This window comes from Streptomyces sp. NPDC001902 (genome assembly GCF_042891295.1).
Taxonomy (GTDB): domain Bacteria; phylum Actinomycetota; class Actinomycetes; order Streptomycetales; family Streptomycetaceae; genus Actinacidiphila.
The window spans coordinates 529,611-571,331 of sequence record NZ_JBIATA010000001.1; the positions used below are offsets into that span (position 1 = coordinate 529,611).

Below are 41,721 nucleotides of genomic sequence, written 5' to 3' on the forward strand. Positions count from 1 at the left end.
GACGCCCGAGGCGCGGGCGATCGGCCCGCTCACCCCGTACGCGTGCACGTCCCGCGCGGCGAGGACGCCGACGCCGCGGGTGCGGCCGCGGAAGATCTCGTTGCCGAGGACCAGGTCGTCGAAGGTCCCCATGCGCGAGCGCACGGCGGCGACGGCGGCCCGGACCCGGCCGTGCCAGCCGCTCGGGAGGTCCTCCTTGAGGCCGCCGACGCGGTTGAACATGTAGTGCATGCGGCCGCCGGAGACCTCCTCCATGACCGCCTGCAGGTCCTCGCGCTCGCGGAACGCGTGGAAGATCGGGGTGATCCCGCCCAGTTCGAGGGGGTAGGAGCCGAGGAACATCAGGTGGTTGAGCACCCGGTTCAGCTCGGCGAGCAGGGTGCGGGTCCACACGGCACGCTCGGGCACCTCCATGCCGAGCATGCGCTCCACGGCGAGCACGACACCGAGTTCGTTGGAGAAGGCGGAGAGCCAGTCGTGCCGGTTGGCCAGCATGATGATCTGGCGGTAGTCCCGGGCCTCGAAGAGCTTCTCGGCGCCCCGGTGCATGTACCCGATGACCGGCTCGGCCGAGCCGATCCGCTCGCCGTCCAGGCTCAGGCGCAGGCGCAGCACCCCGTGCGTCGAGGGGTGCTGCGGGCCGATGTTCAGCACCATGTCGGTGCCTTCGGCCGCGCCGCCGATGCCGATCGTGGTCTCCGTCATGGGCCCAGTTTCCCATCCCTTTACGCGTCCCGGGGCGTGCCCCCCGCAGCTTCCGCGGCGGCCGGCACGGGCTGCTCCAGCCAGAGGAAGCCGCCGAGACCGGACGGCTCGGTGAGCTCGGCCGCCTGACCCGCGCGGGCCAGGGCACGCACGTAGCCGGCGGGGTCGGAGGAGGCCAGGGACAGTGGCGGGCGGGCCCCGGTGACCCCCAGGGCACCCAGGGCCTCGCGCTGGGTGTGCAGGACCGCCCCGGGGCCCGCGCAGGCGTCCATCGCCACGTGCGCCGTGATGTCGCAGGAGCCGTCGGGCACGGGCGGTGAGACCTCGCGGCCCGCCCGGAACGCGGTGAGCGTCCCGTACGGCGGGCGGGCCCCGGCCACGTGGCCGTAGTCGACCGCGACGGCGAGCCCGGTCTCCAGACAGTCCACCGCGGCCGCCCAGGCGGAATCCCGCCAGCGGCCGATCTCCGCCCGGGTCCCGGCCTCCGCGCCCTCGACCGGCCACCAGCGGCGCAGCCAGGCGGCGTCCTCCCCGGACACGGCGTCGCCGAGGCGCTCGGCGCCGTTCGAGGCGCGGACGAGGACGTGGCGGGGCACACCGTGCGCGTCGGTCTCCGCCACCGCGACCGGCACGTTGTCCAGCCACTCGTTGGCGAAGAGCAGGCCCCGCAGGCCCCGCGGGAGCTCGTCGGACCAGGTCACCCGGGCGTCCAGGCCGTCCGGTCGGGGGGCCTTCTCCACCGCGTGGGGCCGCAGGCGGGCGCGCAACGTGGCGGGAACCACATCGAGCACCCCCGTGAGCAGTTCCCCGGCGCCCGCGCCGACGTCCACCAGGGCCAGCTCGCCGGGGTGCCCGAGGTCCGCGTCGACGCGCTCCAGGAGCCGGGCGACGGCGCCCGCGAACAGCGGCGAGGCATGCACCGAGGTGCGGAAATGGGCGGCCGGGCGCTCCCGGCGGAAGAAGCCTCCCGGGCCGTACAGGGCCCGCTCCGTGGCCTCCCGCCACCCCGTCCACGCGGCTGTGCTGTCGATCACGTCTCCACCGTATGTGCACAACCCGGGGCTTCGGACGGTTGAGCGGTCCATCACCGGTTCCAGGTAGGGTGCCGTGGTCAGAGGTGTGTCCGCCCGTGACGGCCGCGGATGAATCGATCATGAACATTCGGCCACCGCGTGAGCGTACGCCTATTGCCGGATGGCCCGGTACTGACAGGTGCTGTGCAAGTGACAGGCAGTGGAAGGTGAAGAGCGGATGACGGCCGGCAACAACGGTGCCCCCGAGCCCGGGAGTGACGACCCCTTCGCGTACCTGTACCGCCAGGACGGCGAGGAGCCGGGTCAGGCGGCTGCTGCCCAGCCCGGTGTGCCCCGCACCTCGTACAACCAGGTGCAGCGGGTCGGTGAGCGGCGCCAGCAGCAGCCGCAGCAGGGCGGCTACGGCTACCCGCAGCAGCAGCCCGCGTACGGCCAGCAGGCGCCCTCCTATGGTCAGCCGCAGCCCCAGCAGGCACAGGCGACCCAGCAGTTCCCCCAGGGCCCCGCAGGCCCGTCGGGACCGGCCGGCGGCGGCAGCCGGCGCGCCGCGTCCCCGCGTGCCGGCGGCCCCAACAGCAAGGGCCTGCTGATCGGCGCCGTCGCCGTGGTCGCCGCCGTCGCGATCGGCATCGGCGTCGCCATGGCGGGCGGTGACGACAAGACCCCGCAGGCGGGCGGCGGCTCCACGCCGACCGCGAGCAGCGACGGCGGCAAGGACGACAGCTCCGGCGAGCCCTCGGCCTCGGCGAGCGCGACCGTTCCGGGAGTCGTGGACGCGGCCACCCTGAAGCTGGCCGGCGGTGCCACGATCGCCACCGGCGTCTCCGGCGGCAAGGGTGCCGACGGCAAGTACGTCGCCGGGATGGAGTCCGTGGGTGCCTCCGCCACGTGGAACTTCTCCGTTCCCGAGGACGGCGCGTACACGCTGTTCGTGGAATACACCGTGCCGGGCGCCGACGGGAACGCCACGATCACCGTCAACGGCGAGAAGCAGCAGCGGCCCATGAGCCTGCGGAACTTCGCGCACGCCAAGCCTGGTGACTACGAGGGCGGCTGGACCAAGTCCTACAGCTACATCCGGCTGAAGCAGGGCGAGAACACGGTGGCCCTGTCCTGCGAGGCGGGCAACCAGTGCAACTACTACCTCGACCAGGTCTCGGTCGAGCAGGGCGAGCACAAGGGCTAACGCCCCGTCTCCTCCGAGCACAGCACCTCGACCCGCCCCAGCAGGTCCTCGTACACCCCGCGGTCGAACTCGCCCGCCACCGGTGCCGCCACGGTGGCCGCCGAGAGGGCGACGGCGCGGGCCAGGCGCCGCGGCCAGTCGAGGCCCTCGACGAGCCCGGAGAGCAGGGCGGCGACGGCGGAGTCGCCGGCGCCGGCGGGATTGCCCGGGAGGGGCGCCGGCGGCCGGGCGGTCCACACGGTGCCGTCCTCGGCGAGGGCGAGCATGCCGTCGGGGCCGAGCGAGGCGGCGACGGCGCGGGCGCCGCGGCGGCGGGCGTCACGGGCGGCGCGCATGGGCTCCGTCGCGCCGGTGAGCCCGGTCAGTTCGGCGGCGTTGGGCTTGACCAGATCGGGCCGGGCGGCCAGGCCGCGCCGCAGCGGCTCACCGCTGGTGTCCAGCAGCACCGGGACGCCAGCGGCGCGGGCGTCCCGCACGAGTTCGGCGTAGCAGCCGACCGGCAGTCCCGGCGGGAGGCTGCCGCACAGCGCCACGGCGCGCGCCGCGCCGCCGTCCAGGAACTTGCGGTACGTACCGAGGAAGGCCGCCCACTCCTGCGAGGTGATCGTCGGGCCGGGCTCGTTGAACATCGTGGTGTCGCCGCCCGACTCGTCCACGACGCCCACCGTCCGCCGGGTGCTGCCGGAAGTGGGCACGAGGGCGTCCGTGACGCCGTCGATCCCCGTCAGGTAGGCCCGCAGCCGGTCACCGGACGCGCCGCCCGCGAAGCCGGTCGCGACGGCCTCGTGGCCGAGCGCGGCGAGGACGCGGGCGACGTTCAGCCCCTTGCCGCCGGGACGTTCCGCGGCCTCCGACACCCGGTGGGTGGTGTGCGGCCGCAGCCGGGGGACGCGGTAGGTCACGTCGATGGCGGCGTTCAGCGTGACGGTGACGATCACCGCATGATCCCTTCGAACAGCGTGTGCGATGGGAAGGGATCATGCCAAAGGAACGCCCGGAGGCACAGACCCCGCCGCCTGGGGGTCCGTCAGGGCTCGACGACCCAGCTGCCCTTCCGCATCACGCCCACGAGGTCGAACGACGCGTCCAGGACCACCAGGTCGGCGTCCTTGCCCGGCTCCAGGGAGCCGATCCGGTCGTAGGCGCCCAGCAGTCGCGCCGGGTTGGCGCTCAGCGCGCGCACGGCGTCGCCGACGGGCAGCCCGTCCACGGTCACCGCCCGCTTGAACGCGGTGTCCAGGGTCAGCGTGGAACCTGCGATGGAGCCGCCCTCGACGAGCCGGGCTACGCCGTCGACGACGTCGACCTCCATCGGGCCCAGCAGGTAGCGGCCGTCGCCGAAGCCGGCCGCGTCCATGGCGTCGGTGATGAAGGCGACCCGGTCGGCCCCGGCGCTGCGGAACGCCATCTCCAGGACGGCCGGGTGCAGGTGGACGCCGTCGTTGATGAGCTCGACGGTGACCCGCTCGTCCTCCAGCAGCGCGGCGATCGGGCCGGGTGCGCGGTGCAGCAGCGCGGGCATGGCGTTGAACAGGTGCGTCGCCACGGTCGCGCCCGCCTCGACGGCCTGCAGGGTGGCCTCGTACGCGGCGTCGGTGTGGCCGACGGCGGCGATGACGCCGTGCTCGGCCAGCAGCCGCACCGAGTCGAGCCCGCCGGGCAGTTCGGGGGCGAGGGTCACCATGCGCGCGGTGCCGCGGGCGGCGTCGAGCAGCTTGCGGACGTCCGAGGGGTGCGGGTCGCGCAGCAGCGAGGGCTTGTGCGCGCCGCGCCGGTGCGGGGAGATGAACGGCCCCTCGAAGTGGATGCCGGCCAGGTCGCCCTGCTCGACCAGTTCGGACAGCAGCGCGGCCTGCCGGGACAGGTCGTCCAGGTCCCCGGTGACCGTCGAGGCGAGCAGGGTGGTGGTGCCGTGCCGCCGGTGGGTGGCGACGCCGGTGAGGACGGCCTCGGCGTCACCGGAGGAGAAGGACGCGCCGCCGCCGCCGTGCACGTGGATGTCGACGAAGCCGGGGACGATCCAGTGTCCGGCCAGGTCGCGGGTGGACGCCTGGAGCGGGTCGTTCGCGACGATCGAGCGGCCCTCGACGGTCAGCCGGCCGTCCTCGACCACGCCGTCCGGCAGCACCACACGGGCACCGGTCAGCACGCTAGTTGCCGCAGTCAAGCGGTCACCTCCACGGAGAGAAGATCCCAGGCGAGCAGCCCTGCGCCCAGGCATCCGGCGGTGTCCCCGAGGGCCGCCGGCACGATGAGGGGGAGTTGCTGGAAGGTCAGCCGCCGCTCGACGGCGGCCCGCAGCGGTGCGAAGAGGGTGTCGCCGGCCTCGGCGAGCCCGCCGCCGACGATCAGTGTTCCCGGGGTCATCAGGGTGATCCCGGTGACCAGGCCGTCGGCGAGGGCGGCGACGACCTCGTCCCACACGGCCGCCGCGCGGGGGTCGCCCGCCTCGACGGCGGCGGCGCAGCCGGCGGCCCCGGCGTCCGGGCTCCCGCCCGCGGCCTCCCAGGCGCGGGCCACGGCGGCGGCGGAGGCAGCCGTCTCCAGGCAGCCCCGCTGGCCGCAGCCGCAGACCGGGCCGCCAGGGCGGACGACGACGTGCCCGAGCTCGGTGGCCTCGACACGGCCCTCGATGCCGATCGCCCCGGCGATGCCGGTGCCCAGCGCCACGAACAGGAAGCGCTCGGCGCCCCGCCCGGCGCCCAGCCGGCCCTCGGCGAGGCCGCCGGCGCGCACGTCGTGGCCGAGGGCGACGGGGGTGCCGTCGAGGCGGCGGGTGAGCAGGTCGCGCAGGGGCGCGTCGCGCCAGCCGAGGTTCGCGGAGTAGACCGCGATGCCGGCCCGCTCGTCGACCAGCCCGGGCACGGCGACGCCGGCCGCGGCGGCGGGCTCGCCGTAAGCGCTTTCGCCGTAGGTACGAAGGTCCGCGGCGAAGTCGAGCACGGAGTCGACCACGGCACCCGGGCCGCGCTCCCGGCCGGTCGGGCGGCGTGCCTCGTGCAGCAGCGTGCCGTCCGCCGCGACCAGGGCGGCCTTCATGCCGGTGCCGCCCACATCGAGGGCGATGACGTGTCTCACGGGGGACAGTGTCGCGCGGGACCCCGCAAAAGGTCTAGTCCACTCGTCGAAAGAGATCGCGTGCCGCGTGCGAACGGGCGCCGGGCGGGGTCGCGGGCGCGAACCCCGAGTGGTGTAGACCTCATAAGGGAGGTCGGGTCGGGACTCCGTGTGACCGGAGGGACACCCGGCGCATCCGCCGGGCGGGGCGCGGATATGGTGGTCGGATGGAACGGGACGAGACCGGGGCGGACGCCCCCGCGGACGGGCTGACGGAGCAGGACCGCGCCGTCCTCGACATCGCCCGCCGCACGTGGGCCGGACCCGGCGCGAAGGAACGCGCCGTCCGCGAACGCCTCGGCATCTCCCCCACGCGCTACTACCAGCTCCTCAACGCCCTCCTCGACGACCCCCGCGCCCTCGCGCACGACCCCGTCACGGTCAACCGCCTCCGCCGCACCCGCGACACCCACCGCACCACCCGCTGACGCCCCCGCCCCGCGCGGCGGTGCGATGGCTGCCCCCGCCGGTGACCGGTTGTCCGGGGTTCGGGCGGCGGGGTGGGAGAGCCGCGCAGGAGCGGTGGATCCGCGGCGGACACCACCAGTCCGCGCCCATCCTTCCGGCACTGCGATGGCTGCCCCCGCCGGTGACAGTTGCCGGGGTCCGGGCGAGTGGGTGGGTGGGAGACCGCCCGCCGCCGGCGCGGCGATGGGGTGGGAGACCCGCGCAGGCGCGGTGGATCCGCGGCGGACACCACGGGTCCGCGCCGATCCTCGCGGCGGTGCGATGTCCGGGGTTCGGATGGGTGGGTGGGAGACAGCCCGCCGCAGGCGCGGCGGACCCGCGGGCGCGACGGCGGGGTGGGAGAGCCGCGCAGGCGCGGTGGATCCGCGGCGGACACCACCAGTCCGCGCCCATCCTTCCGGCAGTGAGATGGGCGTCCCTGCCGGTGACCGGTGGTCCGGGGTTCGGGTGGGTGGGTGGGAGACCGCCCGCCGCAGGCGCGGCGGAGCCGCGGGCGGCGACGGCGGGTTGCCGTGCGGTGGGCGCCGCCGGTCCGCGCGGTGCGAGGTCCCCTCCTTGCGGCGGTGCGATGGGCGTCCCTGTCGGTGACCGGTGGTCCGGGGTTCGGGTGGGTGGGAGACCGCCCGCCGCAGGCGCGGCGGACCCGCGGGCGGCGACGGAGAACACTGCCGGAAGCGGGATGCTTCCGTACGCCGGGCATGCCCCCCGCAGGGGTCGGTATGGTCGGGGGCATGAGCCGCAGCCGCAGGGACGAACTGCCGGTACCCACGACGCCCGAGGGCAAGGACGGCCTGGCCGCACTGCTCGCGGAGCCCCGCAGGGCCGTGCTGGCCCTGGACTTCGACGGGACGCTGGCGCCGATCGTGCCGGATCCGGACGCCGCGCGGGCGCATCCCCGCGCGGCCGCCGCACTGGCCCGGCTGGCGCCGCGGATCGGGTCCGTCGTGGTCGTGACGGGCCGTCCCGCGGGCGTGGCCGTGCGGTACGGGGGCTTCGCCGGCGTGCCGGCCCTGGAGCACATGGTCGTGCTGGGCCACTACGGCGCCGAGCGCTGGGACGCCCGTTCCGGCGAGGTCAAGGCGCCCGGCGCGCACCCCGGGGTCAACGCGGTGCGCGCGGAACTGCCGGGCGTGCTGGACGCGATCGGGGCGTGGCACGGCACGTGGGTGGAGGACAAGGGCCGCGCCGTGGCCGTCCACACGCGCCGCACGGAGGATCCGCAGGCCGCGTTCGAGGCGCTGAGCGGACCGCTGCGCGATCTGGCCGACCGGCACGGGCTGATCGTGGAGCCGGGCCGGATGGTGCTGGAACTGCGGCCGCCCGGCATGGACAAGGGCGTGGCCCTCAACGACTACCTGCGGGAGGTCGGCGCCGGTCCCGTGCTGTACGCCGGTGACGACCTGGGCGACCTGGCCGCCTTCGGGGCCGTGGAGAAGCGGCGCGCCGACGGCCTGCCCGGTGTGCTGGTGTGCAGCGGCAGCGCGGAGGTGGCCGAACTGGCCGCCCGGGCCGACCTCGTCGTGGACGGCCCGGAGGGCGTCGTGGCGCTCGTCGACGCCCTCGCGGACGCCCTGGAGGAGCGGGACGGTCAGGACGGGTCCGAGAGCCAGCCGCCGGTCAGCGACTGAACCGCGGACCCGTCGAGGTCCGCGAGCTTCACGCCCGTGAACTCCCGGGCCCGCGGGGAGGTCTGGACGCGGAAGGGCGGCCGCTCGGCGCCGAGCACCTCGACGATGGGCGCCGCGGCCTCGTCGATGGTCTGGGCGGCCGTGAACGCCTGCGTGGTCCGGTCGAGGTAGTGGGTGAACGCGGGCCGGTAGGGGCCCGCGGCCGCCGCGTACGCGGGGATGTCGATGCCGAGGTTGGCGACGAACTCGCTGCCGACCGCGCCCGGTTCGACGACGCTCACGGTGACCCCGACCGCGGCCGCCACGGGCGCGAGCGCCTCCATGTAGCCCTCGACCGCGAACTTCGCGGCGCAGTAGGCCTCGTTGAAGGGCTGCCCCACGACGCCGCCCACGCTGGTGACGGTGACCAGCCGCCCGGCGGAGGCGCGCAGGTGGGGCATCGCGGCCTTGGTGACCTCGACGACGCCGAAGAAGTTGACCTCCATCGTCGCGCGGACGTCCGCGACCGTCTCCAACTCGATCGTGCCGACGTGCCCGGCGCCGGCGTTGTTGACCACCGCGTCCAGGCTGCCGAACTCCACGACGACGTCCTCCACCACCGCGGCGACCAGCCGGGCGTCGGTCACGTCCAGCCGCTTCACGTGGACGTGTTCGGCGACCCCCGCCCCGGCCGCGGCCTTGCGGAGGGCGTCCGCCTTCCCGGGGTCGCGCATGGTCGCGACGACGTTCCAGCCGGCGCGGGCGGCGGCCACGGCGGTGGCCAGGCCGATGCCTGAGGAGGTGCCGGTGATCAGGACGGTCCTGGGGGTGCCGGTGGTCATGGGGTGGCTCTCGCTCTCTGCCGGGCCGTGCGGGTGCGCAGGTGCGCGGGTGCGCGGGTACTGATGACGGCACCCTAGACAGCCCGGGGGCCTCCGCCCGGTCAGCCCCGGCCCGCGGCGTCCGCGTCGTGGACGAGGAGGGCGATCTGGACCCGGTTGTTCAGGCCGAGCTTGCCGAGGATGCGGGAGACGTGGGTCTTCACCGTCGGCACGCTCATGTGGAGCCCGGCCGCGATGTCCGCGTTGGACCGGCCCTCCCCGATGGCGAGGGCCACCTCGTGCTCCCGCTCGCCCAGCGACGCGAGCCTGCGCCGTGCGGTGGCCCGCGCGCCCCTTCCTCCAGCGCCGGAGTCGGCGACCTGGGCGATCAACTGCCGTGTCACCGCCGGGGACAGCACCGGTTCGCCGGCCGCCACCTTCCGTACCGCCTCGACGATCTCGCGCGGCGCGGTGTCCTTCAGGACGAAGCCCGCCGCGCCCGCGCGCAGCGCCCGCAGTACGTGCTCGTCGGTGTTGAAGGTGGTCAGCACGATCACCTCGGGCGCGCCCGGCCGCGCCCGCAGCGCCTCGGTGGCCGCGAGGCCGTCCACGACGGGCATGCGGATGTCCATCAGCACCACGTCGGGGGAGTGCTCCTGGACCAGTGCCGCCACCTCGCCGCCGTCGGCCGCCTCGGCGACGACCTCGACGTCCGGCGCCCCGCCCAGCATCATCCGCAGCCCGGCCCGCACCAGCGGGTCGTCGTCCACCAGCAGCAGCCGCACCATCGTCACGCCGCCCACGGTAGCCAGGCGCGCAGCCGGAAGTCCCCGCCGGCCCGGCCGTGCTCCAGGTCGCCCCCGGCGAGCGAGGCCCGCTCCGTCAGCCCGATCAGCCCCTGCCCGGCGCCGGGGATGGCCGGCACCACGGCCGCCGCGGCCGGCACCGGGTTGCTGACCTCGACGGTCAGCCCCCGCACGGGACCGCCGGCGAGCCGCACGGTCACCTCCGTGCCGGGGGCGTGCTTGCGTGCGTTGGTCAGCCCCTCCTGCACGATCCGGTACGCCGTGCGCCCCGAGGCGGCGGGCGCCGCCGCCACGGCGTAGTCGTCCGCCTCCAGCACGATCCGCATCCCGGCGTCCCGGGACTCCTCGACCAGTCGCGGCAGGTCGGCCAGCGTCGGCTGCGGCCGTCCGCCCGCGCCGTCCGCCGCACCGGAACCGTCCGGCTCGCGCAGGACGCCGATGATGCCGCGCAGGTCGTCCAGCGCCTGGTGCGCGCTCTCCCGGATCACCCCGGCGGCCCGCTCGATCTCCGCGGGGGACGCCCCCGGGTGGAACTCCAGCGCTCCCGCGTGGACGCTCAGCAGCGACAGCCGGTGCGCCAGCACGTCATGCATCTCCCGGGCGATCTCCTCGCGCGCCTGCCGCCGTCCGCGCTCGGCGTACGAGGCCAGCAACTGGCGCCGGGAGCGTACGTAGAGCCCCCAGCCGATCGAGCCCGCCATGATCACGAAGAAGGTCGTCGCCGAGCCGGTCTCCGGCAGGTCCGGGTCGGGCCCCCGCGCCATGAACAGCGGCAGCGGAGCGAACGCCAGGGCCGCCACCCAGGCCGTCGTGCGCAGCGGCCGGTGCGCCGCCACGGTGAAGACCGCCACCGCGGTCGGGCCGCCGACCAGGTGCGCGAACCACCCGGTCACCAGCAGCACCACCGCCAGCTGCACCGGCCACCGCCGCCGCAGGAACAGCGCCGCGCACGCGGCCGCGCTGACCGCCTGCTCGACGGGCCCGACCTGGGCACCCACCCCGTCCACGGACAGCACGGAGAAGGCCGCCGCACCGAGGAAGACCGCGATGTCGGCGACGATGTCCTTCCGTACGCGTCGCATTCCCCGAATGTACGGTCCCGAGGCGCCGGCACCACCCCCGCGCCCCAGGTCGAGACTTTCGGACGACAGCCCGCGCGCGATCGGCGACTTTCGCCGACAGCCCGCGCGGGCACGTGCTCCCTAGCCTCGTGGCATGAAGGGTTTCCTCGGTTTCCTCAGCTTCGTGCTGCTCTCCCAGGGCATCGGAGGCATCGCCTACGAGCTCACCGGCGGCTGGTTCCGTCTGTGGGCACTGACCCACCGGATCGGCTTCCTGGACGGTTACGAGATCTACGTGTGCGTCCTCCTGCTCGTCCTCGGCGTCGCGGTCCTCTCCGTGGCGGAGTCGGTGGGCAAGCGCTCCTGACGCCCGGTCGCGCCCGGTCGCGCACGGCCCGCCCCGGTCCCCCGTTCCTGTGCGACGGGGGCCGGGGCGGTGGCACATGTAGGGGGTCGGGTCACCAGTTGTTGTTGTCGCGGACGATCGCGGCGCACTCCACGACGGCGCGGGCGGTGGGGATGGGGGTGGTCATGCCGTTCCTGTTCCGGACGGTCACCGTCCACCCGTTGCCGGACCGCTGGCTCGTCAGCACGCTCAGGTCGCTGTTGCTGAGGACGAAGCCGCCGCCGGTGACCTCGGTGCGCGAGGGGCAGCGCGCCGAGACGGTCTGCGTGGCGCCCGAGGGCACGGTGGAGAGGACACCCAGGAACTCGGCGGTCCTCAGCCGCCCGAAGTTGTCACGGTTGCCGCCGCCCTGGACGGGGTTCGAGGCGGCGTCGTCGGCGACCGCGGCGGTGCGCGCGGTGGCGGAGGCGTGGGTGGGACCGGCGAATGCGGTGGTCGTGACGACCGCTGCGGCGACCGTCATGGCTCCGGCGACACCCCAAAGCACCTTACGACGGGGTCGACCGGACATGGTCTTCTTCGCTCGTATGTTCATCTCTCTGCCTTCGAAGATGACGGAAGGAGCTCGCTCCGGGTCGAAGCGATTGCGCTCATCGTCACCTTGTGCGAGGTGTTCCGCACTTTGGGTGACCAAAGAGGATGAACGGCGCCCGGTCGACGATCTGACGGAGCGGCGGTGCGACGCTCGGTCAGCATGCAGGAACGGGCCTCAGATGACGCCGGTGACCGCCCGGGGCTTCACGTGTGGCCGCTGCCGCACGATGCCCGCGCGGACCAGCGAGGCGCCGCGCGGAGCACCCGACGGGGCGTCGGATGCGGGGGCGGCGGTGGAGCAGGGCGGGCAGGGGCCGGTACGGCCGGGGGGCAGCGGGTCGCCGCAGCCGGGGCATTCGGGGAGCGGGGCCGCAGGGGCGGCGGGGTCGCGGGCGGGGCGCGGTGCGGGGAGCTTGTCGCGCAGGCGCCGGGCGATGAAGCCGGCGGGGGAGTGCACGGCGGGCGGCAGCCCGGAGGACAGGGCGGTGCCCAGCTCCAGCTCGCTCGCGCCGTGTGCCAGCCAGCGGGCGGCGAGCGGGGCCAGCCGGGCCGCCTCGGCGACGCCCAGGGCGAGCCTGGCCTCCCGCCGCCCGAGGCGGTGTAGCGCGGCCGCCGCGCGGGCGACCAGCGGCTCGTCGGCGGGGGGTCCGGGGTGGGAGGTGTTCTCCTCCTCCCTGTTCTCCCCCTTGGGGGATGCGCCGACGGCCCGTACGGACGGCGCACCGGCGGTCGGGAGGCTGCCGCTCGGTGCCGCGAAGGCCGCCTCGATCTCCGCGGGGTCGCGCAGCGGCACGTTGGAGACGAGCACCTGGGTGGTCCAGCGGCCGGTCTCGCGGCTCTGCGTGCGGCGGGTGTGCACATAGCCCTCCGCCTCCAGCTGCTGCCGGGCCCGGCGCAGGGCGATGCGTCCCTCGGGCATCTTCTCGCCGATGGACTGCAGGGTCTCCCGGGACCCCTCCGGCAGGGAGAGCGCCCACTGCAACAGCCGTACGGCGGTGCCGTTCAGGCGCGGATGGCGGATGAGGTCGTTCGGCGTCTGGGAGAAGAAACGGGTCGGCGGGATAGCATGGCGGATCATTTGCGGGCTCCTGTGTAAGCCTCGTAGGTGTAGGCCCCCGGCCGGTGTTGGCGCACCACTGGGGGCCGCTTCATGCGCTGGGCACGAAGGGTGATCGGCCGATTACTCTACCGGTGTCCCGGTGTTGTCGGCGACGAAGGAGACGAACGCCGTCCACGCCTCGCCGGTGAAGGCGAGCGCGGGCCCGGCGGGGTCCTTGGAGTCCCGTACGTGCACGGCGCCCGGGGCGTGGGCCACCTCGACGCAGGCACCGCCCTCGCTGCCGCTGTAACTGCTCGTGAACCAGGCGAGTTGGGACGTCATAGCTCCCCCGCAATCTGCTCGATCACTCTGGCGGAGTCCCCCACGCTGAGGGCCTGTGAGCGGATCATCGCATAGCGCTGGTGGAGTTTGCTGACCTCGTCCCGGCCGTGCGCCAGCACGCTGCGGCCCTGGACTTCGAGATAGGCGAGCAGCCGCAGATCGTGGGTCTCCAGCAGGTGCATCGGTCCGTCGAAGCCCGCGTGGGCCTCATGGGAGAGCGGCATCACCTGGACCGTGACGTGGCGCAGCGCCGCGGCCTCCACCAGCCGTTCCAACTGGCGCCGGTGCACCGCCCGTCCGCCGACCGGACGCCGCAGCACCCACTCCTCGATGACGAAGGCGAGCTGCGGCGCCGGGGCGCGGGTCAGCAGTGCCTGCCGGGCCAGCCGGGCCCGCACCCGGCGCTCGACCTCCTCCGTCTCCAGGGTCGGGCAGTAGGCGCCGAGCACCACGCGGGCGTACTCCTCGGTCTGCAGCAGGCCGTTGATGACCTGCGTGTCGTAGGTGTAGAGGCTCACCACCGCGCGCTCCAGCTCCGCGTACTCCTCGAACCAGGAGGGGAACTCCGCCCGTTCGAGATGACGCGCCGCGGACCGCAGCACCCCGCCGCCGTCGTCCAGCAGGGTTCCCGCCCGCTCCACGAACGCCGGCGGCGGCATCCGCTCGCCGCGCTCGATCTTGACCACCAGCGACTTCGAATAGCCGACGTGCGCGGCCAGTTCGTCGGTCGACACCCCACGGGCCTCCCGCAGGGACCGTGCCACGGAACCGAACATCCGCATGCTGGCCGAGCCCTCGCCCTTCGCGGACACGGCACCACCTCCCCGGTACACACGCCGTACACAGCCGCGGACCGGTCCCGACACAACTGATCCGGGGTCAGGTCCGCCCTGGTCAGGCTAGCCACGGCACGGAACCGTTGGACCCATGACGCAGGAATCCCCACCCGCGGCGGCGATGCGCGTCGTCGCCGAGCCCGCCCGCATCGCCGAGGTCCGCCGGGCCGTACGCGAACAGCTCCGCGCCTGGGGGCGCGAGGACCTGGCGTCCGCCGCCGCGCTGTGCGTCACGGAGATACTCGCCAACGTGCACCGGCACGCGGGATCCCCCGAGTGCGAGCTGACCCTGGACGACCTGGCCGCGGAGGGCGTGCGGGCCACGGTCAGCGACCGCTCCCCCGTCCTGCCGGTCCCGGCCCCCGGGCTGCCGGACTGGGCGGCCGAACGCGGGCGCGGCCTGCACCTGATCGCGGCGGCGGCGCACCGGTGGGGCGTGCGGCCGACCCCCGACGGCAAGCAGGTGTGGGTGGTGCTGCGGTGAGGCCCGGCTCGTGGACCTGGCTGGACGACACGGCGTTCGGGCCGGTGGCGTTCCTGCTGCTGGCCCATCCGCACGGGAGCGGGACGGAGGAACTTGCCGCGCTCCTCGGGCTCGCCGAGCCCGGGCGGCGGCTGCCGGAGCTCGGCGAGCGGATCGCCGTCCCGCGTCCCGGGCGGGCCACGGTGCGCGGCCCGGACGGCGGCCCGCTGCTGGAGGTCGCGGCCGGGGACCGGTGGTCCGCCTTCGTCTCGGGCGGCGGACCGGTCGCGCTCGTCGTGGGGCTGGACCCGCTCGCCCGCCGCGCGCCGCTGCCGGAGGTGGAGACCTACCTCGCCCTGGGCACGACCGCCGGACGCATCCGGCTGGGGATCAGCCGGCGGGCGCGCTCACGTTCCTAGCCCAGCGCCCGCAGCTGGTCCAGGAACCACTGTTGCGGGGGGAGCGCCGTCGAGGCCGCCGCGAGTCGCTTGGTGGCCTCGGCCCGCTCGCCGTGCGAGACGGACAGCGCCTGGTGGAGGGCGTTGGCCGTGGCCCGGATGTCGTACGGGTTGACCACGAACGCGTCGTCGGCCAGCTCCTCGTACGCCCCCGCCTCGCGGGAGAGCACCAGCGCCACGCCGTCGTCCGAGACGACCGGGATCTCCTTGGCCACCAGGTTCATGCCGTCGCGGATCGGGTTGACCAGCGCGACGTCCGCCAGGCGGTAGGCGGCCAGGGAGCGCGCGAAGTCGTCCTTGACGTGCAGGACCACCGGCTGCCAGCCCGGCGTGGCGAACTCCTCGTTGATCTCCTCGGCCAGGTCGGAGACCTCGTCCGTGTACTCCCGGTATACGGCCAGGTCGTGACGGGAGGGGTAGGCGAAGGCGATGTGCACCACGCGCCCCTGCCATTCGGGGTGGTCGCGCAGCAGCTGCGCGTACGCGAGCAGGCCGCGGATGATGTTCTTCGACAGCTCGGTGCGGTCCACGCGCACGATGACCTTGCGGTCCGGACCGCCCACGGCCTCCTGCAGCGACGCCAGGCGCTCGTCCACGTCCGGCTGGTGCGCCCGCTCCCGCAGGAAGTCGGCGTCCGCGCCGAGGCCGTGCACCCCGATCCGCGTGGTGCGGCCCTTGTAGGTGATCGTGAGGCTGCCCTCGTCACGGATGACGGAGGCGCCCAGGACGTCGGCGCAGCACGCGGCGAAGGCGTCCGCCCAGCGCCGGGTCAGGAAGCCGGCCCGGTCGGCGCCGAGGATGCCGCTCAGCACCTCCGCGGCGACGTCGTCGGGCAGCAGGCGGAAGTAGTCCGGCGGGGCCCACGGGGTGTGCGAGAAGTGGCCGATGCGCAGGTCGGGGCGGCGCGAGCGGAGCAGCTGCGGCACCAGCGCCAGGTGGTAGTCCTGCACCAGGACGGCCGCGCCCTGGCCCGCCTCGTCGGCCAGCGCGTCGGCGAAGGCGGCGTTGTACGCCACGTACGCCGCCCACTGCTCGCGGAAGTCCTCGTCGAAGACGGGTTCCAGCGGGGTCTGGAACAGCATGTGGTGGATGAACCACAGCACCGAGTTGGCGATGCCGTTGTAGGCCGACGCGAAGGTGTCCGCCGGGATGTCCAGCATCCGTACGTGCTGGCCGCCGGTGTCGGCGGTGGGCAGCCGGCCCGTGCCCCCGGAACTGCGCAGGACGGCGGCCCGGTCCCCCTCGCCGAGCGCCGCGCAGACCCAGACGGCGTCCGCGTCCGGCCCGATCGCGCTCAGGCCCGACACGAGTCCGCCGCCGCCGCGGCGGGCGGTGAGCGTGCCGTCCTCGCGGAGGCTGTACGACACGGGGCCGCGGTTGGACGCGACCAGTACGCGCGCGGCATGCGATGCGACCATGCGGCCAGCCTAGCCACGCATCCCCGGCCGCAAACGTACGAGCTAGCCCAGCCGGGGGTTTCCGGCCGTGACCTGTTGCGGGTCGCCGCGGGTTCGGCCTGGGGGGTTGCGGGCAGTCGTCCCGCTGGGCGGGACGGGTGGGCGCACCCCACCCACCGGCGTGCACACGCCGACGACACCCGCGGTACCGCACAGGCGCGGCGCCGTCGGGGGTTTGTGCCTACCCGTTCCGCCTGGCGGCGGACCGCCTGCCCACAAACCCCGGGTCAGGCGTCACGCCACCGCGCGGTGGGCGTATTCGGGGACCGTCCGCATCGGGGGGCGCTCATCCGTCGCGACCTCGTGGACGCGGGGCTCGAAACCGCCGTCCGGGGAGCGGTCGAACTGCGTGAGGACGGGCCGCACGAGATGGCCCCTGGCCAAGCGGATCTGCGCCGTCCGGTAGATCGCCGCGGCCATGCGGCCCAGTGCCTGGCCGTCCTGGTGCCGGTGGTGCCGGACCCCCACGTCGACCTGGGCCAGCGCGTCGAGCCCGACCGTGTTGAGCGCGTCCACCAGCAGCCCGAGCTCGACCCCGTACCCGACGGGGAACGGCAGCCGCTCCAGCAGCGAGCGGCGCGCCGCGTACTCGCCGCCCAGCGGCTGGACGAAACCCGCCAGCTGCGGCCAGTGCAGGTTGAGCAGCGGCCGCGCCACCAGCTCCGTCACCCGGCCCCCGCCGGCCGGGACCACCGTGCCGCCGGTCTCCAGGGGCCGGTCGTACATCGCCTTGACCAGCTGCACGTCCGGGTCCGTGAGCAGCGGCCCGACGATCCCCGACACGAACCGCGCGTCGAACTCGCGCAGGTCGGAGTCGACGAAGCAGACGATCTCCCCGCGCGTCACGAGCAGCGAGCGCCACAGGACCTCGCCCTTGCCGGGCAGCGCGGGCAGCCGCGGGAGCACCTCGTCCCGGTGGACGACGACCGCGCCCGCGGCCGCGGCGACCTCGGCCGTGCGGTCGGTCGACCCGGAGTCCAGCACGACGAGTTCGTCGACCAGCGGCACCGCCTCGCTCATCAGCTCGCGGCGGATCGTCCCGACGATCGCCCCGACCGTGGCCTCCTCGTCGAGGGCGGGCAGCACGACGCTGACCGTGCCGCGCGCGCCCGCGGCGCGCTTGGCGGCGAGCAGTTGCGGCAGGGGCCTGTGGTCGGCGGTCCAGGACCGCCGCTGCAGCCAGCCGGCCACCTCGTCGAGCACCGGGTTGCTCCGTTTCTGCCCGTCTCGCAGGACGGACGGCCCATGACCAGGTTCGAGGTCGTCGGTTACAGTCTTGAACACGAGGCATGACCATCGTATGTCCGCGGTGATCGCGCCCCGTCCGACAAATGCCCGGGCCCTGCGCCCGGTGCCATACCGCTCATCCAGAGGGGCAGAGGGAACGGCCCGTTGAAGCCCCGGCAACCCTCCCGCCGACCGCGAGGTCCAGGTGGGGAAGGTGCCAATTCCGTCTCGCGGCGAAATGCGCCGTGAGGAAGATGAGGAGAAAGGGCCTCGCCTGACATGGCTGCGCAGACCGTTGCACCCGCGTCCACCGATTCCGCCTTCGGCCCCGCGTCCGCGCTCTCCTGCCGCGAGTGCGGTGAGCGTTTCCCGCTGGAACCCATCTTCGCCTGCGAGGTCTGTTTCGGGCCGCTCGAAGTGGCGTACGACCTCCCGGGCGGCGACCCCGAGACCCTCCGCAAGCGGATCGAGTCCGGGCCGGACAACATCTGGCGCTACGCGCCGCTGCTGCCCGTCCCCGCGGACGTGGCCTCCAAGCCCAACCTCAACCCGGGCTTCACCAAGCTGGTCAAGGCGGACAACCTCGCCCGCGAACTGGGCGTCACCGGCGGCCTGCACGTCAAGGACGACTCCGGCAACCCGACCCACTCCTTCAAGGACCGGGTCGTCGCCATCGCCCTGGAGGCCGCCCGCACCTTCGGCCTCACCACCCTGTCCTGCTCCTCCACCGGCAACCTGGCCGGCGCCGTGGGCGCCGCGGCCGCCCGGGCCGGCTTCCACTCGTGCGTGTTCATCCCGCACGACCTGGAGGAGGGCAAGGTCGTCATGGCCGCGGTCTACGGCGGCGAGCTGGTCGGCATCGAGGGCACCTACGACGACGTCAACCGCTTCTGCAGCGAGCTGATCGGCGACCCGATCGGCGAGGGCTGGGGCTTCGTCAACGTCAACCTGCGCCCCTACTACGGCGAGGGCTCCAAGACGCTCGCGTACGAGATCTGCGAGCAGCTGGGCTGGCGCCTGCCGGACAACATCGTCATCCCGATCGCCTCGGGCTCGCAGCTGACGAAGATCGACAAGGGGCTGCGGGAGCTGATCAAGCTCGGCCTGGTGGAGGAGAAGCCCTACCGCATCTACGGGGCGCAGGCCGAGGGCTGCTCCCCGGTCTCGACCGCCTTCAAGGCCGGCCACGACGTGGTGCGCCCGCAGAAGCCGAACACGATCGCCAAGTCGCTGGCCATCGGCAACCCGGCCGACGGCCCGTACGTGCTGGACATCGCCCGCCGCACGGGCGGCGCCGTCGAGGACGTCACCGACGAGCAGGTGGTGGACGCCATCCAGCTGCTCGCCCGGACCGAGGGGATCTTCGCCGAGACGGCCGGCGGCGTGACGGTCGGCGTGCTGCGCAAGCTCATCGAGAACGGGCAGCTCGACCCGGCCGGTGAGACCGTCGTCCTCAACACCGGCGACGGCCTCAAGACGCTGGACGCCGTCGCACCGACCTCCCGCCCCACGGCCACCATCCGCCCGAGCCTCGACGCGTTCCGCGCCGCAGGCCTGGCGGGCTGACCCCGACCGCACCGGCCGACCCAGACTGAAGGTGAACCCAGCATCATGAGCGCTACCGTCCGCATCCCGACCATCCTCCGCACCTACACCGGCGGCCGTGCCGAGGTCCCCGCCGAGGGCGGCACCCTGGCCGAGGTCATCGACTCGCTGGAGCAGAGCCACCCCGGCATCTCCGCGCGGGTCCTGGACGACACGGGCAAGCTGCGCCGTTTCGTGAACGTCTACGTCAACGACGACGACGTCCGCTTCTCCGAGGGTCTGCAGACCACGGTGGGCGAGGGCGCGTCCGTCTCGATCATCCCGGCGGTCGCCGGAGGCTGCTGAGCCGCACGGCCCGCGGGCGACAGGGGGTGCCGGGGACCACCCGCACCCCCTGTGTGCGGAGCGGTAGTTGAAGGCCTGTACAGTTGCCCTCGACGGCTCGCAACTCCCTGCAACGCTCTGCGCAACCCCTCTTCCCCGGGGTGGCCTTGTCGACGATTTATCGCCAAATTCACGTCGCGTTTGTCGCGTTGGCCGCTTATGTCCGGTCCGAGTTGCCCCGGATTATTCGCCGATCAGGCTCTTCTTCCGATTCTCCGTGCCCGGAATTCTCGTCCGATTGACCTGTTGCAGACAGCGTCCGGGCAGATACATTCAGCCGCGGTCGACGCGTTCCGGCGCACGCCCCCTTGGCTGTAGGGGGTGAGGTCTGACCCGGGTCCGCGAGGTGCGGGTCTGCGAAGGGCCAGCAATAGGGGAGTTAGGAATGGCTCAGGGCACCGTCAAGTGGTTCAACGCGGAGAAGGGCTACGGCTTCATCGCGGTCGACGGTGGTGCGGACGTCTTCGTGCACTACAGCGCGATCCAGATGGACGGCTACCGCACCCTCGAGGAAGGTCAGCGGGTCGAGTTCGAGATCTCGCAGGGCCAGAAGGGGCCGCAGGCGGACATGGTCCGTCTCGCAGCCGGCTGACGCGCCGCGCATCGGCCACGGAGCACTTTCGCGTACGGCCGCTCAAACGTACGCGTCGAGGCCCGCCCCCGCACGGGGGCGGGCCTTCGTGCTGTCCGGGGCGGCCGCGGACCCGACCTGCGGGTTGTCCACGACCCCGGCCAAGCGGCTTGCACTCTCCTGGGGCGAGTGCTAATCATTGGCGTTAGCACTCTGACGTTGAGAGTGACAAAGGACCGAGTGGGTGAGGCCCGCTCGACCGTCGTAAAGGAACCGGCGGGAGGGCAGGCCGTCCGTCGCGGGCGCCGGCACGGTCCTGGAGTAATCCTTCCCCGCAGCCCTGTGCCGCGGGGGGACCCCAAGTCCGGGAGGACCACTTCACATGGCCAAGATCATCGCGTTCGACGAGGAGGCACGGCGCGGTCTCGAGCGCGGGATGAACCAGCTCGCCGACGCCGTCAAGGTCACCCTTGGCCCCAAGGGCCGCAACGTCGTCCTCGAGAAGAAGTGGGGCGCCCCCACGATCACCAACGATGGTGTGTCCATCGCCAAGGAGATCGAGCTCGAGGACCCGTACGAGAAGATCGGCGCCGAGCTGGTCAAGGAGGTCGCGAAGAAGACGGACGACGTCGCCGGTGACGGCACGACGACCGCGACCGTCCTCGCCCAGGCGCTGGTCCGCGAGGGCCTGCGCAACGTCGCCGCCGGCGCCAACCCGATGGCGCTCAAGCGCGGCATCGAGAAGGCCGTCGAGGCCGTCTCCGCCGCCCTGCTGGAGCAGGCGAAGGACGTGGAGACCAAGGAGCAGATCGCCTCCACCGCCTCCATCTCCGCCGCCGACCCGCAGATCGGCGAGCTCATCGCCGAGGCGATGGACAAGGTCGGCAAGGAAGGCGTCATCACCGTCGAGGAGTCCCAGACCTTCGGTCTGGAGCTGGAGCTCACCGAGGGCATGCGCTTCGACAAGGGCTACATCTCGGCGTACTTCGCCACCGACCTGGAGCGTATGGAGACGTCCTTCGACGACCCGTACATCCTGATCGTCAACTCCAAGATCTCCTCGGTCAAGGACCTGCTCCCGCTGCTGGAGAAGGTCATGCAGTCCGGCAAGCCGCTGCTGATCATCGCCGAGGACGTCGACGGCGAGGCGCTGTCGACCCTGGTCGTCAACAAGATCCGCGGCACCTTCAAGTCCGTCGCGGTCAAGGCCCCGGGCTTCGGCGACCGCCGCAAGGCCATGCTCGGTGACATCGCCATCCTCACCGGTGGCACCGTCATCTCCGAGGAGGTCGGCCTCAAGCTGGAGAACGCCGGTCTCGACCTGCTCGGCCGCGCCCGCAAGGTCGTCGTCACCAAGGACGAGACCACGATCGTGGACGGCGCCGGCGACCAGGACCAGATCCAGGGCCGCGTCAACCAGATCCGTGCCGAGATCGAGAACAGCGACTCGGACTACGACCGCGAGAAGCTCCAGGAGCGTCTGGCGAAGCTGGCCGGCGGCGTGGCCGTCATCAAGGCCGGTGCCGCCACCGAGGTCGAGCTCAAGGAGCGCAAGCACCGCATCGAGGACGCGGTGCGCAACGCCAAGGCCGCCGTCGAGGAGGGCATCGTCGCCGGTGGTGGCGTGGCCCTGCTCCAGGCGTCCAACGTCTTCGAGAAGCTCGAGCTCGACGGCGACGAGGCCACCGGTGCCGCGATCGTGAAGCTGGCCCTGGAGGCCCCGCTGAAGCAGATCGCCGTCAACGCCGGCCTCGAGGGTGGCGTCGTGGTGGAGAAGGTGCGCAACCTGACCCCGGGCCACGGCCTCAACGCCGCCACGGGCGAGTACGTCGACCTGATCGGCGAGGGCATCATCGACCCCGCCAAGGTCACGCGCTCCGCGCTGCAGAACGCGGCCTCCATCGCCGCGCTCTTCCTCACCACCGAGGCCGTCATCGCCGACAAGCCGGAGAAGGCCGCTGCGCCGGCCGGCGGCGGCATGCCCGGCGGTGACATGGACTTCTGATCCTCCGGGATCAGGACTCCGCACCACGGCAGAAGACCGAGGGCGGTACCCCACGCGGGGTACCGCCCTCGGGCGTTTCCGGCTGCCGCCCGGTCACGGGACGGCGACCGGTGCGTCGAGCAGATCGCGCCAGGTGCGCACCGCCTCGGCGTCGACCGGCCCGGCCCAGCCGCCGGGGCGGACCGCGCCCCCGACGTGGAAGGCGTCGATGCCGCCCGCGAGCAGCCGCGGCAGGTGCTCCGCGCGGAGCCCGCCGCCCACCATGAGCTGGGGCTCGCCGGGACGGCCCGCCTCCGCCAGCAGATGGCCGAGCCCGGCGTCCACCCCGCGCGCGGAGCCCGCCGTGAGGAAGGTGTCCAGCCCGGGCAGCCCGCGCACCGCCGAGCGCACGCCCTCCCGGTCGGCGGAGTGGTCGATGGCACGGTGGAAGGTCCAGCGGGCACCGGAACCGATCGCGTCGACCAGCAGGCGCACGGCGGCCAGGTCCGGCGCGCCCGACGCGTCGAGGAACCCGAGCACGAACTCGTCGGCGCCCTCGCCGCGCAGCGCCGCGGCGGCGGCGCAGAGCGCGTCCGTCTCGCGGGTGCCCCCCACGGCGAAGTCGGCGCGGGCCCGCAGCATCACCCGGACCGGGATGTCCACCGCGGCCCGGACGGCGGCGAAGGTCTCCAGGGACGGCGTCAGGCCGTCCGCGGCCATGTCCGTGACCAGTTCGAGGCGGTCCGCGCCGCCCGTCCGGGCCGCGAGGGCGTCGTCGGCGTCGAGCGCGATCACTTCGAAAATTGGTCTAGACATATCTCTAGGGTGTCACATGCCCGCAGGTGCCCGCGACCCCCCGTACCGCACAATGACCTTCATGGCTGACACCGCACCCGAAACCGGCTCCGCCCTCCTCGCCCGCTGGTGCGACCTGCTGCGCCGCTGCCAGACGGAGTCCGTCGACCCGGTGCCGTACGGCAAGGACCTGATCGCCCGCTGGGCCGAGCCGCACCGCCGCTACCACACCACCACCCACCTCACCGCCGTCCTCGACCACGTCGAGGCCCTCGCCGGGCACGCCGAGGACCCGGACGCCGTGCTGCTCGCCGCCTGGTTCCACGACGCCGTCTACCGGCCCGACCGCTCGGAGAACGAGGAGCGCAGTGCCCGGCTCGCCGAACGCGCGCTCCCCGAGGCCGGGGTCCCGGACGCGATCACCGCCGAGGTCGCCCGCCTGGTCCGGCTCACCGTCACCCACCATCCCGCCGAGGGCGACCGGGACGGCGAGGTCCTCAGCGACGCCGACCTGGCCGTCCTCGCCGGCGACCCCACCGCCTACGCCGAGTACGCGGCCGCCGTCCGCGAGGAGTACGGCTTCGTCCCCGACGACGCCTTCCGCGCCGGCCGCGCCGACGTCCTGCGCCAGCTCCTGCGGCTGCCCCGGCTGTTCCGCACGCCGGAGGCGTACGGGCGCTGGGAGGCCACCGCCCGGCGCAACCTCACCACCGAGCTGGAACTGCTCGCCCCCGGCGACGTGGACGACGCCCGTCGATGACTGCGGCGCGAACCGATGACTCCGGTGCGCGCGGGCGGTCTTGTCCGTGCGGGGAGCCGCCCGCGGCACGCGACGAAGGGGTACGACAGCGATGACCGACGACACGCAGGTGCAGGCCGCCGTCGCGGCCGAGTTCAGGGACCTGGCCGACCTGCTCGACGGGGCCCCCGCCGCGTGGTGGGACACCCCCTCGCTCTGCGAGGGCTGGCGGGTGCGCGAGGTCGTGGCGCACATGACGATGGCGGCGCGCTACTCGCAGGAGGCGTTCATGGCGCTCCTCGCCGAGCACGGCTTCGACTTCACCCGGCTGTCCGACGCCGTCGCCGAGCGGGACGGCGCACTGCCCACCGGGGAACTGGTCGGCTGTCTGCGCTCCGAGGTGATGGGGCGGTGGCAGCCACCGGGCGGCGGTGCCCACGGCGCGCTCAACCACGTGGTGATCCACGGGCTGGACATCACCGTGCCGCTCGGCACGGGGCGCCGCGTCCCGGGGGAGACCCTCGGCATCCTCCTCGACGACCTCACCGCGGGCGGTGGGCACGCGCACTTCGGCGTCGCCGTCGAGGGCCGGCTGCTGCGGGCCACCGACCAGGACTGGTCTTACGGTTCCGGCCCGGAACTGCGGGGCACCGGCGAGGACCTGGCCCTGGCGATGTGCGGGCGCCGGCTCCCCGCCGGCCGGCTGGAGGGCGAGCCGCTGTGAGCGGGGCCGGGTCGATGCACCTAGGCCGTGTCGTCACATGAACTCCCCCAGCTCCGTTGGGGGTGCCCCCACCGCCCGAAGGGCGGGCCCAGCGGCTCCCCCAGCTCCGCTGGGGCCCCCAGGTGCGGTGCATCGCAAGGCGGAGAGCCGTCCTCGTGGTGGGCTACTCGGACGATGCGACGACTCCCCCGGGCCGGAGGCTGGGGGAGTGCCGTGCCTGGGGGCACCTCCCAGCGCCAGCGGGGGGAGCGGCGCGGGGTGGGGGCACCCCCGGCCGAAGGTTGGGGGAGGGCATGTGACGACACCGCCTAGGTCCTGCCGGCCTCACCCTGGGGGGACCTGCGCTTGGGGCGGCGCAGGCCGGCCTCGGTGAGGTGGCGCAGCAGTTCCTTGCTGCCGACCTCGACGGCGCCCGCGGCGACGGCCGAGGCGTAGCGCTCGCTGGGGACGTCGTAGTGGTCGGCGTCGAAGGCGCGGCGGGGGGCGCCGATGGCGGCGGCGAAGGCGTGGAGCTCCTCGTACGAGGTGTCGCTCACCATGTGGGACCACATGCGGCCGTGGCCCGGCCAGGTCGGCGGGTCGATGTAGACGGTCACGTCAGCGGGGCCCGCCGAGGGTCGCGGACAGGCCGCCCACGGGGGCGACGGCCTCGCCGAGCGACTCGCACACCCAGTGCGGGTCGGGGCCGAGTTCGGGCTCCACGTCGAGGGCGTGCGGGTCGGCGCAGCGAGGGCAGAGCGGCCAGCGGCCCATGCGTTCGAGCAGGGCGTCCTTGACGTCCTGGGCGACCAGCCCCGCGACGAACGCGGCGCCGTCGGGCCACTGCTCCACCCACCAGCGGCGCTGGGAGACGGCGTCCTCGACGAGCGAGACGATGTGTGCGTCGGCGACGCCGGTCGCGGTCAGGTCGGCGAGGACGAGCGCGCGGGCGCTGTGCAGGGCCGCCTCCAGGCCGGCGGAGGAACCGGGTGCGTCAGGATCCATGGCCCCCATTGTGGACCAACCGCCGCGCAGGCGTCCTTGACGCCGTCAGGAGGTGAAAATAGCTTTCGTCCGTGGCCGAGAAGATGAAGGAAACCTTCAACACGGGTGGGCTGGCCGCCAAGGTCAGGACCATGGCCCCGTCCATGACCCGGTCGATGCAGCGGGTCGCGGAGGCCGTGGCCGCGGACCCGGCGGGCTGCTCCCGGCTCACCGTGACGGCGCTCGCGGCCCGTACGGGGACGAGCGAGGCCACCGTGGTGCGCACCGCGCGCGTGCTGGGCTACCCCGGCTACCGGGACCTGCGGCTCGCGCTGGCCGCGCTGGCCGCCCGCGTGGAGGCGGGGGCACCGCCCGCCGTCACCCCGGACATCGCGGTGGACGACCCGCTGGCCGACGTGGTCGCCAAACTCGCGCTGGACGAGCAGCGGTGCCTGGCCGACACCGCCGCCCAGCTGGACGTGACCCAGCTGGAGGCGGCCGTGGCCGCGCTGGCCGCCGCCCGCCGCATCGACGTCTACGGGATCGGGGCGTCCAGCCTGGTCGCCCAGGACCTGGTGCAGAAGCTGCTGCGGATAGGCCTGGTGGCGCACGCCCTGGGGGACCCGCACCTCACCCTCACCAACGCGGTCCAGCTGCGCCAGGGCGACGTCGCCGTGGCCATCACGCACTCCGGCCACACCCACGACGTGGTCGAGCCGCTGCGCGCCGCCTTCGACCGGGGCGCTACCACCATCGCCGTGACCGGCCGGGTGGACGGCACCGTCACCCAGTACGCCGACCACGTGCTGCTCACCTCCAGCGGCCGGGAGAGCGAACTGCGCCCGGCCGCCATGGCCAGCCGCACCAGCCAGCTGCTGGTGGTGGACTGCCTGTTCGTCGGGGTCGCCCAGCGCACGTACGACACCGCGGCCCCGGCCCTGTCCGCCTCGTACGAAGCCCTCGCCCACCGCCACAGCCCGCGAAGGAATCACCCGCAATGACGCACGCCGAGCTCCGTCGCGAGCTGGACCACCTCGGAACCGAGGCCTTCCGTGCCGAGCTCGCCGAGGTCGACCGGCTCGCGACGCTCGACATCGCCCGGCTGATGAACGCCGAGGACGGCACCGTGGCGGCCGCCGTCGCCGAGCAACTGCCCGTCATCGCCGCCGCCGTCGACGGCATCGCCGCGCGCATGGCCCGCGGCGGCCGCCTGGTCTACGCGGGCGCGGGCACCGCGGGACGGCTCGGCGTGCTCGACGCCAGCGAGTGCCCGCCGACCTTCAACACCGCGCCGGGCCAGGTCAGCGGCCTCATCGCGGGCGGGCCCACGGCGATCGTGGACGCGGTCGAGGGCGCCGAGGACAGCGGGGAACTGGCCGCCGCCGACCTGGACGCCCTCGGGATCGGCCCGGACGACACCGTGGTCGGGGTCTCCGCCTCCGGCCGCACCCCGTACGCCGTCGGCGCCGTGGAGCACGCCCGCGCGCTGGGCGCGCTGACCGTCGGACTGTCCTGCAACCCGGGCTCCGCGCTGGCCGCCGCGGCCGACCACGGCATCGAGGTCCTCACCGGCCCGGAGTTCCTCACCGGCTCCACCCGGCTGAAGGCGGGCACGGCGCAGAAACTCGTCCTCAACATGCTGTCGACGATCACGATGATCAGGCTGGGCAAGACGTACGGGAACCTGATGGTCGACGTGCGCGCCTCCAACGACAAGCTGCGCGCCCGGTCCCGGCGGATCGTGGCCCTGGCCACCGGCGCGCCCGACGACGAGATCGAGGCCGCCCTCACCGCCGCCGGCGGCGAGGTCAAGAACGCCGTCCTCGTCGTCCTCGGCGGCGTGGACGCCCCGACGGCCGCCCGGCTCCTGGCGGAGGCGGACGGCCATCTGCGCGCGGCACTGCTCGCGGCCGTCGCCGACGACCGCGGGTGAGCCTGCGCGCGCGGGCGTGGGGTCACGCCGCGCGGAGCGCCTGCGGGAGGGGCGCCGCGTGGAGGACCGCCAGGCCCGAGACGGCGCGGGTCAGCGAGACGTACAGGCGGCGCAGGCCGGTGCGCTCGTCGGGCTCGCCGTCGACCACCGCGGCGGGCTCGTCCAGTACGACGTAGTCGTACTCCAGGCCCTTGGCCAGGGAGGCCGGGACGAGCGTGAGGCGGACCTCGGGTGTGGTCTCCTCACCGGGTGACAGGTACGGCAGGCCGGCCGCCGCCAAGGCCTCGGCCAGTGCGGGCACGCGCGCGTCGGCGGCGATCAGGCCGATGGACCCCTCGCGGTCCAGGGCCTGCCGGCAGGCGTCGAGCACGGCCGGGGTCAGGCCGCCCGCCGGGACCTCGGTCACCGAGAAGGCGCCCGGGTTCTCCCGGACGGAGGTCGCCTCCTTCAGGCCGGGTGCGATCTCGGGCAGCAGCCGGGAAGCGTAGGCGATGACCTCCAGCGGGACGCGGAAGCCCTGGGTCAGTTCCTCGACCCGCGAACCCGGCTTGCCGAGGTGCTCCAGCGCCTCCTCCCAGGTCCCCGTCGCCCACGGGGTGGTGCCCTGGGCGAGGTCGCCCAGCACGGTCGCGGAGCCGGTGGAGCAGCGGCGGCCCACCGCCCGGTACTGCATGGGGGAGAGGTCCTGGGCCTCGTCCAGCACGACGTGGCCGAGCGAGGCCGTGCGGTGCACCAGGTCGTGGGCCTCGTCGACCAGCACGGCGTCGGCGGCCGACCACGTGGCGGAGGCGGCCGAGCGGGCGGGCTTCTCCCAGAGGATCTCCTTCTGCTCCTCCTCGGTCAGCACGCCTTCCGCGCACACGGCCAGGAACTGCGGATCGGACAGCAGCCGCAGCACCGTCTTCGCCGGGTCCACCGGCGGCCACGCCTCCTTCACGGCCGCCTTGACCGCCGCGTTGCGCGCGACCGCGTCCTGCACCCGGTCGTCGGGGGCCTCCCCGGCCGCCTCCATCCGGACCAGCACGGCGTGCGCGATCCGCTGCGGCAGCGCCTCGCGGGCGGCGCCGTAGCGGATGTCACGCTCCATCAGCTCGCGGACCAGCTCCTCCAGTTCGTACGCCGGGACGCGCCAGCGGCGCGAGCCGCGCACCACGACCACCGGCTCGGTGGGCATCCGGATGCCGGAGCGGACCGCGCGCCGCAGCACCTCGGCCATGCGCGCGTCGCCCTTGACGCCGGCGGCGGCCGCCGAGTCGGTGCCCTTGACCGGGACGTGGGCGACCAGGTCGTCGACGGTGGCCTGCTTGACGCTCAGCTCGCCCAGGGCGGGCAGCACCTGCTCGATGTAGTGCAGGAAGGACGCGTTGGGGCCGATGACGAGGGTGCCGGTGCGGGCCAGCCGTTCGCGGTGCGCGTAGAGCAGGTACGCCACCCGGTGCAGGCCGACGGCGGTCTTCCCGGTGCCGGGCGCCCCCTGCACGCAGACCGTGCCGCCGACCCCGGCGCGGACGATCTCGTCCTGCTCGGGCTGGATGGTGGCGACGATGTCGCGCATCGGGCCGACGCGCGGCCGCTCGATCTCCTGCTGGAGCAGCTTGCTGGAGGTCTGCGCCTCGTCCGGGTCGGTGAGGTGCTCGTCCTCGTACGCGGTCAGCTCCCCGCCGGTGTAGCCGAAGCGGCGACGCAGCGCGACGTCCTGCGGGTCGGTGCGGGAGGCCCGGTAGAAGGGCTGGGAGACCGGCGCGCGCCAGTCGACGACCATGGGGTCGCCGTCCGCGTCGTGCACGTGGCGCCGGCCGATGTAGAAGCGGTGACCGGCTTCGGCGCCGTCCGCGTAGTCGAGACGGCCGAAGAACAGCGGGGTGTGGGCGAGGTCCGCGAGCGCCTTGATGCGGGCGGTGATCTCCGACTGCAGCACTTCCGCGTTCACCCAGTTGGCGGTGACGTCCCGGATGTCGAGGGCCTCGACGTCGGCGCGCATCGCGCGCAGGGCGGAACGGGACGAGGCGAGGTGGGAGCGTTCGCGGTCGAGCGGATTGTCGGTGGTGAGGGACTGTTCCCCTGGCACGGGTTGCCTCCGGCGGCACGTAGGGCATGGCTCAGCCGGCCCCTGACCTGCGCGCACGGGGGCGCGGGGCGGGGCGCTGTCCTGATACGGATCACGACTCGGGCCGACCGGTTTCCGTCCGGCCGGTGGCGCCGTCCCTCAAGGGGGCGGGCGGCAAGACGCAGGATCTTACGCCTCGGCGACGGCAGGTGCTAACTGGTTTTCCCCCGCCCGTAGCCGGAACCTCTGCCCAAAGGGTCACGTATGCGTACATTGGGGGCATGGCACGACCAGTGGTCTCCCGCGTCCACGGCAGCACCGCTATCGCCGAGGACCCCGGGCACCGGCATCCGGTCCACCCCGTCGGGGACGCCCTGCGCGCGGTCCGGGTCTACGTCGCCACGGCCGTCCGCGTCGTGGTGCTGGGCCAGGACGGCTCCGCCGCGCGCGACTGACGCGGCGGGCCTCCCGGCGCGGTCCCGCGGACGGGTCAGAGCAGCTCGTCCGCGTCGACGATGCGGTACGCGTACCCCTGCTCGGCCAGGAACCGCTGGCGGTGCGCGGCGAAGTCCTGGTCGATGGTGTCGCGGGCGACCACGGAGTAGAAGCGGGCCTCGTGACCGTCCGCCTTCGGCCGCAGCACCCGGCCGAGGCGCTGCGCCTCCTCCTGACGGGAACCGAAGGTGCCCGAGACCTGGATGGCGACCGTCGCCTCCGGCAGGTCGATCGAGAAGTTGGCCACCTTGGAGACCACGAGCACCGAGATCTCGCCCTGCCGGAAGGCGTCGAAGAGCTTCTCGCGCTGGGCGTTGGTCGTCTCGCCCTTGATCACCGGCGCCCCGAGGTGCTCGCCCAGCTCGTCGAGCTGGTCGATGTACTGGCCGATCACCAGCGTCTGCTGCCCGCGGTGCTTGGCGACCAGCGCCTCGGCGACCTTGCGCTTGGTCGCGGTCGTCGCGCAGTAGCGGTACTTCTCCTCCGGCTCGGCGGTCGCGTACGCCAGCCGCTCGGAGTCGGTCAGGTTGACCCGCACCTCCACGCAGTCGGCGGGCGCGATGTAGCCCTGCGCCTCGATCTCCTTCCACGGCGCGTCGAAGCGCTTGGGACCGATCAGCGAGAAGACGTCCGACTCACGGCCGTCCTCGCGCACCAGCGTCGCCGTCAGGCCGAGCCGGCGGCGGGCCTGGAGGTCCGCGGTGAACTTGAAGACCGGCGCCGGGAGCAGGTGCACCTCGTCGTAGACGATCAGGCCCCAGTCACGGGAGTCGAAGAGCTCCAGGTGCGCGTAGACGCCCTTCCGCTTGGTCGTCAGCACCTGGTACGTGGCGATGGTGACCGGACGGATCTCCTTGCGGGTGCCGCTGTACTCGCCGATCTCGTCCTCGGTCAGCGAGGTCCGCTTCACCAGCTCGTGCTTCCACTGCCGGGCCGAGACCGTGTTCGTCACCAGGATCAGCGTCGTCGCCTTCGCCTGCGCCATCGCGCCCGCGCCCACCAGCGTCTTGCCGGCGCCGCAGGGCAGCACGACCACGCCCGAGCCGCCGTGCCAGAAGCCCTCCACCGCCTGCTCCTGGTAGGGGCGGAGCTTCCAGCCGTCCTGGTCCAGCTCGATCGGGTGCGCCTCGCCGTCCACGTAACCGGCGAGGTCCTCCGCCGGCCAGCCCAGCTTGAGCAGCACCTGCTTGATCTGGCCGCGCTCGGAGGGGTGGACGACCACCGTGTCGGGGTCGAGCCGGGCGCCCACCAGCGGCGTGATCTTCTTCGAGCGGAGGATCTCCTCCAGCACCGGACGGTCCGTGGAGGTCAGCACCAGGCCGTGCGCCGGGTGCTTGCTCAGCGTCAGCCGGCCGTAGCGGGCCATCGTCTCGGCGACGTCCACCAGCAGTGCGTGCGGCACCGGGTAGCGGGAGTACTGCACGAGCGCGTCCACGACCTGCTCGGCGTCGTGCCCGGCGGCGCGGGCGTTCCACAGCCCCAGCGGGGTGATCCGGTAGGTGTGGATGTGCTCGGGCGCCCGTTCCAGTTCGGCGAAGGGGGCGATGGCACGCCGGCACTCGTCGGCGAGCTCGTGGTCGACCTCCAGCAGCAGGGTCTTGTCGCTCTGGACGATCAGGCAGGACACGCAAACCTCCGCGAATGGGCGGGCCGGGACCGGGAAGGGGGCCGGGCTGAACTATCCATGGTCCCCCATCCCCGAGGGGAAACGTCCCGGTCCTCCGGATCGATACCGCGCCCCGCCCCCGGGCGGCGCCCCGTCCCCGCCCCGCGGCAGGGTCACGCCAGGTCGTCGGCGAGCTCGGCGACACCCGTTATCCGGTGCAGCGCGAAGGTGCGGACCTCGTCGGCGGTGTGGTCGTACGCGGTGACGAACCCGCCCTCCACCCGGATCGGGCCGATCACGCGCTGGCTCGCCGCGCCCTCCGCGTTGACGTAGCCGATCCACACCGACTCGCCGGTCAGCACCGCCGCCTGCATCGTCGCCAGCGTCTCGGCCGCCGCCGTGCGCGGCAGCCGGCCGTCGCCCTGGCCGCCCGGGCGCTCCGCGGACTCCCTGCGGACCGCGGTCGAGGCCCGGTCACCGGCCCGGATCGCCTTGACGGCCGCCCCGAGGAGTGTCCCGTCCGGGGTCGGCGGCCCGTCCACCACGGGTACCGGCGCGCTGCGCGGCGGGGTGCGCCGGGCGTCCGCGCGGGTGATCAGCACATCGCCCTCGGCGGACTCGGCCGCCGGCGCGTGGCCCAGCGCGCGCAGCCGCTCCAGCAGCGTCGCCGGATCGCTCTGCGCCGCCAGCACCGTCGGCGCGAGGCGGCGCAGCCCGAGGCCGGCCGCCCGGCGGTCGGCCAGCAGCTCGCTGAGCAGCGCGTCGTCGTCGCAGCGCACGTACGCCGAAGCCGCGCCCACGCGCAGGCGTCCGTGCCGGCGGGCGACGTCGTCCACGAGGTAGCTCAGCGGCTGCGGCACGGGCGTGCGCGAGTGAGCGGAGAGGAAGGCGTGCAGGTCGGCGGCGGTGCGGCCGGCGTCCAGCGCCCGGCGCACCGGCTCCTGGGTGAAGCGGAAGACGGTTGCGCCGCCCTTGGACTCCACGTCCGCCAGGACGTGCAGGGTCTCGGCGAGGTGCGGCTGCAGAGGGCCCGGCGCGACCGCCGTCAGATCGGCCTGGAGCAGCACGTGGTCCAGCGGTTCCGGCAGCAGCGGCCCGAGCAGCACGGCCGCCGCGTCCCCGGAGCGCCGCAGCAGCGCGCGGCCGTGCGCCGCCAGCGCGCCACGGCCGGTGACCCCCAGCATCTCCGCCTCCGTCACCGTCCAGCGCACCAGGTCGGCGCGGAGCGGGTCCATCGAGGCGCCGCCCCGCAGCGGGCGCTCCCAGCGCAGCCGGGCCAACAGCGCGTCCTGGTCCGCCGAGGCGCCCTCGGGGAGCGCGGCCAGCAGCTCCAGCGTCCGGCGGCGCACCTCCGGGGCGAGCGAACGGTCCAGGTCGGGGCCGAGCGCCGCCAGCGCGCGGCCCTTCACGTCCCGCGTGCCGACGACACCCGGTACGCGGGTGGCGGCCAGCCACGCCGTGACCAGGGCCGCCCAGCGGTCCTCGGCGGGCAGCGCCAGCCACCCGTCGGTCGCTGGGGTCGGCGCGTACGCCTCGTCCAGCTCCCCGTCCGCGGCGACCAGGCCCGCGGCGTACGCCACCTCCACCCAGAACGCGGCCAGCGGATCCGGCACGTCCAGTGCCGTGGCCACCCGCTTCAGGTCCCGCACGCTCAGCCCGCCCGCACGCAGCACCGGCGGACCGCCGGTCTCCCACTGCTTCAGCAGCTCCTCGACCGTACGGACCGCTGTGAAGGCCTGACCCGCGGCGGTCCTGTCCACAGCCTGTGGATCGTGCTGCTTCGGCTCCACGGCCGGCGCGACCGGCTCCGGGGCGCGGTGCGCCCTGCCGTCGCGCAGATGCAGGGCCACCTCGCGGGGGAGCACGACGTTGCGCGCCCCGGCCGGCAGCAGCAGCCCGCGCTCCAGCAGCCAGGCCACCGGGGGCGGCGGCACCGACACGTCCGCCACCTCCCCGTACGGCGGGCCCCACGCCAGCCTGCGCAGCACCGCCACGGCCTCCGGGGGCGCGCCGTCGAGCAGTGCCGCCATCCGCGCGCGGTCGGCGAACAGCGAGGTCAACGACCCCACCGCGCTCACCGGGTCGTGCGTGGGCGGCAGCCCGGCCACCGTGAGGATCTGCTGCAACCGCGTCGGCGACATGCCGGAGGTCGCCTCGGCCACGGTCGGCCCGAGGCCGGTCGGGGACGGGGTCCCCGCGGCCGGGGCCAGGATGTCGCGCGCGGTGCGCACCAGGCGCAGCCGGTCGTCCCCGCCCCACAGCAGTGCCTGCGCCCGCAGCGTCGCCACCGCGCCGGGCAGCGCCTCCGCCGACTCCGGGCCCATCAGCGCGGCGAGCGCGTCGTGTCCGGCGCCGTCCGGCGCGACGGCCAGGGCCTCGGCGGTCTGCAGCGTGAACCGGTCCAGGCGTTCGAGGGCGCGGACGACGGAGGCGCGGGTGCCGGCGCGGGTCGCCAGCTGCGAGAGGTCGTTAGGGACCGGGTTCAGCAGGTCCGGGCGCGCCCGGAGCAGTGCGGACAGCGCGTCGTCGCCGCGGGCGCGCAGATCCTCCGCGAGCGTGCGCGGCGCCGCCGCGGGGCCGTCAGTGCTCATCTCCCCCACATTAGCCCTGCCCGTCCCCAACCCATGGTGGGCGTCGCCCCCGCTTTTCCCCAAGCGTGCCCGGTGCGGGTGTGTGGGGTTGCGGGCAGTCGTCCCTGGGCATGGGGGTCCCCCCGGCCGAAGGCTGGGGGAGGGTGGGCGCACCCCACCCACCGGGGTGCGGACGCCGGAGCAACCCGCGGTACCGCACAGGCGCGGCGCCGTCGTGGGGTTGCGCCAGCCCGCTTCGCCTCCGGCGAGCGGCCGACCCGCAACCATGCCCGGGCGCGGCCCGGGGCGGTAGCGTCGGGGCATGGGTGCGGAGGAGAGCGACCGGCTGGTACTGGACTACCTCAGCAAGGTGGGGGACCTGGCACAGACCGCCCTCCCGGCGGACCGGCGGCGGGACCTGGTGGCACGCCTGCGCAAGGACATCGACCGGGAGCGGCACGGCAGCGACAACCCCGCCGTGGTGCGGCGGATCCTGGGCCGGCTGGGCGCCCCGGACGCCGTGGTGCAGGGGGAGGCCGCCGCCGCGGTGCCCGCGCCCCGCACCCCGGCGGAGCCCGCACCGGCGGAGCCGCAGTGGTGGCGGCTGCCCGACCAGCGCACCCAGTCGCGTTCGCCTTCGCCGTCCGCGTCGCGGACGTTCCTGCCCGGTGACGAACTCGCCGGGCTGCCCGGCATGACCGGTGGCCTGATCATCCCGCTGACCCCGGAGGAGGAGCCGGAGGCCGCCCCGGCCGCCAAGGCCGAGGCCGAGCCCGAGGCCGAGCCGGACGCGGCGCCGGCCACGCGTCGCGGGCCGTGGCGGTGGCGGGCCGGTCTCCTGGAGTCCGTCGCCGCGCTCCTGCTGCTGACCGGTGCCGTCCTCGGCTCCTGGATCGCCCTCCTCGCCGGGTGGGCCGTGGCGTACGGCTCACGCCGCCTGTCCCGCCGCGCGTCCCGGTTCGCGGCGCTGGGCCTGCCAGGGCTGACCGCCGCGGCCGCGCTGATCTGGATCTGGGGCCGCTTCGCCGGACGGTGGGGCGAGCCGATCCCCGAGGGCGGCCTGGACGCCGCGATCGCCGACGCGCTGCCCACGGTCGTGCGGATCGCGGCCGTCGCCTCCGCCGCCTTCCTGCTCTGGCGGGGGAGCAGGGCCGGCCGGCGGCCTCGTTAGAGTGGCTGCCATGCCCGCTTCCCAGCCGACGTCCCCGATAACGGTCGGGTTCGACCTCGACATGACCCTGATCGACTCACGGCCCGGCATCAAGGCCACGTACGAGCGCCTCGCCGAGGAGACCGGTGTCTTCGTCGACGCCGCGCTTGCCGTCACCCGCCTCGGGCCGCCGCTCGACTGGGAGCTGGCGCACTGGTTCCCCGCGGAGGACGTCCCCGCGGTCGCGGACCGCTACCGGGCGCTGTACCCCGAGTTCGCCATCGCCCCGACCCCGGCCATGCCCGGGGCGCGCGAGGCCGTCGCCGCCGTGCACGCGGCGGGCGGGCGGGCCGTCGTGGTCACCGCGAAGCACGAGCCGAACGCCAAGCTGCACCTCACGCACCTGGGCCTGGAGGTCGACGAGGTGCGCGGCTGGCTGTGGGCCGAGGCGAAGGCCGAGGCGCTGACCGAGTACGGGGCGGCGGTCTACGTCGGGGACCACGTGGGGGACGTCGTCGGGGCCCGTACGGCCGGCGCGCTGTCCGTGGCGGTGGCGACGGGCCCGGTCACGGCGGACGAACTGCGCACCGCGGGGGCGGACGTCGTGCTGGCCGACCTGACGGAGTTCCCCGCCTGGTTCGCCTCCTACGCCCCGGACCCCGGCGCCGTCGCCTGACGGCTCTGCGCCCGCGCGGAGCGCAGCAGCCCGGCCAGGGCCAGCGCGAAGCCGACGCCCATGAGCATCGACACCAGGTAGGCGGCGGTCGGCAGAGGGTCGGATCCCAGGAAGAGCGGGGCCACGGTGGCCAGAGTGCCGAGCGCGCCGACGACGAAGACGGCGGCGCCGGCGCGCACGAGGAGATCGCCGGGTTTCCGGGTTTCGGTGGTCACCGGACCAGGGTAGATCGCCCGGGGAAGTCGCAGCGCACCGGCCGGACGGTGGCCGGGGCAGGAAGACCACGGAGTCTTGTCACACGCCCCTGGGCCATTAGCCTTATGGGCAGCGGGTCTGCCAAGAGGCCCGCTGTCTTGCTATCCAAGAGCTTTTTTCTGTCTACAGCGAGGACGAGGTCGGACGTGCCTACCGGCAAGGTCAAGTGGTTCAACAGCGAGAAGGGCTTCGGCTTCCTCTCCCGCGACGACGGCGGCGACGTCTTCGTGCACTCCTCCGTCCTGCCGGACGGCGTGGCCACGCTGAAGCCGGGGCAACGAGTCGAGTTCGGCGTCGTCGCCGGACAGCGCGGTGACCAGGCGCTGTCGGTGACCCTGTTGGAGCCGGCGCCGTCCGTGGCGGCCGCGCAGCGGCGCAAGCCCGACGAACTGCTGCCCATCGTCCAGGACCTCACCACGCTGCTGGAGGACGTCGCCCGCTCGCTGCAGCGCGGCCGTTACCCGGACAAGGCCCACGGCCACAAGATCGCGTCCGTCCTGCGCGTCGTCGCCGACCAGTTGGACGTCTGACCCCCCGCCCGGGTGCGGGCTCACGACTCGAGCGCGTGCGGACCGAGGGGCGGCACCAGTCCCTCGGCCGCGGCCCGGGTGAGCAGCCCGCGGACCGCCGCGTAGCCCTCCTCGCCGAGCGCCGAGGTGAACTCGTTCACGTACAGCCCGATGTGCTGGTCCGCCACCTTCGGGTCCATCTCCTGCGCGTGCTCCATGACGTAGCCGCGTGAGGCCTCGGGCTCGTCCCAGGCCATGTGCACGGAGGAACGGGCCGCGGCCGCCAGTTCGCGCAGACGCTCCTCGCCCAGGGAGCGCTTGGCGATGATCGCGCCGAGCGGGATGGGCAGCGTGGTGGTCTGCTCCCAGTGCTCGCCCATGTCCGCGAGTTTGTGCAGCCCGTAGTCCTGGTAGGTGAAGCGCGCCTCGTGGATCACGAGCCCCGCGTCCACCCGGCCGTCCCGTACCGCCGGCATGATCTCGTGGAACGGCAGGACGACGATCTCCCCGACGCCGCCCGGCACTTCGGCGGCCGCCCACAGCCGGAAGAGCAGGTACGCCGTCGAGCGCTCGCTCGGCACCGCCACCGTGCGCCCGCTCAGGTCGGCGCCCTTGCCGGTGCCCTCGTCCCTGGTCAGGACGAGCGGGCCGCAGCCGCGGCCCAGCGCGCCGCCGCAGGGCAGCAGCGCGTACTCGTCGAGCACGTAGGGGAGCACCGCGTACGAGACCTTCAGGACGTCGAACTCGCCGCGCTCGGCCATCCCGTTGGTGACGTCGATGTCCGCGAAGGTCACGTCGATCGCAGGCGCGCCCGGGACCAGGCCGTGCGCCCAGGCGTGGAAGACGAAGGTGTCGTTGGGGCACGGGGAGTAGGCGATCCGCAGTGCGCGCTCTTGGCTCATGTCCGGTCTCCAACGTCGAGTACGGCGGGTTGCTTCCCGAGCCGGGCGAAGGCGTCGGCGAGCGCGTCGAGCGCCTCCCCGATCCGCCAGGCCGCGCGGTCGCGCGGGCCCACCGGATTGGACACCGTACGGATCTCCAGGACGGGCAGCCCGTGCGCCGCGGCCGCCTCCGCGACGCCGAAGCCCTCCATGGCCTCGGCCGGCGCGCCGGGGTGACGGCGCGTCAGCTCCGCGGCCCGCCCGGCCGTCCCGGTCACCGTCGACACCGTCAGGACCGGCCCGTACGCCGCGCCGAGCACGTCGGCGACCCGGCGGGACAGCGGTCCCGGCGGCCGGTGCTCGGAGGTGCCGAAGCCCAGCTCGGCGACCGGGAGGAAGCCCTCCGGGCCCTCCGCGCCCAGGTCGGCGGCGACGATCGCGTTCGCGACGACCACCGAGCCGACCGGTGCGTGGGGCTGGAAGCCGCCGGCGATCCCGGCCGAGACGACGAGCCCGTACCGCGCCGCGGTGAGCGCCGCCGCCGTGCCCGCCGCCGCGGCGGCGGGGCCGACGCCCGCGGCCAGCACGTCCGCGAGGGCGGTGCGCAGCAGCACGCGGCCACCCGGTACGGGCTGCTCGGCGGGCGTGCCGCCGAGCCCGCGGACGACCGCGTCGCGTTCCGCCGGGACGGCGGTGACGACGAGGAGGCGGGGCATCATGACCTCGGCGCAGTCAGCGGACGGTTTCAGCCCGCCGACTTCAGCTTGAACTGCCAGACCCCGAGGTAGTCCTGGGCGCCGGCGGTCTCGATGATGTTGAGGGTCACCTCGCTGGCCGCGGCACCGGTCTGCGCGTCGGAGAGCAGGGTCTCGGCGTCGAAGGAGCGGTAGGTGGTGTCCTTCAGCAGCCCCGACTTGCCGGAGGTGCCGGCGGCCACGACCCAGCCCTTCTCGGCGATCGCGGGGTCGACGCCGATCCGCACCTTGTCACCGGGCCGGACCGTGATGGTCTTCTCGGGCTTGCCCTGCAGGCAGGCCAGGAAGACCTGCTCCGAAAGCTTCTTCCCGTCGAGGTAGCACTTGCTGGTGGCCTCGGTGGTCACGGTCCTGTCGCCGACGGTGACGGTCGCCAGGGGGGTCGGCTTCTCGCAGGCGGAGAGGGCGATCAGCCCGAGGGACACGGCACCGAGGGCGGCGGCACGGCGGCGATTGCTCATGAAGGTGAGGCTACCGGGCGGTCGCGCTCCCGCTACGCGGGGGGCCCGCTCGTGTCCCCTGGCCACCCCCGCTCAGACGGTGCGCGGACGTGTCGCCCGTCCCCGGGCACCCGTCATCAGGCCGCGGACCGAGAAGGTGACGCCGAGCGCCACCAGGGCCGCCCCCACCGCCATCCCCAGCGTGCCGTTGAGCGGCAGGACGATGCCGATGGCGCCGCCGATCACCCACGCCAGCTGGAGGGCGGTCTCCGAGCGGGCGAACGCCGAGGTGCGCACCTCCTCGGGCACGTCCCGCTGGATCAGGGCGTCCAGCGAGAGCTTGCCCAGCGCCTGCGCGATGCCCGCCGCGGCCGCGACGACGGCGATGGTCAGCACGCCGTACCAGGCCGCCGCCACGCACGTCGCCGCCAGGGCGGCGGCCAGCGCGCTGATGATGATCCGCTCCGGTCCGCGGTCGCGCAGCCAGGAGCCCAGCGCGGTGCCGAAGGCGTTGCCGGTGCCCGCCGCCACGGCGACCAGGCCCAGCGACACCGGCCCCGACAGGCCGCCCAGCGGATGCTCGCGCAGCAGGAACGCCAGGAAGAGGGTCAGGAACCCCGACAGCGCCCGCAGCGCGGCGTTGGCCTGCAGGGCGTGCAGCACCGGGCCGCCGACGCTCCGCAGCCCCGGCCGCTTCTCCCGCCACTGCCGGCCCAGGCGGTGGTGCTCGACCTCCTCACCCGAGGTCAGTTCGGCGCGCGCCTCGCCCTTGGCGGAGTCCACCTTGTGCGGGAGGGAGAAGGAGAGCAGCGTCCCGACGACGAAGACGACGAACGCCCCGTACAGCGGCACGCCCGGCCCGATCAGGTGGAGCAGCCCGCCGATCGGCGCCGCCACGGCGGTGGCCAGCAGGCCCGTCAGGCTCACCCGGGAGTTCGCCTTCACCAGCGTCGTACGGGCCGGCAGCAGCCGTGGCATCACCGCGCTGCGCACCACGCCGTACGCCTTCGACGCCACGAGCACGCCCAAGGCGGCCGGGTACAGCTCCAGTCCGGCGGTCGCCACCACCCCGGCCATCGTCCAGGCCAGGATCGCCCGGGCCAGCATCGACATCGCCATCGCGGCGCGCCGGCCGTGCGGGATGCGGTCCAGCAGCGGCCCGATCACCGGGGCCAGCAGCGCGAACGGGGCCATCGTGACCAGCAGGTAGAGCGCCACGCGGCCGCGCGCCTCACCGGTCGGCACGGAGAAGAAGATCGTGCTGGCGAGCGCGACGGTGATCAGCATGTCGCCGGCCGAGTTCACCGCGTGCAGCTCGATCAGCTTCGCCAGGCCCGACTCGCCCGCCCCGCCCGAGTGCGTGTGACGCCGGACGCGCCGCACCACGGCGGACGACGTACGCTGCGTGGCGCGCGCGACGGCGTTCCCCGCCCTGCGAACCGGTCCCGGGCCGGACGTCACTGTGCGTGCCACGCTCGCCAGTCTGCCCTACCGGGCGGCTTTCCGAACGGGGCGCGCACCGATAGCGTGCGATCGCGCAGAATGGAGTCATCAGGTGCGCCCGTGGACGTACGGGCAGGCAGCGTTTGAAGCGGTCCTCCGGTCCGCTCCGCCACCGCCCCGCCCGACCCTCGGCGGCGCACGCGTAAGACGGCGTAGGAGAGAATCGATTCTTGTGAGTGCTGCGATGCGAAGCCGTACCCCTGACCGCCTGTGCGCCGAGGCGGTCGACCTCGCCCTCGAAGCCGCCGTCGAGGCCTTCGGCGAGAAAGCGGTCGGCGAGCACCTCGGGGCGGTCGCCGAGGGCGACCGCGTCGTTACGCACCTGTTCGACTGCCGTGAGGCCTCCTACCGCGGCTGGCGCTGGGCGGTCACGCTCACCCGCGCCTCCCGCGCCAAGGCCATCACCTTGGACGAGACGGTCCTCGTGCCCGGGCCCGAGGCCGTCCTCGCGCCCGAATGGGTGCCGTGGAGCGAGCGCCTGCGCCCCGGCGACCTCGGCCCCGGCGACCTGCTGCCCACCGAGGCGGAGGACCTGCGCCTGGAGACCGGCTTCTCCGGGGAGGACGCCCCGCCGCCGAACTCGCCGGTCTCCGAGGAGATGGCCGAGCTCGTCGAGGCCGAGGACGCGGACGTCTCCGGCGGCCCCCCGGCGACCCTGCCGATGGCGCCCACGGTCGGCACGATCGCCGCGGTCGCGGAGGAGATCGGCATGGCCCGGCCGCGCGTGCTGTCCCGGTACGGGCTGCACGTCGCCGCGGACCGCTGGGAGGACGAGTACGGCCCCAAGGCCCCGATGGCCCAGGCCGCCCCCGCCCAGTGCGTCTCCTGCGGCTTCCTCGTCCCGATCGCGGGCTCCCTGCGGCAGGCCTTCGGCGTCTGCGCGAACGAGTTCTCCCCGGCCGACGGACGCGTCGTCTCGCTCGCCTACGGGTGCGGCGCGCACTCCGAGGCCGCGGTCATGCCGAAGACGCCCCGGCCCGCGCCGCCCGTCCTCGACGAGACCGCGATCGAGCCGCTCCCCCTCCACCCCGACCGCCAGGGCTCCGTCGAGGACACCACCCCGGCCGAGGAACTCGGCCACAGCTGACGGCTCCGCCGCGGCCCGGGGCGGCGCGTCGGTGCCCCCCGCTCCGCCGCCCGACCGCCCGCGCCGCGGACGGCGCGCCTCGGCGGCCGTGTGGCCTCCGCCACCCGCCCCGCCTGGTCCGGGTCGGGGCTGGGGCTGCTGCGCGCCGGTGAGGGTGCGATTCCGGCCGGGGAACTCGGCCCATGGTCGCTGGATCCGTCGGCGGCCGACGCCTGGGAGCAGGTGGCGCTGGGCGTTCCTTGGGGGCCGTGTGGGCTCCGTCCGCGTCGGGCCTGGTCCGGGGCCCACCGGGGCCGTTGGGCGCTGGTCGTCCCGGTTGGGTGATTCGGCCACGGCCGACGGTCGCGCGCGGGTTGCGCGGGCTGCCCTTCGCGGCCAGGTGGGGTGCCGCCCCGTCCGGGTCGGGACTGGGGTCGCTGCGCGCCGGTGAGGGTGCCATTCCGGCAGGGGAACTCGGCCCATGGTCGCTGGATCCGTCGGCGGCCGACGCCTGGGAGCAGGTGGCGCTGGGCGTTCCTTGGGGGCCGTGTGGGCTCCGTCCG

The 41,721-nt window shown here is 74.2% G+C and carries 44 protein-coding genes and 1 riboswitch (1 of these 45 cut by a window edge); of the genes, 19 read left to right on the forward strand and 25 right to left on the reverse strand.

Annotated features, from left to right (window positions below; genetic code table 11):
- Both ACFYYN_RS02475 and ACFYYN_RS02480 read right to left on the reverse strand, forming a co-directional pair.
- Nucleotides 1-705 carry the 5' portion of an NADH-quinone oxidoreductase subunit D gene (locus ACFYYN_RS02475; RefSeq protein ID WP_500357848.1) on the reverse strand. The gene continues 438 nt to the left of window position 1, outside the view, so only the first 705 of its 1,143 coding nucleotides appear in the window; it begins with the start codon at nucleotides 703-705; its stop codon lies off the left edge, out of view.
- Nucleotides 706-725: 20 nt separating this feature from the next.
- A complete protein-coding gene (locus ACFYYN_RS02480; RefSeq protein ID WP_500544391.1) occupies nucleotides 726-1,739 on the reverse strand; it encodes an SAM-dependent methyltransferase in 1,014 nt (337 codons plus the stop codon).
- Nucleotides 1,740-1,956: 217 nt separating this feature from the next.
- Between ACFYYN_RS02480 and ACFYYN_RS02485 the strand changes: the two genes are divergently transcribed.
- Nucleotides 1,957-2,925, forward strand: a complete 969-nt coding sequence (locus ACFYYN_RS02485) for a carbohydrate-binding protein (protein WP_500544392.1) — start codon at nucleotides 1,957-1,959, stop codon at nucleotides 2,923-2,925.
- Here the strand turns inward: ACFYYN_RS02485 and ACFYYN_RS02490 are convergent.
- The 3 genes from ACFYYN_RS02490 to ACFYYN_RS02500 all read right to left on the reverse strand — a co-directional run bounded on the left by ACFYYN_RS02490 (nucleotide 2,922) and on the right by ACFYYN_RS02500 (nucleotide 6,003).
- Complete coding sequence (locus ACFYYN_RS02490; protein WP_500544393.1) at nucleotides 2,922-3,863, reverse strand: 1-phosphofructokinase family hexose kinase; 942 nt, start codon at nucleotides 3,861-3,863, stop codon at nucleotides 2,922-2,924. The two genes, ACFYYN_RS02485 and ACFYYN_RS02490, sit on opposite strands and share 4 nt — an antisense overlap.
- A gap of 89 nt (nucleotides 3,864-3,952) precedes the next feature.
- Entirely contained in the window at nucleotides 3,953-5,146 is a 1,194-nt protein-coding gene (gene nagA, locus ACFYYN_RS02495; protein ID WP_500357843.1) for an N-acetylglucosamine-6-phosphate deacetylase, read from the reverse strand.
- Complete coding sequence (locus ACFYYN_RS02500; protein WP_500322740.1) at nucleotides 5,089-6,003, reverse strand: ROK family protein; 915 nt, start codon at nucleotides 6,001-6,003, stop codon at nucleotides 5,089-5,091. The genes nagA and ACFYYN_RS02500 overlap by 58 nt, the downstream gene beginning before the upstream one ends.
- A 206-nt stretch (nucleotides 6,004-6,209) precedes the next feature.
- Between ACFYYN_RS02500 and ACFYYN_RS02505 the strand changes: the two genes are divergently transcribed.
- A complete protein-coding gene (locus ACFYYN_RS02505; RefSeq protein ID WP_499512503.1) occupies nucleotides 6,210-6,470 on the forward strand; it encodes a DUF3263 domain-containing protein in 261 nt (86 codons plus the stop codon).
- Nucleotides 6,471-7,241: 771 nt separating this feature from the next.
- Complete coding sequence (otsB, locus tag ACFYYN_RS02510; RefSeq protein ID WP_500322741.1) at nucleotides 7,242-8,138, forward strand: trehalose-phosphatase; 897 nt, start codon at nucleotides 7,242-7,244, stop codon at nucleotides 8,136-8,138.
- Here the strand turns inward: otsB and ACFYYN_RS02515 are convergent.
- From ACFYYN_RS02515 to ACFYYN_RS02525, 3 genes are all read right to left on the reverse strand, one after another.
- Complete coding sequence (locus ACFYYN_RS02515) at nucleotides 8,099-8,959, reverse strand: SDR family NAD(P)-dependent oxidoreductase (protein WP_500544394.1); 861 nt, start codon at nucleotides 8,957-8,959, stop codon at nucleotides 8,099-8,101. The genes otsB and ACFYYN_RS02515 overlap by 40 nt on opposite strands.
- 101 nt (nucleotides 8,960-9,060) lie before the next feature.
- Nucleotides 9,061-9,726, reverse strand: a complete 666-nt coding sequence (locus tag ACFYYN_RS02520; RefSeq protein ID WP_499516872.1) for a response regulator transcription factor — start codon at nucleotides 9,724-9,726, stop codon at nucleotides 9,061-9,063.
- Nucleotides 9,727-9,728: 2 nt separating this feature from the next.
- Nucleotides 9,729-10,826: a sensor histidine kinase gene (locus tag ACFYYN_RS02525; RefSeq protein WP_500544395.1), complete on the reverse strand. Its 1,098-nt coding sequence runs from the start codon at nucleotides 10,824-10,826 to the stop codon at nucleotides 9,729-9,731.
- Nucleotides 10,827-10,959: 133 nt separating this feature from the next.
- Here ACFYYN_RS02525 and ACFYYN_RS02530 point away from each other — a divergent pair, with 133 nt between their 5' ends.
- Entirely contained in the window at nucleotides 10,960-11,172 is a 213-nt protein-coding gene (locus ACFYYN_RS02530; protein ID WP_500544396.1) for a hypothetical protein, read from the forward strand.
- 91 nt (nucleotides 11,173-11,263) lie between these two features.
- On the opposite strand, the gene ACFYYN_RS02535 is transcribed toward ACFYYN_RS02530, so the two are convergent.
- The 4 genes from ACFYYN_RS02535 to ACFYYN_RS02550 all read right to left on the reverse strand — a co-directional run bounded on the left by ACFYYN_RS02535 (nucleotide 11,264) and on the right by ACFYYN_RS02550 (nucleotide 13,938).
- On the reverse strand, nucleotides 11,264-11,674 hold the full coding sequence (locus ACFYYN_RS02535) for a hypothetical protein (RefSeq protein ID WP_500322746.1): 411 nt from the start codon (nucleotides 11,672-11,674) through the stop codon (nucleotides 11,264-11,266).
- Nucleotides 11,675-11,920: 246 nt separating this feature from the next.
- On the reverse strand, nucleotides 11,921-12,823 hold the full coding sequence (locus ACFYYN_RS02540) for a hypothetical protein (RefSeq protein WP_500544397.1): 903 nt from the start codon (nucleotides 12,821-12,823) through the stop codon (nucleotides 11,921-11,923).
- Between the two features lie 102 nt (nucleotides 12,824-12,925).
- Nucleotides 12,926-13,126, reverse strand: a complete 201-nt coding sequence (locus tag ACFYYN_RS02545) for a DUF397 domain-containing protein (RefSeq protein WP_499512497.1) — start codon at nucleotides 13,124-13,126, stop codon at nucleotides 12,926-12,928.
- Nucleotides 13,123-13,938 carry a helix-turn-helix domain-containing protein gene (locus tag ACFYYN_RS02550; protein WP_500544398.1) on the reverse strand — a complete coding sequence of 272 codons (816 nt, stop codon included), beginning with the start codon at nucleotides 13,936-13,938 and terminating at the stop codon, nucleotides 13,123-13,125. Before ACFYYN_RS02550 ends, ACFYYN_RS02545 begins: the two co-directional genes overlap by 4 nt.
- A gap of 115 nt (nucleotides 13,939-14,053) precedes the next feature.
- Between ACFYYN_RS02550 and ACFYYN_RS02555 the strand changes: the two genes are divergently transcribed.
- Together ACFYYN_RS02555 and ACFYYN_RS02560 are read left to right on the forward strand one after the other, a co-directional pair.
- On the forward strand, nucleotides 14,054-14,446 hold the full coding sequence (locus ACFYYN_RS02555) for an ATP-binding protein (protein ID WP_500544399.1): 393 nt from the start codon (nucleotides 14,054-14,056) through the stop codon (nucleotides 14,444-14,446).
- On the forward strand, nucleotides 14,443-14,844 hold the full coding sequence (locus tag ACFYYN_RS02560; RefSeq protein ID WP_500544400.1) for a hypothetical protein: 402 nt from the start codon (nucleotides 14,443-14,445) through the stop codon (nucleotides 14,842-14,844). Before ACFYYN_RS02555 ends, ACFYYN_RS02560 begins: the two co-directional genes overlap by 4 nt.
- Here the strand turns inward: ACFYYN_RS02560 and ACFYYN_RS02565 are convergent.
- Together ACFYYN_RS02565 and ACFYYN_RS02570 are read right to left on the reverse strand one after the other, a co-directional pair.
- Nucleotides 14,841-16,301, reverse strand: coding sequence for an alpha,alpha-trehalose-phosphate synthase (UDP-forming) (locus ACFYYN_RS02565; RefSeq protein ID WP_500544401.1), 1,461 nt, complete (start codon nucleotides 16,299-16,301; stop codon nucleotides 14,841-14,843). The genes ACFYYN_RS02560 and ACFYYN_RS02565 overlap by 4 nt on opposite strands.
- Before the next feature lie 273 nt (nucleotides 16,302-16,574).
- Nucleotides 16,575-17,543: a glucosyl-3-phosphoglycerate synthase gene (locus ACFYYN_RS02570; protein ID WP_499516871.1), complete on the reverse strand. Its 969-nt coding sequence runs from the start codon at nucleotides 17,541-17,543 to the stop codon at nucleotides 16,575-16,577.
- Nucleotides 17,544-17,700: 157 nt separating this feature from the next.
- Nucleotides 17,701-17,828: riboswitch (SAM riboswitch) on the forward strand.
- Between the two features lie 18 nt (nucleotides 17,829-17,846).
- On the opposite strand from ACFYYN_RS02570, the gene thrC reads away from it, so the two are divergent.
- The 4 genes from thrC to groL all read left to right on the forward strand — a co-directional run bounded on the left by thrC (nucleotide 17,847) and on the right by groL (nucleotide 22,072).
- Nucleotides 17,847-19,133, forward strand: a complete 1,287-nt coding sequence (gene thrC, locus ACFYYN_RS02575; protein ID WP_500544402.1) for a threonine synthase — start codon at nucleotides 17,847-17,849, stop codon at nucleotides 19,131-19,133.
- 45 nt (nucleotides 19,134-19,178) lie between these two features.
- A complete protein-coding gene (locus tag ACFYYN_RS02580) occupies nucleotides 19,179-19,457 on the forward strand; it encodes a ubiquitin-like small modifier protein 1 (protein WP_500322755.1) in 279 nt (92 codons plus the stop codon).
- 424 nt (nucleotides 19,458-19,881) lie between these two features.
- Entirely contained in the window at nucleotides 19,882-20,088 is a 207-nt protein-coding gene (locus tag ACFYYN_RS02585; protein ID WP_005486335.1) for a cold-shock protein, read from the forward strand.
- Between the two features lie 361 nt (nucleotides 20,089-20,449).
- Nucleotides 20,450-22,072: a chaperonin GroEL gene (gene groL / locus ACFYYN_RS02590; protein ID WP_499512491.1), complete on the forward strand. Its 1,623-nt coding sequence runs from the start codon at nucleotides 20,450-20,452 to the stop codon at nucleotides 22,070-22,072.
- 93 nt (nucleotides 22,073-22,165) lie between these two features.
- Here groL and ACFYYN_RS02595 read toward each other — a convergent pair whose 3' ends face one another.
- Complete coding sequence (locus ACFYYN_RS02595; RefSeq protein WP_500544403.1) at nucleotides 22,166-22,867, reverse strand: copper homeostasis protein CutC; 702 nt, start codon at nucleotides 22,865-22,867, stop codon at nucleotides 22,166-22,168.
- Between the two features lie 52 nt (nucleotides 22,868-22,919).
- On the opposite strand from ACFYYN_RS02595, the gene ACFYYN_RS02600 reads away from it, so the two are divergent.
- On the forward strand, nucleotides 22,920-23,606 hold the full coding sequence (locus ACFYYN_RS02600) for an HD domain-containing protein (RefSeq protein WP_499512489.1): 687 nt from the start codon (nucleotides 22,920-22,922) through the stop codon (nucleotides 23,604-23,606).
- Between the two features lie 91 nt (nucleotides 23,607-23,697).
- Nucleotides 23,698-24,309: a maleylpyruvate isomerase family mycothiol-dependent enzyme gene (locus ACFYYN_RS02605; RefSeq protein ID WP_500322757.1), complete on the forward strand. Its 612-nt coding sequence runs from the start codon at nucleotides 23,698-23,700 to the stop codon at nucleotides 24,307-24,309.
- Nucleotides 24,310-24,617: 308 nt separating this feature from the next.
- On the opposite strand, the gene ACFYYN_RS02610 is transcribed toward ACFYYN_RS02605, so the two are convergent.
- Both ACFYYN_RS02610 and ACFYYN_RS02615 read right to left on the reverse strand, forming a co-directional pair.
- The gene (locus ACFYYN_RS02610) at nucleotides 24,618-24,905 is read right to left on the reverse strand and encodes a DUF4031 domain-containing protein (protein ID WP_500330372.1); all 288 of its coding nucleotides are present in this window, start codon (nucleotides 24,903-24,905) and stop codon (nucleotides 24,618-24,620) included.
- Nucleotide 24,906: 1 nt separating this feature from the next.
- Nucleotides 24,907-25,293: a DUF8819 family protein gene (locus ACFYYN_RS02615; RefSeq protein WP_500330370.1), complete on the reverse strand. Its 387-nt coding sequence runs from the start codon at nucleotides 25,291-25,293 to the stop codon at nucleotides 24,907-24,909.
- A gap of 83 nt (nucleotides 25,294-25,376) precedes the next feature.
- Here ACFYYN_RS02615 and ACFYYN_RS02620 point away from each other — a divergent pair, with 83 nt between their 5' ends.
- Nucleotides 25,377-26,273 carry a MurR/RpiR family transcriptional regulator gene (locus ACFYYN_RS02620; RefSeq protein ID WP_500544487.1) on the forward strand — a complete coding sequence of 299 codons (897 nt, stop codon included), beginning with the start codon at nucleotides 25,377-25,379 and terminating at the stop codon, nucleotides 26,271-26,273.
- A complete protein-coding gene (gene murQ, locus ACFYYN_RS02625; RefSeq protein WP_500544404.1) occupies nucleotides 26,270-27,205 on the forward strand; it encodes an N-acetylmuramic acid 6-phosphate etherase in 936 nt (311 codons plus the stop codon). The genes ACFYYN_RS02620 and murQ overlap by 4 nt, the downstream gene beginning before the upstream one ends.
- Before the next feature lie 22 nt (nucleotides 27,206-27,227).
- Here the strand turns inward: murQ and ACFYYN_RS02630 are convergent, their stop codons facing one another.
- Complete coding sequence (locus ACFYYN_RS02630) at nucleotides 27,228-29,273, reverse strand: HelD family protein (RefSeq protein WP_500544405.1); 2,046 nt, start codon at nucleotides 29,271-29,273, stop codon at nucleotides 27,228-27,230.
- Between the two features lie 260 nt (nucleotides 29,274-29,533).
- Here ACFYYN_RS02630 and ACFYYN_RS02635 point away from each other — a divergent pair, with 260 nt between their 5' ends.
- Nucleotides 29,534-29,707, forward strand: a complete 174-nt coding sequence (locus ACFYYN_RS02635) for a hypothetical protein (RefSeq protein ID WP_500544406.1) — start codon at nucleotides 29,534-29,536, stop codon at nucleotides 29,705-29,707.
- 35 nt (nucleotides 29,708-29,742) lie between these two features.
- Here ACFYYN_RS02635 and ACFYYN_RS02640 read toward each other — a convergent pair whose 3' ends face one another.
- Nucleotides 29,743-31,374 carry a DNA repair helicase XPB gene (locus ACFYYN_RS02640; RefSeq protein ID WP_499512482.1) on the reverse strand — a complete coding sequence of 544 codons (1,632 nt, stop codon included), beginning with the start codon at nucleotides 31,372-31,374 and terminating at the stop codon, nucleotides 29,743-29,745.
- A 152-nt stretch (nucleotides 31,375-31,526) separates the two neighbouring features.
- Complete coding sequence (locus ACFYYN_RS02645; RefSeq protein WP_500544407.1) at nucleotides 31,527-33,944, reverse strand: helicase-associated domain-containing protein; 2,418 nt, start codon at nucleotides 33,942-33,944, stop codon at nucleotides 31,527-31,529.
- A gap of 301 nt (nucleotides 33,945-34,245) precedes the next feature.
- Between ACFYYN_RS02645 and ACFYYN_RS02650 the strand changes: the two genes are divergently transcribed.
- Both ACFYYN_RS02650 and ACFYYN_RS02655 read left to right on the forward strand, forming a co-directional pair.
- On the forward strand, nucleotides 34,246-35,094 hold the full coding sequence (locus ACFYYN_RS02650) for an HAAS signaling domain-containing protein (RefSeq protein ID WP_500544408.1): 849 nt from the start codon (nucleotides 34,246-34,248) through the stop codon (nucleotides 35,092-35,094).
- A gap of 10 nt (nucleotides 35,095-35,104) precedes the next feature.
- Nucleotides 35,105-35,749: an HAD family hydrolase gene (locus ACFYYN_RS02655; protein ID WP_500330362.1), complete on the forward strand. Its 645-nt coding sequence runs from the start codon at nucleotides 35,105-35,107 to the stop codon at nucleotides 35,747-35,749.
- On the opposite strand, the gene ACFYYN_RS02660 is transcribed toward ACFYYN_RS02655, so the two are convergent.
- On the reverse strand, nucleotides 35,719-35,964 hold the full coding sequence (locus ACFYYN_RS02660; protein WP_500330361.1) for a hypothetical protein: 246 nt from the start codon (nucleotides 35,962-35,964) through the stop codon (nucleotides 35,719-35,721). The genes ACFYYN_RS02655 and ACFYYN_RS02660 overlap by 31 nt on opposite strands.
- A 186-nt stretch (nucleotides 35,965-36,150) precedes the next feature.
- Between ACFYYN_RS02660 and ACFYYN_RS02665 the strand changes: the two genes are divergently transcribed.
- Complete coding sequence (locus ACFYYN_RS02665; RefSeq protein ID WP_319161765.1) at nucleotides 36,151-36,534, forward strand: cold-shock protein; 384 nt, start codon at nucleotides 36,151-36,153, stop codon at nucleotides 36,532-36,534.
- Nucleotides 36,535-36,554: 20 nt separating this feature from the next.
- Here ACFYYN_RS02665 and ACFYYN_RS02670 read toward each other — a convergent pair whose 3' ends face one another.
- From ACFYYN_RS02670 to ACFYYN_RS02685, 4 genes are all read right to left on the reverse strand, one after another.
- A complete protein-coding gene (locus ACFYYN_RS02670) occupies nucleotides 36,555-37,415 on the reverse strand; it encodes a 1,4-dihydroxy-6-naphtoate synthase (RefSeq protein ID WP_500544409.1) in 861 nt (286 codons plus the stop codon).
- A complete protein-coding gene (locus tag ACFYYN_RS02675) occupies nucleotides 37,412-38,113 on the reverse strand; it encodes a futalosine hydrolase (protein ID WP_500544410.1) in 702 nt (233 codons plus the stop codon). Before ACFYYN_RS02675 ends, ACFYYN_RS02670 begins: the two co-directional genes overlap by 4 nt.
- A gap of 26 nt (nucleotides 38,114-38,139) precedes the next feature.
- Nucleotides 38,140-38,610, reverse strand: a complete 471-nt coding sequence (locus tag ACFYYN_RS02680; protein WP_499512475.1) for a hypothetical protein — start codon at nucleotides 38,608-38,610, stop codon at nucleotides 38,140-38,142.
- Between the two features lie 72 nt (nucleotides 38,611-38,682).
- Nucleotides 38,683-40,062 (reverse strand): MFS transporter, encoded by a 1,380-nt coding sequence (locus ACFYYN_RS02685; protein WP_499512474.1) that lies wholly within the window; start codon nucleotides 40,060-40,062, stop codon nucleotides 38,683-38,685.
- A 214-nt stretch (nucleotides 40,063-40,276) separates the two neighbouring features.
- On the opposite strand from ACFYYN_RS02685, the gene ACFYYN_RS02690 reads away from it, so the two are divergent.
- Nucleotides 40,277-41,179, forward strand: a complete 903-nt coding sequence (locus tag ACFYYN_RS02690; protein WP_499512473.1) for a DUF3027 domain-containing protein — start codon at nucleotides 40,277-40,279, stop codon at nucleotides 41,177-41,179.
- Nucleotides 41,180-41,721: the final 542 nt, after the last annotated feature.

Bases quoted from the DNA above. Each gene is read 5' to 3' on its own strand.
- ACFYYN_RS02505 (WP_499512503.1), top strand. From the start codon at position 6,210: ATGGAACGGGACGAGACCGGGGCGGACGCCCCCGCGGACGGGCTGACG.
- ACFYYN_RS02655 (WP_500330362.1), top strand. From the start codon at position 35,105: ATGCCCGCTTCCCAGCCGACGTCCCCGATAACGGTCGGGTTCGACCTC.
- ACFYYN_RS02645 (WP_500544407.1), bottom strand. From the start codon at position 33,944: ATGAGCACTGACGGCCCCGCGGCGGCGCCGCGCACGCTCGCGGAGGAT.
- ACFYYN_RS02485 (WP_500544392.1), top strand. From the start codon at position 1,957: ATGACGGCCGGCAACAACGGTGCCCCCGAGCCCGGGAGTGACGACCCC.
- nagA (WP_500357843.1), bottom strand. From the start codon at position 5,146: ATGCCTGGGCGCAGGGCTGCTCGCCTGGGATCTTCTCTCCGTGGAGGT.
- ACFYYN_RS02620 (WP_500544487.1), top strand. From the start codon at position 25,377: ATGAAGGAAACCTTCAACACGGGTGGGCTGGCCGCCAAGGTCAGGACC.
- ACFYYN_RS02540 (WP_500544397.1), bottom strand. From the start codon at position 12,823: ATGATCCGCCATGCTATCCCGCCGACCCGTTTCTTCTCCCAGACGCCG.
- ACFYYN_RS02565 (WP_500544401.1), bottom strand. From the start codon at position 16,301: ATGGTCGCATCGCATGCCGCGCGCGTACTGGTCGCGTCCAACCGCGGC.
- ACFYYN_RS02650 (WP_500544408.1), top strand. From the start codon at position 34,246: ATGGGTGCGGAGGAGAGCGACCGGCTGGTACTGGACTACCTCAGCAAG.
- ACFYYN_RS02595 (WP_500544403.1), bottom strand. From the start codon at position 22,867: ATGTCTAGACCAATTTTCGAAGTGATCGCGCTCGACGCCGACGACGCC.
- ACFYYN_RS02535 (WP_500322746.1), bottom strand. From the start codon at position 11,674: ATGACGGTCGCCGCAGCGGTCGTCACGACCACCGCATTCGCCGGTCCC.
- ACFYYN_RS02545 (WP_499512497.1), bottom strand. From the start codon at position 13,126: ATGACGTCCCAACTCGCCTGGTTCACGAGCAGTTACAGCGGCAGCGAG.
- ACFYYN_RS02555 (WP_500544399.1), top strand. From the start codon at position 14,054: ATGACGCAGGAATCCCCACCCGCGGCGGCGATGCGCGTCGTCGCCGAG.
- ACFYYN_RS02600 (WP_499512489.1), top strand. From the start codon at position 22,920: ATGACCTTCATGGCTGACACCGCACCCGAAACCGGCTCCGCCCTCCTC.
- ACFYYN_RS02670 (WP_500544409.1), bottom strand. From the start codon at position 37,415: ATGAGCCAAGAGCGCGCACTGCGGATCGCCTACTCCCCGTGCCCCAAC.
- ACFYYN_RS02615 (WP_500330370.1), bottom strand. From the start codon at position 25,293: ATGGATCCTGACGCACCCGGTTCCTCCGCCGGCCTGGAGGCGGCCCTG.
- ACFYYN_RS02635 (WP_500544406.1), top strand. From the start codon at position 29,534: ATGGCACGACCAGTGGTCTCCCGCGTCCACGGCAGCACCGCTATCGCC.
- murQ (WP_500544404.1), top strand. From the start codon at position 26,270: ATGACGCACGCCGAGCTCCGTCGCGAGCTGGACCACCTCGGAACCGAG.
- ACFYYN_RS02675 (WP_500544410.1), bottom strand. From the start codon at position 38,113: ATGATGCCCCGCCTCCTCGTCGTCACCGCCGTCCCGGCGGAACGCGAC.
- otsB (WP_500322741.1), top strand. From the start codon at position 7,242: ATGAGCCGCAGCCGCAGGGACGAACTGCCGGTACCCACGACGCCCGAG.
- ACFYYN_RS02680 (WP_499512475.1), bottom strand. From the start codon at position 38,610: ATGAGCAATCGCCGCCGTGCCGCCGCCCTCGGTGCCGTGTCCCTCGGG.
- ACFYYN_RS02525 (WP_500544395.1), bottom strand. From the start codon at position 10,826: ATGCGACGCGTACGGAAGGACATCGTCGCCGACATCGCGGTCTTCCTC.
- groL (WP_499512491.1), top strand. From the start codon at position 20,450: ATGGCCAAGATCATCGCGTTCGACGAGGAGGCACGGCGCGGTCTCGAG.
- ACFYYN_RS02515 (WP_500544394.1), bottom strand. From the start codon at position 8,959: ATGACCACCGGCACCCCCAGGACCGTCCTGATCACCGGCACCTCCTCA.
- ACFYYN_RS02530 (WP_500544396.1), top strand. From the start codon at position 10,960: ATGAAGGGTTTCCTCGGTTTCCTCAGCTTCGTGCTGCTCTCCCAGGGC.
- ACFYYN_RS02520 (WP_499516872.1), bottom strand. From the start codon at position 9,726: ATGGTGCGGCTGCTGCTGGTGGACGACGACCCGCTGGTGCGGGCCGGG.
- ACFYYN_RS02690 (WP_499512473.1), top strand. From the start codon at position 40,277: ATGCGAAGCCGTACCCCTGACCGCCTGTGCGCCGAGGCGGTCGACCTC.
- ACFYYN_RS02580 (WP_500322755.1), top strand. From the start codon at position 19,179: ATGAGCGCTACCGTCCGCATCCCGACCATCCTCCGCACCTACACCGGC.
- ACFYYN_RS02605 (WP_500322757.1), top strand. From the start codon at position 23,698: ATGACCGACGACACGCAGGTGCAGGCCGCCGTCGCGGCCGAGTTCAGG.
- ACFYYN_RS02585 (WP_005486335.1), top strand. From the start codon at position 19,882: ATGGCTCAGGGCACCGTCAAGTGGTTCAACGCGGAGAAGGGCTACGGC.
- thrC (WP_500544402.1), top strand. From the start codon at position 17,847: ATGGCTGCGCAGACCGTTGCACCCGCGTCCACCGATTCCGCCTTCGGC.